This is a genomic window from Microbacterium sp. NPDC055502 (assembly GCF_053643635.1).
Map to the genome: position 1 here is coordinate 112,527 of NZ_JBSHKJ010000003.1, position 56,430 is coordinate 168,956.

At 70.9% G+C, this 56,430-nt stretch carries 55 protein-coding genes (2 of these 55 running past the window's edge); 23 read left to right on the plus strand and 32 right to left on the minus strand.

The features are described from left to right. Together ACWH95_RS16835 and ACWH95_RS16840 are read right to left on the minus strand one after the other, a co-directional pair. Positions 1–906: the 5' portion of a sensor histidine kinase gene (locus ACWH95_RS16835; protein WP_240753228.1), read on the minus strand. It extends 603 nt beyond the left edge of the window; only the first 906 of its 1,509 coding nucleotides appear in the window; the start codon lies at positions 904–906; the stop codon falls past the left edge of the window. 11 nt (positions 907–917) lie between these two features. Then, positions 918–1,646: a response regulator transcription factor gene (locus tag ACWH95_RS16840; protein WP_136030408.1), complete on the minus strand. Its 729-nt coding sequence runs from the start codon at positions 1,644–1,646 to the stop codon at positions 918–920. A gap of 104 nt (positions 1,647–1,750) precedes the next feature. On the opposite strand from ACWH95_RS16840, the gene ACWH95_RS16845 reads away from it, so the two are divergent. Then, the gene (locus ACWH95_RS16845) at positions 1,751–3,001 is read left to right on the plus strand and encodes an FAD-binding oxidoreductase (RefSeq protein ID WP_454121048.1); all 1,251 of its coding nucleotides are present in this window, start codon (positions 1,751–1,753) and stop codon (positions 2,999–3,001) included. Positions 3,002–3,061: 60 nt separating this feature from the next. Here the strand turns inward: ACWH95_RS16845 and gndA are convergent, their stop codons facing one another. Then, positions 3,062–4,516 (minus strand): NADP-dependent phosphogluconate dehydrogenase, encoded by a 1,455-nt coding sequence (gene gndA, locus ACWH95_RS16850; protein ID WP_454121049.1) that lies wholly within the window; start codon positions 4,514–4,516, stop codon positions 3,062–3,064. A 149-nt stretch (positions 4,517–4,665) separates the two neighbouring features. Between gndA and ACWH95_RS16855 the strand changes: the two genes are divergently transcribed. Next, entirely contained in the window at positions 4,666–5,724 is a 1,059-nt protein-coding gene (locus ACWH95_RS16855) for a D-2-hydroxyacid dehydrogenase (protein WP_247639055.1), read from the plus strand. An 11-nt stretch (positions 5,725–5,735) separates the two neighbouring features. Continuing rightward, on the plus strand, positions 5,736–6,257 hold the full coding sequence (locus tag ACWH95_RS16860; RefSeq protein ID WP_454121050.1) for a gluconokinase: 522 nt from the start codon (positions 5,736–5,738) through the stop codon (positions 6,255–6,257). On the opposite strand, the gene ACWH95_RS16865 is transcribed toward ACWH95_RS16860, so the two are convergent. Then, entirely contained in the window at positions 6,242–6,367 is a 126-nt protein-coding gene (locus tag ACWH95_RS16865) for a hypothetical protein (RefSeq protein WP_275090547.1), read from the minus strand. The genes ACWH95_RS16860 and ACWH95_RS16865 overlap by 16 nt on opposite strands. Positions 6,368–6,589: 222 nt before the next feature. Here ACWH95_RS16865 and ACWH95_RS16870 point away from each other — a divergent pair, with 222 nt between their 5' ends. Both ACWH95_RS16870 and pth read left to right on the plus strand, forming a co-directional pair. Beyond that, positions 6,590–7,204 carry a 50S ribosomal protein L25/general stress protein Ctc gene (locus tag ACWH95_RS16870; protein WP_454121051.1) on the plus strand — a complete coding sequence of 205 codons (615 nt, stop codon included), beginning with the start codon at positions 6,590–6,592 and terminating at the stop codon, positions 7,202–7,204. 96 nt (positions 7,205–7,300) lie between these two features. Further along, positions 7,301–7,882: an aminoacyl-tRNA hydrolase gene (gene pth, locus ACWH95_RS16875; protein ID WP_136036311.1), complete on the plus strand. Its 582-nt coding sequence runs from the start codon at positions 7,301–7,303 to the stop codon at positions 7,880–7,882. A 12-nt stretch (positions 7,883–7,894) separates the two neighbouring features. On the opposite strand, the gene ACWH95_RS16880 is transcribed toward pth, so the two are convergent. After that, positions 7,895–8,626 (minus strand): hypothetical protein, encoded by a 732-nt coding sequence (locus ACWH95_RS16880; protein WP_454121052.1) that lies wholly within the window; start codon positions 8,624–8,626, stop codon positions 7,895–7,897. 51 nt (positions 8,627–8,677) lie between these two features. Next, a complete protein-coding gene (trpS, locus tag ACWH95_RS16885) occupies positions 8,678–9,682 on the minus strand; it encodes a tryptophan--tRNA ligase (RefSeq protein ID WP_136044440.1) in 1,005 nt (334 codons plus the stop codon). Between the two features lie 60 nt (positions 9,683–9,742). On the opposite strand from trpS, the gene ACWH95_RS16890 reads away from it, so the two are divergent. Further along, on the plus strand, positions 9,743–10,402 hold the full coding sequence (locus ACWH95_RS16890) for a DUF4166 domain-containing protein (RefSeq protein ID WP_454121053.1): 660 nt from the start codon (positions 9,743–9,745) through the stop codon (positions 10,400–10,402). Between the two features lie 31 nt (positions 10,403–10,433). Here the strand turns inward: ACWH95_RS16890 and ACWH95_RS16895 are convergent, their stop codons facing one another. From ACWH95_RS16895 to sdhC, 6 genes are all read right to left on the minus strand, one after another. Then, entirely contained in the window at positions 10,434–11,273 is an 840-nt protein-coding gene (locus tag ACWH95_RS16895) for an exodeoxyribonuclease III (protein WP_136030390.1), read from the minus strand. Between the two features lie 9 nt (positions 11,274–11,282). After that, on the minus strand, positions 11,283–12,497 hold the full coding sequence (locus ACWH95_RS16900; protein ID WP_247981943.1) for a YihY/virulence factor BrkB family protein: 1,215 nt from the start codon (positions 12,495–12,497) through the stop codon (positions 11,283–11,285). A gap of 101 nt (positions 12,498–12,598) precedes the next feature. Beyond that, entirely contained in the window at positions 12,599–13,366 is a 768-nt protein-coding gene (locus ACWH95_RS16905) for a succinate dehydrogenase iron-sulfur subunit (RefSeq protein ID WP_136030386.1), read from the minus strand. A 2-nt stretch (positions 13,367–13,368) separates the two neighbouring features. After that, positions 13,369–15,195: a succinate dehydrogenase flavoprotein subunit gene (gene sdhA / locus ACWH95_RS16910; protein WP_136030384.1), complete on the minus strand. Its 1,827-nt coding sequence runs from the start codon at positions 15,193–15,195 to the stop codon at positions 13,369–13,371. A 19-nt stretch (positions 15,196–15,214) separates the two neighbouring features. Next, on the minus strand, positions 15,215–15,655 hold the full coding sequence (locus ACWH95_RS16915; RefSeq protein WP_136030382.1) for a succinate dehydrogenase hydrophobic membrane anchor subunit: 441 nt from the start codon (positions 15,653–15,655) through the stop codon (positions 15,215–15,217). Continuing rightward, complete coding sequence (gene sdhC, locus ACWH95_RS16920; RefSeq protein ID WP_136030381.1) at positions 15,655–16,089, minus strand: succinate dehydrogenase, cytochrome b556 subunit; 435 nt, start codon at positions 16,087–16,089, stop codon at positions 15,655–15,657. Before sdhC ends, ACWH95_RS16915 begins: the two co-directional genes overlap by 1 nt. Before the next feature lie 227 nt (positions 16,090–16,316). On the opposite strand from sdhC, the gene ACWH95_RS16925 reads away from it, so the two are divergent. From ACWH95_RS16925 to ACWH95_RS16970, 10 genes are all read left to right on the plus strand, one after another. Beyond that, positions 16,317–17,432, plus strand: coding sequence for a mannose-1-phosphate guanylyltransferase (locus tag ACWH95_RS16925; RefSeq protein WP_136030378.1), 1,116 nt, complete (start codon positions 16,317–16,319; stop codon positions 17,430–17,432). A gap of 149 nt (positions 17,433–17,581) precedes the next feature. Then, positions 17,582–18,694, plus strand: coding sequence for a BMP family lipoprotein (locus tag ACWH95_RS16930; protein ID WP_136030376.1), 1,113 nt, complete (start codon positions 17,582–17,584; stop codon positions 18,692–18,694). A gap of 105 nt (positions 18,695–18,799) precedes the next feature. Continuing rightward, positions 18,800–20,314, plus strand: a complete 1,515-nt coding sequence (locus tag ACWH95_RS16935) for an ABC transporter ATP-binding protein (RefSeq protein ID WP_136036308.1) — start codon at positions 18,800–18,802, stop codon at positions 20,312–20,314. Next, positions 20,311–21,630, plus strand: coding sequence for an ABC transporter permease (locus tag ACWH95_RS16940; protein WP_136030370.1), 1,320 nt, complete (start codon positions 20,311–20,313; stop codon positions 21,628–21,630). Before ACWH95_RS16935 ends, ACWH95_RS16940 begins: the two co-directional genes overlap by 4 nt. Further along, positions 21,627–22,913 carry an ABC transporter permease gene (locus ACWH95_RS16945; RefSeq protein WP_136036306.1) on the plus strand — a complete coding sequence of 429 codons (1,287 nt, stop codon included), beginning with the start codon at positions 21,627–21,629 and terminating at the stop codon, positions 22,911–22,913. Before ACWH95_RS16940 ends, ACWH95_RS16945 begins: the two co-directional genes overlap by 4 nt. A gap of 25 nt (positions 22,914–22,938) precedes the next feature. Beyond that, the gene (locus ACWH95_RS16950; RefSeq protein ID WP_136030366.1) at positions 22,939–23,337 is read left to right on the plus strand and encodes a cytidine deaminase; all 399 of its coding nucleotides are present in this window, start codon (positions 22,939–22,941) and stop codon (positions 23,335–23,337) included. Continuing rightward, complete coding sequence (locus ACWH95_RS16955) at positions 23,334–24,626, plus strand: thymidine phosphorylase (protein ID WP_136044444.1); 1,293 nt, start codon at positions 23,334–23,336, stop codon at positions 24,624–24,626. Before ACWH95_RS16950 ends, ACWH95_RS16955 begins: the two co-directional genes overlap by 4 nt. Before the next feature lie 50 nt (positions 24,627–24,676). Next, positions 24,677–25,792 carry an adenosine deaminase gene (locus tag ACWH95_RS16960; RefSeq protein ID WP_454121054.1) on the plus strand — a complete coding sequence of 372 codons (1,116 nt, stop codon included), beginning with the start codon at positions 24,677–24,679 and terminating at the stop codon, positions 25,790–25,792. Between the two features lie 2 nt (positions 25,793–25,794). Beyond that, positions 25,795–26,916 (plus strand): polysaccharide deacetylase family protein, encoded by a 1,122-nt coding sequence (locus ACWH95_RS16965; RefSeq protein WP_454121055.1) that lies wholly within the window; start codon positions 25,795–25,797, stop codon positions 26,914–26,916. 3 nt (positions 26,917–26,919) lie between these two features. Further along, positions 26,920–27,771: a carbohydrate kinase family protein gene (locus ACWH95_RS16970; RefSeq protein WP_454121056.1), complete on the plus strand. Its 852-nt coding sequence runs from the start codon at positions 26,920–26,922 to the stop codon at positions 27,769–27,771. 10 nt (positions 27,772–27,781) lie between these two features. Here ACWH95_RS16970 and ACWH95_RS16975 read toward each other — a convergent pair whose 3' ends face one another. The 10 genes from ACWH95_RS16975 to ACWH95_RS17020 form a co-directional block, all read right to left on the minus strand. After that, positions 27,782–28,528: an alpha/beta hydrolase gene (locus ACWH95_RS16975; protein WP_378823884.1), complete on the minus strand. Its 747-nt coding sequence runs from the start codon at positions 28,526–28,528 to the stop codon at positions 27,782–27,784. Between the two features lie 10 nt (positions 28,529–28,538). After that, positions 28,539–29,495, minus strand: coding sequence for an SDR family oxidoreductase (locus ACWH95_RS16980; protein WP_206253122.1), 957 nt, complete (start codon positions 29,493–29,495; stop codon positions 28,539–28,541). After that, on the minus strand, positions 29,495–30,445 hold the full coding sequence (locus ACWH95_RS16985) for a bile acid:sodium symporter family protein (protein ID WP_454121057.1): 951 nt from the start codon (positions 30,443–30,445) through the stop codon (positions 29,495–29,497). Before ACWH95_RS16985 ends, ACWH95_RS16980 begins: the two co-directional genes overlap by 1 nt. Then, positions 30,442–31,734 (minus strand): flavin-containing monooxygenase, encoded by a 1,293-nt coding sequence (locus ACWH95_RS16990; protein ID WP_247981937.1) that lies wholly within the window; start codon positions 31,732–31,734, stop codon positions 30,442–30,444. Before ACWH95_RS16990 ends, ACWH95_RS16985 begins: the two co-directional genes overlap by 4 nt. Positions 31,735–31,830: 96 nt before the next feature. Further along, the gene (locus ACWH95_RS16995; protein WP_454121058.1) at positions 31,831–32,988 is read right to left on the minus strand and encodes a mannitol-1-phosphate 5-dehydrogenase; all 1,158 of its coding nucleotides are present in this window, start codon (positions 32,986–32,988) and stop codon (positions 31,831–31,833) included. Next, the gene (locus ACWH95_RS17000; RefSeq protein ID WP_136030348.1) at positions 32,985–33,419 is read right to left on the minus strand and encodes a PTS sugar transporter subunit IIA; all 435 of its coding nucleotides are present in this window, start codon (positions 33,417–33,419) and stop codon (positions 32,985–32,987) included. Before ACWH95_RS17000 ends, ACWH95_RS16995 begins: the two co-directional genes overlap by 4 nt. Continuing rightward, complete coding sequence (locus ACWH95_RS17005; RefSeq protein WP_136030346.1) at positions 33,416–35,050, minus strand: PTS mannitol transporter subunit IICB; 1,635 nt, start codon at positions 35,048–35,050, stop codon at positions 33,416–33,418. The genes ACWH95_RS17000 and ACWH95_RS17005 overlap by 4 nt, the downstream gene beginning before the upstream one ends. Further along, positions 35,047–36,732 carry a phosphoenolpyruvate--protein phosphotransferase gene (gene ptsP, locus ACWH95_RS17010; protein ID WP_366626589.1) on the minus strand — a complete coding sequence of 562 codons (1,686 nt, stop codon included), beginning with the start codon at positions 36,730–36,732 and terminating at the stop codon, positions 35,047–35,049. The genes ACWH95_RS17005 and ptsP overlap by 4 nt, the downstream gene beginning before the upstream one ends. After that, a complete protein-coding gene (locus ACWH95_RS17015) occupies positions 36,729–37,010 on the minus strand; it encodes an HPr family phosphocarrier protein (protein WP_136030342.1) in 282 nt (93 codons plus the stop codon). The genes ptsP and ACWH95_RS17015 overlap by 4 nt, the downstream gene beginning before the upstream one ends. Beyond that, positions 37,007–37,324, minus strand: a complete 318-nt coding sequence (locus ACWH95_RS17020; RefSeq protein ID WP_136030339.1) for a PTS sugar transporter subunit IIB — start codon at positions 37,322–37,324, stop codon at positions 37,007–37,009. Before ACWH95_RS17020 ends, ACWH95_RS17015 begins: the two co-directional genes overlap by 4 nt. Before the next feature lie 166 nt (positions 37,325–37,490). On the opposite strand from ACWH95_RS17020, the gene ACWH95_RS17025 reads away from it, so the two are divergent. Next, a complete protein-coding gene (locus ACWH95_RS17025) occupies positions 37,491–39,413 on the plus strand; it encodes a BglG family transcription antiterminator (RefSeq protein ID WP_206253138.1) in 1,923 nt (640 codons plus the stop codon). Between the two features lie 2 nt (positions 39,414–39,415). Here the strand turns inward: ACWH95_RS17025 and ACWH95_RS17030 are convergent, their stop codons facing one another. The 3 genes from ACWH95_RS17030 to ACWH95_RS17040 are packed head-to-tail and all read right to left on the minus strand — an operon-like array spanning position 39,416 to position 42,182. Further along, complete coding sequence (locus tag ACWH95_RS17030; RefSeq protein WP_136030335.1) at positions 39,416–39,679, minus strand: HPr family phosphocarrier protein; 264 nt, start codon at positions 39,677–39,679, stop codon at positions 39,416–39,418. A 2-nt stretch (positions 39,680–39,681) separates the two neighbouring features. Continuing rightward, entirely contained in the window at positions 39,682–41,352 is a 1,671-nt protein-coding gene (locus ACWH95_RS17035) for a phospho-sugar mutase (RefSeq protein WP_136030333.1), read from the minus strand. Then, entirely contained in the window at positions 41,349–42,182 is an 834-nt protein-coding gene (locus tag ACWH95_RS17040) for a purine-nucleoside phosphorylase (RefSeq protein ID WP_136045840.1), read from the minus strand. Before ACWH95_RS17040 ends, ACWH95_RS17035 begins: the two co-directional genes overlap by 4 nt. Positions 42,183–42,230: 48 nt before the next feature. Between ACWH95_RS17040 and ACWH95_RS17045 the strand changes: the two genes are divergently transcribed. Next, positions 42,231–43,679 carry an NAD(P)H-quinone dehydrogenase gene (locus ACWH95_RS17045; protein ID WP_136030329.1) on the plus strand — a complete coding sequence of 483 codons (1,449 nt, stop codon included), beginning with the start codon at positions 42,231–42,233 and terminating at the stop codon, positions 43,677–43,679. Between the two features lie 73 nt (positions 43,680–43,752). Here the strand turns inward: ACWH95_RS17045 and ACWH95_RS17050 are convergent, their stop codons facing one another. Both ACWH95_RS17050 and ACWH95_RS17055 read right to left on the minus strand, forming a co-directional pair. Next, positions 43,753–45,519 carry an acetyl/propionyl/methylcrotonyl-CoA carboxylase subunit alpha gene (locus tag ACWH95_RS17050; RefSeq protein ID WP_136030327.1) on the minus strand — a complete coding sequence of 589 codons (1,767 nt, stop codon included), beginning with the start codon at positions 45,517–45,519 and terminating at the stop codon, positions 43,753–43,755. Positions 45,520–45,597: 78 nt separating this feature from the next. Further along, a complete protein-coding gene (locus tag ACWH95_RS17055) occupies positions 45,598–46,233 on the minus strand; it encodes a Maf family protein (protein WP_241115746.1) in 636 nt (211 codons plus the stop codon). A gap of 23 nt (positions 46,234–46,256) precedes the next feature. On the opposite strand from ACWH95_RS17055, the gene ACWH95_RS17060 reads away from it, so the two are divergent. From ACWH95_RS17060 to ACWH95_RS17080, 5 genes are all read left to right on the plus strand, one after another. Then, positions 46,257–47,495, plus strand: a complete 1,239-nt coding sequence (locus ACWH95_RS17060) for a class I SAM-dependent RNA methyltransferase (RefSeq protein WP_454121059.1) — start codon at positions 46,257–46,259, stop codon at positions 47,493–47,495. A 41-nt stretch (positions 47,496–47,536) separates the two neighbouring features. Beyond that, the gene (locus ACWH95_RS17065) at positions 47,537–48,196 is read left to right on the plus strand and encodes a response regulator transcription factor (RefSeq protein ID WP_136030323.1); all 660 of its coding nucleotides are present in this window, start codon (positions 47,537–47,539) and stop codon (positions 48,194–48,196) included. Continuing rightward, a complete protein-coding gene (locus ACWH95_RS17070) occupies positions 48,186–49,421 on the plus strand; it encodes an ATP-binding protein (protein WP_452312843.1) in 1,236 nt (411 codons plus the stop codon). Before ACWH95_RS17065 ends, ACWH95_RS17070 begins: the two co-directional genes overlap by 11 nt. Continuing rightward, entirely contained in the window at positions 49,418–50,437 is a 1,020-nt protein-coding gene (locus ACWH95_RS17075) for a DUF962 domain-containing protein (RefSeq protein WP_206253142.1), read from the plus strand. Before ACWH95_RS17070 ends, ACWH95_RS17075 begins: the two co-directional genes overlap by 4 nt. Positions 50,438–50,653: 216 nt before the next feature. Then, complete coding sequence (locus ACWH95_RS17080) at positions 50,654–51,886, plus strand: ROK family transcriptional regulator (RefSeq protein WP_454121060.1); 1,233 nt, start codon at positions 50,654–50,656, stop codon at positions 51,884–51,886. A 21-nt stretch (positions 51,887–51,907) separates the two neighbouring features. On the opposite strand, the gene ACWH95_RS17085 is transcribed toward ACWH95_RS17080, so the two are convergent. The 5 genes from ACWH95_RS17085 to ACWH95_RS17105 form a co-directional block, all read right to left on the minus strand. Further along, complete coding sequence (locus ACWH95_RS17085) at positions 51,908–52,156, minus strand: acyl-CoA carboxylase subunit epsilon (protein WP_206253146.1); 249 nt, start codon at positions 52,154–52,156, stop codon at positions 51,908–51,910. Further along, positions 52,153–53,742 (minus strand): acyl-CoA carboxylase subunit beta, encoded by a 1,590-nt coding sequence (locus tag ACWH95_RS17090; RefSeq protein ID WP_206253148.1) that lies wholly within the window; start codon positions 53,740–53,742, stop codon positions 52,153–52,155. Before ACWH95_RS17090 ends, ACWH95_RS17085 begins: the two co-directional genes overlap by 4 nt. A 90-nt stretch (positions 53,743–53,832) precedes the next feature. Further along, entirely contained in the window at positions 53,833–54,828 is a 996-nt protein-coding gene (locus tag ACWH95_RS17095) for a hypothetical protein (RefSeq protein WP_454121061.1), read from the minus strand. A gap of 81 nt (positions 54,829–54,909) precedes the next feature. Continuing rightward, on the minus strand, positions 54,910–55,602 hold the full coding sequence (locus tag ACWH95_RS17100) for a phosphocholine cytidylyltransferase family protein (RefSeq protein WP_136030312.1): 693 nt from the start codon (positions 55,600–55,602) through the stop codon (positions 54,910–54,912). A 71-nt stretch (positions 55,603–55,673) separates the two neighbouring features. Beyond that, positions 55,674–56,430 carry the 3' portion of a hypothetical protein gene (locus tag ACWH95_RS17105; protein WP_454121062.1) on the minus strand. It continues 137 nt past the right edge of the window, so the window shows 757 of its 894 coding nt (coding positions 138–894); its start codon lies beyond the right edge, outside the window; it ends in the stop codon at positions 55,674–55,676.

Consider the following 56,430-nt stretch of genomic DNA (forward strand, 5'->3'; position numbering starts at 1 on the left):
GGGGTCGGTCGCGGCGTCCGCCTGACGGAGCGCGCGCAGGGAGAGCTCGGAGTAGCCGCGGATCGAGGCGAGCGGGGTGCGCAGCTCGTGGCTCGCGTCGGCGACGAACTGCCGCATGCGCTCCTCGTTCTTCTGCCGAGCGGCGAGGGAGACGTCCACGTGGTCGAGCAGCTTGTTGAGCGCCGCGCCCACCAGCCCGGTCTCCGTGCGCGGATCGGCCTCGGCGGGCGGCACGCGCTCGGTGATGCTGACCTCGCCGCGGTCGAGCTGCTGGTTCGCGACCCGGGTGGCGGTCGCGGCGACCGCGCGCAGCGGACGAAGGCTCACCCGGATGGTCACCGCGGTGGTGAGGGCGAGGAGGATCAGGCCGCCCACGGTCGCGAGCACGATCACGGTGAGCAGCTGCGTGAGCTGGTTCTGGATCTCGTCGCGGGGGAGGCCGGTGACCACGACGACGCCGTTGCTCGCGGTGGTCGCGAAGACGCGGTACGAGCCGAGCCCGTCGAACGTGATGGTGCCCTGGGTGCCGAGGGCGACCGTGCCGTACAGCTGTCGCAGCTGCTCGGAGGTGAGGGTGGTCGACCGGTTGCTGAGCTCGGCGCGGTTGTCGTGGAACGCGACGCCCGTGGCACCGGCGACGGGGCTTCCCACCGAGAGCAGCAGCCCCGGCACGGGGTCGATGCGGTAGAGGATGTTCTCGACGGTCGCATCGGACGGCGCGACCCGCTCGACGACCTGGTCGCGGATCGTGACGGCGTAGCCCTTGACCTTGTCGTCGAGCTGCTGTTCGAGCGTGCTGCCGAGGGTGGCGCTGGTGATGATGGCGACGATGACGAGGATGAGCGACACGAAGCCGATCACGGCCGTCATGAGCCGCGTCTGCAGGCTCATGGGGCGTCGCGTCATCGTCGCTCCGCTCACTGCGGGGCCTTGATCATGTAGCCGACGCCGCGCACCGTGTGCAGCAGAGGAGTGCGTCCGGCGTCGATCTTCTTGCGCAGGTAGGAGATGTACAGCTCGACCACCGACGACTTCCCGCCGAAGTCGTAGCTCCACACCCGGTCGAGGATCTGCGCCTTCGACAGCACGCGGCGCTCGTTGCGCATCAGGTAGCGCAGCAGCTCGAACTCGGTCGCGGTCAGCTCGATCTCGGTGCCGTCGCGCACGACCTCGTGGCTGTCCTCGTTGAGCGTGAGGTCGGCCACGCGGAGGATGGACTGCCCGTCGTCTGCGGTCGCGTGACCGGTGCGGCGGATGATCGCGCGCAGGCGGGCGATCACCTCTTCGAGGCTGAACGGCTTGGTCACGTAGTCGTCGCCGCCGGCGGTGAGGCCCGCCACGCGGTCGCCGACGGCGTCCTTGGCCGTGAGGAACAGCACGGGCACGAGGTTGCCCGCATCGCGGAGCCGCTTGAGCACGGACATCCCGTCGAGGTCGGGCATCATGATGTCGAGCACGAGCGCGTCCGGCTCGAACTCCTTGGCCACCTGGATGGCCTCGAGGCCGGACGACGCGGTGCGCACCTCCCACCCCTCCATCCGCAGGGCCATGGCGAGCAGGTCGGTGAGCATCTGCTCGTCGTCCACGGCGAGGATGCGCAGAGGGGAGCCGTCGGGGCGGCGCAGTTCGGGCAGGTCGCTGGTCATAGCGTCTATTCTGCGGAATCTCCTATGCGATTTCTATGGAGGCCGCTATGTGTTCTCTGGGAACAGCCCTCCCGAATGTCTGCGCCCGGGTCTACCGTGTGCTCATGACCGACAGCGTCGAGCATCCTTCCCCCATCGTCCACCGTCCCTCCACCGTCTCCGAGGTCGCCGACCTCGTCCGTCGCGCCGCGCGGGAACCCGTCCCGCTGACCGTCGTCTCCGGCGGCCACGGCCCCTGGTCGCACGCCCCCGCACCCGGCATCCGCATCGAGCTCGGCGCCCTGTCCTCCGTCGAGGTCGAGGGCACGAGGGTCCGCATCGGCGGCGGCGCCGTCTGGGGCCACGTGGCCGCGGAGCTCGCGAACCACGGCCTCGCGCTCAGCTCGGGCGACACCGCGAGCGTCGGCGTGGGCGGTCTCACCCTCGGCGGCGGCATCGGCTGGATGGTCCGGGCCTGGGGCCTCGCGGTCGACCAGCTGGTCGGCGCGCAGGTCGTGACCGCGACCGGCGACGTGATCGAGACCTCCGCCGACGAGCACCCCGAGCTGTTCTGGGCGCTGCGCGGCGGTGGCGGCAACTTCGGCATCGTCACCCGCTTCGACTTCGAGGCGCACCGGCTCCCGGGCATCGCGCTGGCCGAGAACGTCGTCGACGGTGATGCCACCGACGTCCTCCGGGCGACACGCGACCTGATGCGCGATGCCCCGCGCGAGCTCACCGTCACGTTCATGGACGTGCCGCCCATGGACCCGAGTGCTCCGGCGGGCGCCAGGCTCACCGCGGTCTGGGCCGGCCCCGAGCCCGAGGCGCTGCAGGCCGCCCTCGCCCCGATCGCCGCGCTCGATGGCGTGCACAGTGAGGTCAGTACGCCGGCCTACCGCGACATCCTGCTGGAGATGCCGCAGCCCGAGGGGGAGGAGGCCCCCGCTCCTCCCGGGTTCATCGCGGCCAACGGGCTCATGTCCGACCTCGATGATGAGCTGATCGACCGCCTGATCGCCTTCCGGAGCGCCTATCCGGCGTCGGTCGTGTTCCTGCGTTCGCTCGGCGGCGCCTTCGCCGACGTGCCCCAGGAGGCGACCGCGTTCCCCGCCCGTTCCGCGACCTGGTTCGTGATGGCGGCCGCCTTCGACATCCCCGGACTGCTCGACGATGCCGCGCGCGAGCGCGCTGCCGTCGAGGTCCAGCGGATCGCCGCGGGGCGCCTCGCCGAGTACAGCAACTTCGTCGACACGGAGCAGTCCGAGACGGTCGCCGGCATGTATGCCGAAGACGCGTTCGCCCGGCTCCGCGACGTCAAGCGGCAGTGGGACCCGCAGAACCTGTTCCGCCGCAACCACAACATCAGCGTCTGAGCGACGACGCACGAGGGCCCGGGAACCATGCGGTTCCCGGGCCCTCGTCGCACGGAGGCGTCAGTGCGTGTCCTCGGCCTCGATCTCGGTGCGGTCGCCCGACCACAGCGTGTGGAACGTGCCGTCCTTATCGATGCGCTTGTAGGTGTGGGCGCCGAAGAAGTCGCGCTGGCCCTGCACGAGCGCGGCGGGGAGCCGGTCGGCGCGGATGCCGTCGTAGTACGACAGCGACGACGAGAACGCCGGGGCGGGGATGCCCGACTGCGCGGCCGTCACCACGACGCGGCGCCAGGCGGACTGGGCGCGGGTCAGCGCCTCGGCGAAGTACGGCGCCGTCATCAGCACGGGAAGGTCGGGCGTCTCGGCGTAGGCGTCCGCGATCCGGTTCAGGAACTGCGCCCGGATGATGCAGCCGCCGCGCCAGATCTTGGAGATCGCGCCGAGGTCGATGTTCCAGCCGTACTCGGCGGCCCCCGCGCGGATCTCGTCGAAGCCCTGCGAGTACGCGACGATCTTCGACGCGTAGAGCGCCAGGCGCACGTCCTCGATGAACGCATCGACCTGATCGGCCGGCACGGTGAACTCCTCGTCGGGTCCGGGGAGCGACGCGGCGACGGCGCGCTGCTCGGGGTGCGAGGAGAGCGAGCGGGCGAAGGTCGCCTCGGCGATGCCGGAGACCGGGACGCCGAGCGACAGCGCGGTCTGCACGGTCCAGGCGCCGGTGCCCTTGGCGCCGGCCTGGTCGAGGATCACATCGACGAGGGGCTTGCCGGTCTCCGCATCCACCTGACGGAGCATCTCGGCGGTGATCTCGATCAGGTACGACTCGAGCTCGCCGCGGTTCCACTCCGCGAAGATCTCGGCGATCTCGGCGGGCGACTTGCCGGTGCCGCGACGGATGAGGTCGTAGGCCTCGGCGATCAGCTGCATGTCGGCGTACTCGATGCCGTTGTGCACCATCTTGACGAAGTGGCCGGCACCGTCGTGACCCACGTGCGTGACGCACGGTTCGCCCTCGGCGACCGCCGCGATCGACTTGAGGATCGGGCCGAGCGTGACCCACGACTCGTCGGAGCCGCCGGGCATGATCGAGGGACCGGTGAGCGCACCCTCTTCGCCGCCGGAGATGCCTGCGCCGACGAAGTTGATGCCCGTCTCCCGCACGGCCTTCTCGCGGCGGATGGTGTCGGGGAAGTAGGCGTTGCCGCCGTCGACGATGATGTCGCCCGGCTCGAACACCTCGACCAGCGAATCGATCACCGCGTCGGTCGGGGCACCCGCCTTGACCATGATGATGGCCGTGCGCGGCTTCTGCAGCGCATCGGCGAACTCCTGGTACGTCCGGGCGGGGATGAAGCCGGCTTCCGGATGCTCCTCGAGGAGGGTCTCGGTCTTCTCGTAGCTGCGGTTGAAGATCGCCACGGTGTTGCCCTCGCGGCTGGCGAGGTTGCGGGCGAGGTTCGACCCCATGACGGCGAGTCCGACGACTCCGATGTTCGCTGATGCTTCGGGCACAGAGGGCTCCTCGATCGTGAAGAAGGGTTGTGTTCAGCGTATCGCTGTGCGGTCGGTCGGTGCGCGATCGTGTCCCCGTGAGGCCGCGGCGGTGCGGCCCGCCTCGACCTCTACGCTGGTCGGAGCAGGCCTGCAGAGAGGGAGTCGCCGTGACGGAGTCCGAGAAGAAGGTGCGCGCCGTGGTGGCGGTGCCGCTGCCCGAGGAGCTGTGCCGGCTCATCGAAGAGCTGGAGCCGCGCCTGGAGGTGGTGAGCGATCCGTCGCTCGTGCCGCCGATGCGCGGGCCCGCGGACTGGTCGGGCGACCCCGGGTTCACGCGCACGCCGCAGCAGCAGGAGGCCTTCGACGCCCTGGTCGACTCCGCCGACGTGTTGTTCGGGATCCCGGACGTCGATCCCCGCGCCCTGGCGCGCACGGTGTCCGCGAACCCCCGGCTGCGCTGGGTCATGACCACGGCGGCGGGCGGCGGGAGCACGGTGCGCGCCGCGGACCTCGGTCGCGCCGACCTGGACCGGGTCGTCTTCACCACGAGCGCCGGCGTGCACGGTGGCACGCTCGCCGAGTTCGCGGTGTTCGCCGTGCTCGCCGGTGCCAAGGGGTTGCCGCGTCTGCTGGAGGATCAGCGCGACCGTCGCTGGCCCGAGCGGTGGGAGATGAGGCAGGTCGAGGAGATGACGGTGCTCGTCGTCGGGTTGGGCGGGATCGGAGCGGAGTGCGCGCGCCGATTCGATGCGCTGGGTGCGCGGGTGTGGGGCACGAGCCGTTCCGGCCGCCCGGTGGAGGGGGTCGAGCGGCTCGTCTCCCCGGATGCGCTGAGCGAGGTGGTCGCGGAGGTCGACGCGATCGTGGTCACGCTGCCCGGTACCGCGCAGACCCGGCACCTGATCGGCGACGACGTGCTGCGGGCGGTGCGCCCCGGGGTGATCGTCACCAACGTGGGCCGGGGGAGCGTGATCGACGAGGCCGCGCTGCTGCGGGCGCTGGACGACGGGCGCGTGGGGTTCGCCGGGCTGGACGTGTTCGAGGAGGAGCCGCTGCCGGAGGGCTCGCCCCTGTGGTCGCACCCGCGCGTGCTCGTGAGTCCGCACACCGCGGCGCTCAGCTCCCGCGAGGAGGAGCGCATCGCCCGCCGCTTCGCGGAGAACGCCACCCGCCTGCTCGACGGCCGCGAGCTGCGCGCCGTGGTCGACACCGTCGAGTTCTACTGATCCGGGCGGCGATGAGCGTCCGCATCGTGGTGATGGGGCCGAGCGGCTCGGGCAAGTCGACGGTGGGCCGGGCCCTCGCGGAGGCGCTGGACGCGCGGTTCGTCGACGGTGACGATCTGCATCCGCTCACCAGCGTCGACAAGATGGCTGCCGGTGTCCCGCTCGACGACGAGGACCGCCTGCCGTGGTTGCGGGTCGTGGGCGAGACGCTGCGCGCGCACGACCGGATCGTGATCGCCTGTTCCGCGCTGCGGCGTCGCTACCGCGAGGCGATCAGGGCGGGGGCGGCGGAGGCGTTCTTCGCGGAGCTCGTCGTCGATCCTGCGGTGCTGGCCGCGCGGATGCGGGCGAGGGAGGACCACTTCATGCCGGCGTCGCTGCTGGACTCGCAGCTCGCGGCGCTGGAGCCGCTGGAGGGCGACGAGCGCGGGGTGCGGGTCGAGGCCACGCGGAACCCCGCCGGGGAGGTCGACGCCATCGTCGCCGCGTGGCGGGACGAGGAGCGTCGGAGGGGCGATCAGTCCTTGCGGTAGCCGGAGCGGCCGAGCGAGAACAGCGCGCCCGCGGTACCGATCGCGGCGCAGAGCGTCATGGCGCCGATGAGCCAGAGGAGGACGTGCGAGAGGAAGGCGCCGTCGAGCATGGGGGTACTCCGAGTTCTGCAGAAGGGACGGTGTCCTCAGCCTATCGGGTGATCCGGTACCATGGACACGTACCTCGGCGAGGGATGCTTCTGCGCGTGCGCGGATCTCCGTAATCGACGCGGCGAAGCAAGCCCGGTGGCTTTCCTCACGCGTCCGCGTTCGAGTTCACAATTCCAAGACCACCGCGCGGCGCCTTCGCTGCGTGCCCCGAAGGAGAACCCATGTCTGAAGACACCACGGTCCACGCCGAGCTGCGCAACAGCTTCGGCAAGGGCTTCGCCCGTCGTCTGCGCGCCGCCGGCAAGATCCCCGCCGTCATCTACGGCCACGGCACCGAGCCCGTGCACGTCGCGCTCCCGGGCCACCAGGTCTCGCTGATCGTGCGTCGCGCGAACGCGCTGCTCGACCTCGACATCGAGGGCACCTCGCAGCTCGCGCTCGTCAAGGACGTGCAGAAGGACCCGGTGCACCAGGTCATCGAGCACATCGACCTGCTGGTCGTGAAGAAGGGCGAGAAGGTCGCGATCGACGTTCCCGTCGTCGTCACGGGCGAGTCGGCTCCCGGCACCATCGTCAACCTCGACGCGACCACGCTGTCGGTCGAGGCCGAGGCCACCCACATCCCGGAGCACATCGAGGTGTCGGTCGAGGGTCTCGAGGAGGGCGCGCACATCACGGCCGCCGACGTCACCCTGCCCAAGGGCTCGTCGCTGCTGACCGACCCCGAGGTCCTGGTCGTCGCTATCGCCGTTCCGGCCGCTCCGGTCGAGGACGAGGCCGAGGCCGCCGAGGGCGAGGCTCCCGCCGAGGCCGCCGAGGAGGCCGCCGCGGAGTGATCTCCGACAGCTTCACCACGGAGGGGACGCGATCGCATCGCGTCCCCTCCGTCGTATCCTGACCGGGTGCGCGGCGCCCGCGAGAGAGGACGAGGAATGGCAGTCACCTGGCTCGTTGTCGGACTCGGCAACCCGGGTCCGCGGTACGAGGCGACCCGCCACAACATCGGCCAGCTGGTCGTCGACGAGTTGGCGAGCAGGCGCGGCGAGACGTTCCGTGAGCACAAGGGCGGTGCTCGTGTGGTGGAGACGTGGCTGCGCCCGGGGGCGGACAAGCTCGTGCTCGCCAAGCCGAACACCTTCATGAACGTCTCGGGGACACCGGTCGCCGCACTGGCCCGGTTCTACTCCGTCGCGCCGGAGCACGTGGTCGTGGTGCACGACGAGCTCGACATCCCGTTCGACACGGTGAAGCTGAAGACGGGCGGCGGCCACGGCGGACACAACGGCGTGCGCGACGTGGCGCGCGCGCTCACGACGCCCGAGTTCCCGCGCGTGCGCGTGGGGATCGGGCGCCCGCCCGGGCGTCAGGACCCCGCCGATTGGGTGCTGTCCCCGTTCGGGAAGGACGAGCGGGCGAACCTGCCGCTCCTCGTCGCGGATGCCGCCGATGCGGTCGAGCTGCTGGTGGACGAGGGGCTCCTGGCCGCGCAGCAGAAGCACCACGCGCCCCGCTGAGCGGTCGTGCGCTCAGGCGGGGGAGCCCGCGAATCCGGCGGCACCACCGACGGCGAACGTCACGAGCACGACGGCGGAGAAGATCACGACGCCGAGCACGGCGAGCACGAGCGCGGCGATCCCGGCACCGCGACCCTGCCGACGGCGGATCGCGATGATGCCGAGGACGAGCGCGGCGACGCCGAACACCGTCCCGGTCCAGAACGACAGCTCCGCCCACAGCACCTGATCTCGCGCCGGGCTGAGGACGCTCAGGTCATTGCCGCTCGAGACGCCGTAGGGGAGTCGTCGGCCGATCTCGAAGGCGCTGATGCCGCCGAGGATCGGGGCCACGACGGCCGCGACGAGGGAGAAGACGAGGGCGAGCGAGCCCAGGAGGCCGGAGCGCTGCGGAGCCGCATCCGGCACGCTGTAGGCCCCGGACGGCACCGCGTAGCCGCCCACGGGCACGGCGTAGGCGCCGGGAGGGGCGGCGGGTGCGACCGGAGCCGCGGTCGGGTACGCGCCGGGGGCGGTGGCGTATGCCGGGGGTACCGGGGCAGCGCCGTACGACGGCGGGACCGGGGCGGCTGCGTACGACGGCGGGACCGGGGCGGCATCGTATGCGGGCGGGACCGGGGCGGCATCGTATGCGGGCGGGACCGGGGCGGCGGACGGCGCGGGGGCGTATGCCGGGGGTGCCGGCGGGGGGCCGTCGGGGGTCGAGCGTGCGCCGGGGGGAGGAGGCAGATGGGGATCGGTCACGCCCCCCATCCTAGAGGCGCTGCCGCCTTCGCCCCCCGGGCGCCGCAGCCGTCAGACCCGCCGGAGCAGTCCGACGCGGTCGTACACGTCGGACAGCGTCGCATCGGCGACGGCGTCCGCGCGGGCGGCGTTCGCGGCGAGGATGCGGTCGAGCTCGGCCGGGTCGTCGAGGAGCTCGAGCGCGCGCTCCCGCACCGGCCCGAACTCCGCCACCACGACCTCTGCCAGGCCCTTCTTGAAGTCTCCGTAGCCACGGCCCGCGTACTCGTCCTCGATCGCGGCGATCTGCCGACCGGTGAGGGCTGCGTAGATCGTCAGCAGGTTCGAGACACCGGGCTTGTTCTCGCGGTCGAACCGCACCGAGCCCTCGTTGTCGGTCACGGCCCGCATGATCTTCTTGGCCGACTTGGCCGGGTCGTCGAGCATCCACAGGACGCCGGCGTCGCTCTCCGCCGACTTCGACATCTTCGCGGTCGGGTTCTGCAGGTCGTAGATCCGTGCCGTCTCCTTCTGGATGACGGGGATCGGCACCGTGAAGGTGGGACCGAAGCGCGTGTTGAAGCGCTCGGCGAGGTCGCGCGTGAGCTCGACGTGCTGCTTCTGGTCGTCGCCGACCGGCACGACGTCGGTCTGGTAGAGGAGGATGTCCGCGGCCATGAGCACTGGATAGGTGAAGAGTCCGACGCTGGTCGCGTCAGCGCCGTACCGGGCGGACTTGTCCTTGAACTGCGTCATGCGACCGGCCTCGCCGAAGCCGGTGATCGTGCTGAGGATCCAGGCCAGCTCGGCGTGTGCGCGCACGTGGGACTGCACGTACAGCGTCGACTGCGAGGGCTCGATGCCCGCTGCGATGTACTGCGCAGCCGTCCGGCGCGTCTTCTCCCGCAGCTCCGCCGGCTCCTGGGCCACGGTCAGGGCGTGCAGGTCGACCACGGAGAAGAAGGCGTCGTACGAGTTCTGCAGCTCTCGCCACTGCAGGAGAGCGCCGATGTAGTTGCCGATCTGGAGGGAGTCGGCGGAGGGCTGCATTCCGGAGTAGAGACGAGGCTTGTTCACCCGTCAATCCTATGCGCCCGTCGCGCGGCCCTCCGCGCGGCCGTCGCCTACGCTGGCGGCATGACCGAGACACCCCCGCCCGCACGAGGCCAGGTCTTCCTCGACGCCCTCGGAGCGGAGGCGGAGCGACTGCACCCGGAACTGCTCGCCTCGTTCCGTCGCCCCTCGGCCGTCGGTCACGCGGAGGGGGTGTTCGCGATCGCGGGAAGCCGCTTCGGTCGATGGTCGGCGCTCGCCCGTCCCGTCGTGGGCCCGCGTCTGCTCGTCACCGCCCGGGGCCGCGCGGTGCCCTTCACGCTGATGACGGTGTCCGGGCGGTCTCCGTCGGGGCGTGCCACGCTCGACTCCGTCCGCGTGTTCGGCTTCTCCCGCGGTGCGCAGGAGATCGCCGACCGTCTGACCGTGAGCGTCCGCCCTGGACTGGTGCGCAACCTCCTCGGCTCGCGCGGTCGGGTCGAGCTGATCGAGGCGTGCTCCGTGACATCGGAGGGGTTCCTCCGCATGAGCACGGTGCGGGTCGCGCTGCGTCTGTGCGGTCGACGGGTCGCGCTCCGCGGACCCCTCGGCGTGCACGTCGATCTCGTGGACGGCTGGGACGAGGAGCACCGTCGTCGCACGATCGACATGCGCGCGGTGAACCCGGTGCTGGGGACGGTCTTGGAGTACCGCGGGTGGTACCGCGAACAGGACCGGCACGCGGCTGCGCAGCCCGGCTCTTAGCGAGCCGATCCGTGTCCGGGGTGAGGCGTGCTCAGTACGAGTAGTCGACGACGACCGGTGCGTGGTCGCTCCACCGCTGGTCGTAGGCGGCGGCCCTGGCGACGTGGTAAGCCTCGACCCGTTCCGCGAGAGCGGGAGTTGCGAGGTGGTAGTCGATGCGCCACCCGGAGTCGTTGTCGAATGCCTTCCCGCGCATGGACCACCACGTGTACGGACCGTCGACCTCACCGTGGAAGCGGCGCCCGACATCGACCCAGCCGAGGCCGGTGCCGACCGAGCCATCGGTCCCCGTGATCGACGTGCCCGCCTCGCCGAGGAACCGGTCGAAGTACGCGCGTTCCCGCGGGAGGAAGCCGGCCTTGGTGCGGTTCCCGCGCCAGTTCTTGATATCGAGCTCGCGGTGTCCCACGTTGAGGTCGCCCGTGACGAGGGCGAGGGCGCCGTCGGTGTTCAGCGACGCGAGTCGGGCCTCGAACGCGTCGAGGAACTTCCACTTCTCGTCCTGCTTCGGGGTGTCCGCCTCGCCCGAGTGCACGTAGGCGCTGACCACCGTCAGCGGCCGGTCGCCGATCACGTAGTCGGCCTCGATCCAGCGACCCTTCGAATCGAAGTCCTCCGGCCCGAAGTCGGTGCGGGAAGCGACGGCGGGGAGGCGGCTGGCGATCGCGACGCCTGCGCGCCCCTTCGCCGTCGCCTCGTCGTGCACGAAGGTCCATCCGGGGAGGGCGGCCTCGATGTGCTCGTCCTGACCGCGGACCTCCTGCAGGGTGAGGATGTCGATGTCCGCCGCGTCGAGCCACGAGCTCATACCGTTGCGAGCCGCCGCTCGGATCCCGTTGACATTGACCGTGGCGATACGCAGATGAGGCATTCCTCCAGCCTAACGAGCGCCTCCGACATCACCGCGGTCCTGGCGGTGGTTGAGCTCCGTGAGCAGACGCTGTGCCAGCGGGGAACCCGCCGGCAGCGGCGGCGGGGCAGTGGCCTCGAGGTGCGCCACTTCCTCCCGTGCGCGGCGCAGCGCCCGCTCGGTCGCCCACACGCGGTACCAGGGGGCGGCATCGCGGTCCGCCTGCGCGTCTCGGGCTCGGATGCGCGCGGCGACGAGCAGCGCCCGGTGCTCGTCGATGCGGCGCTCCGCCTCGGTCTGGGCGAGGAGCGGCAGGTCGCGGTCCTGCGCCGTCACCGCCATCCACGACGCCGCGACGAGCATCACGACGCCGTTCACGCGGAACCACAGCAGCAGTCCGACGAAGATCGCGAACGTGGCCAGGAGAGGGTTCGACGGCGTGTAGCTCAGCAGGAAGCCGACACCGAACTGCAGCACGGTCATGGCCGCACCGCCGAGGAGTGCGCCCGGCCAGATCACTCCCCAGTGCAGCGAGGTCCCGGTGAGGAATCGCACCATCGCGGCCAGGGCCCCGGTCAGGAGCACGAAGGACACGAGCACGGTCCCGATCCGGATGCTGAGGTTCAGCCCGTCCGATCCGGAGTCCCACCCGAGGAGGGTGAGGAGCCAGCGCAGCACGGCCGCACTGGCCGAGCTGAGGGCCGACCCGAGGATCAGGGCCACCCCGAAGATGAGGGCCGCGAGCAGATCGCGGGCCTTCAGCAGCAGGTAGCTGCGGCGGTCGGGCTCGAGCCCGAAGATGTCTCGCACGGCGCGGCGGGAGAAGGTGACCCAGCCGATCGCGGTCCAGATCACCGTGCCCAGGGCGATGAGGCCGGTGACGCCAAGCACGCCGGTCGTGTTGGAGGCGATCTCCTGCACCTGCTGCGGTGTGAACACGCCGCCCTGATCGAGGATCAGGTTCGGGATGTAGTTGTTGATGATGTCGATGAGGCCGTTGACCGCATCTTCGCTGCCGCCCAGCCAGAGACCGGCGATGGCGAAGGCCAGGTACACCGCGGCGAAGATGGCGAACAGCGCCTGATAGCTCACGCCCGCGGCGAGCAGGAAGCCGTTGTGCTGCAGGAAGTGTCGCCACACCCGCACCGGGAACAGTCCCAGGGTGCGCTGCGTCAGCGCGGTCGCGCGCTCGACCGCCGCATCGAGACGACCGGGCTCGGTCGCGGCACCAGTGGGGTCGGACACGACCCCACCCTATCCAAGGCGCCCCACGCCGGGACGCCTCCGAGACGCGCGAAGGGCGGCTCCGCAGTCGGAGCCGCCCTTCGCGCGGGGGAGGAGATGCCTCAGGGGCGTCCGCGAAGGACCGCCTGCTTGACCTCTGCGATCGCCTTCGTGACCTCGATGCCGCGGGGGCACGCCTCGGAGCAGTTGAAGGTCGTGCGGCACCGCCACACGCCCTCCTTGTCGTTGAGGATGTCGAGGCGCACGGCGGCGTTGTCGTCGCGCGAGTCGAAGATGAAGCGGTGCGCGTTGACGATGGCCGCCGGGCCGAAGTACTGACCGTCGGTCCAGAACACGGGGCACGAGGAGGTGCACGCGGCGCACAGGATGCACTTGGTGGTGTCGTCGAAGACCTCGCGGTCGGCGATGGTCTGCAGGCGCTCCTTGCCCTTCTCCGGCACGGAGTTCGCGACGAGGAACGGCTGCACCTCGCGGTACGACGCGAAGAACGGCTCCATGTCGACGACGAGGTCCTTCTCCAGCGGCAGGCCCTTGATGGCCTCGACGTAGATGGGCTTCGAGATGTCGAGGTCCTTGATCAGCGTCTTGCAGGCGAGGCGGTTCCGTCCGTTGATGCGCATGGCGTCGGAGCCGCAGATCCCGTGGGCGCAGGAGCGGCGGAACGTGAGCGAACCGTCGACCTCCCACTTGATCTTGTGCAGGGCGTCGAGCACGCGGTCGGTGGAGTAGAGCTCCACGTCGTAATCGACCCAGTGCGGCTCGGCGTCGACCTCGGGGTCGAACCGGCGGATGTTGAACGTGACGATGAAGGACTGGATGCCGGTGTCTTCGGTCGTCTCCGCGGGGGCTTCGGCGATGGCGTTCGACATGGTCAGTACTTCCTCTCCATCGGCGGGTAGTTCAACTCGCCCTTGTCGTTCTTGGTGAACACGACGGGCTTCCAGTCGAGCTTGATGTGGTCGCTGGGGTCCGACGAGTGCGGGTCGCCCGTCAGGTAGGCCATGGTGTGCTTCATGTAGTTCTCGTCGTCGCGCTTCGGGAAGTCGTCGCGCATGTGACCGCCGCGGCTCTCCTCGCGGTTCTGCGCCGCGTAGACGACGACCTCGGCGATGTCGAGCAGGAAGCCCAGCTCCACGGCCTCGAGCAGGTCGGTGTTGAACCGGTGGCCCTTGTCGTCGACGTGCACGTTCTTGTAGCGCTCGCGCAGCTCGGCGATCACGCCCAGCACGTGCTGCAGCGACTCGTGCGTGCGGAACACCTGCGCGCCCTTGTCCATCTCGTCCTGCAGCGTCTTGCGCAGCACGGCGATGCGCTCGGTGCCCTGGTTGTTGCGCAGGTCCTCGAGCATGCCGGAGACGAACGCGGCGGGGTTCTCGGGGAGCGGAACGAACTCGGCGGTCTTGACGTACTCCACGGCGTTGCGGCCGCTTCGCTTGCCGAAGACGTTGATGTCGAGCAGCGAGTTGGTGCCGAGGCGGTTGGCGCCGTGCACCGAGACGCACGCGCACTCGCCGGCGGCGTACAGGCCGGGCACCACGGTGTCGTTGTCGGCCAGCACCTCGCCGTTGTTGTTGGTGGGGATGCCGCCCATGGCGTAGTGCGCGGTCGGCATCACGGGGACGGGCTCCACGACCGGGTCGACGCCCAGGTACGTGCGCGCGAACTCGGTGATGTCGGGGAGCTTGGTCTCGAGCACCTCGGCACCCAGGTGCGTGCAGTCGAGCAGCACGTAGTCCTTGTGCGGTCCGGCGCCGCGGCCCTCCGCGACCTCCTGCACCATGCAGCGCGCGACGATGTCACGCGGTGCGAGGTCCTTGATGGTGGGGGCGTAGCGCTCCATGAACCGTTCGCCCGAGGCGTTGCGGAGGATCGCGCCCTCACCGCGGGCACCCTCGGTGAGGAGGATGCCGAGTCCGGCGAGTCCGGTCGGGTGGAACTGGAAGAACTCGAGGTCCTCCAGCGGGAGGCCCTTGCGCCAGACGATGCCGACGCCGTCGCCCGTGAGAGTGTGCGCGTTCGACGTGGTCTTGAAGATCTTCCCGAAGCCGCCGGTCGCGAAGATGACGGCCTTGGACTGGAAGACGTGCAGCTCACCCGTGGCGAGGTCGTAGGCGACGACGCCGGCGATCTGGGTCTTGCCCGCCTCGTCCTTCACGGTGATGAGGTCGAGCACATAGAACTCGTTGAAGAAGTTGATGCCGAGCTTGACGCAGTTCTGGAACAGCGTCTGCAGGATCATGTGACCGGTGCGGTCGGCGGCGTAGCAGGCGCGGCGGACCGGGGTCTTGCCGTGCTCGGCCGTGTGACCGCCGAAGCGACGCTGGTCGATCTTGCCCTCGGGCGTGCGGTTGAAGGGAAGGCCCATGTTCTCGAGGTCGATGACCGCGTCGATGGCTTCCTTCGCGAGGATCTCCGCCGCGTCCTGGTCGACGAGGTAGTCGCCGCCCTTGACCGTGTCGAAGGTGTGCCACTCCCAGGAGTCCTCCTCGACGTTCGCGAGCGCCGCCGCCATGCCGCCCTGCGCGGCACCGGTGTGCGAGCGCGTCGGGTACAGCTTCGAGATCACGGCCGTCTTCGCGCCGGGGCCCGCCTCGATGGCCGCCCGCATCCCGGCGCCGCCGGCGCCCACGATGACGATGTCGAACTGGTGGTAGTGCACGCCGTCACGGACGACGGAATCCTGGGTCTGGGTAGTCACTTCTCGTATGCCTCTTCTTCTAGCCCTGCGCCTGGCAGGTCTCCCACAGCGTGCTGGACTCGGTCACACCCAGGCAGGGGTCGAACGTGAAGACGACCAGCGTGCCGAGGATGATGAGCAGGCCGGCGGCCAGCCCGAGTGCCCACACGAGTGCCTTGCGGGCGGTGGCGTTGGTCACGTAGTCGTTCACGATCGTGCGCATGCCGTTGGCGCCGTGGATGAGCGCGAGCCACAGCATCAGCACGTCCCACCACTGCCAGAACGGTGTGGCGAATTTGCCGGCGATGAACGCGAAGTCGAGGGCGTGGATGCCCTCGCCGAGCATGAGGTTGACGAAGAGGTGGCCGAAGATCAGCACGACGAGCACGACGCCCGACACGCGCATGAAGACCCAGCCCCACTTCTCCAGGTTCACCCCGCGCTGACGGCGGGCGGGGGCGACGGCGGTCTGAGCGCTCATCAGTGTCCTCCTCCGAAGCCGGCGAATGCGAGCATCAGGTGGCGGGGCACGAAGCCGGCCATGATGATGCCCCAGACGAGCAGAACGCCCCAGAACAGCTGGCGCTGGTACTTGGCGCCCTTCGACCAGAAGTCCACGGCGATGATGCGCAGACCGTTCATGGCGTGGAACACGATGCCGGCCACGAGCACGACCTCGCCGAGCGCCATGACCGGGTTCTTGTACGTGCCGATGACCGCGTCGTACGCCTCCGGCGACACCCTGATGAGCGCCGTGTCGAGCACGTGCACCAACAGGAAGAAGAAGATGGCGACTCCGGTGATGCGGTGAAGCACCCACGACCACATGCCTTCGCGACCCCGGTAGAGGGTGCCGCGGGGGGTCTTGGACGTGGTTTCCGAAATCGACGGTGTCAAGCGAGCGCTTGTGGACACGGTCGTCCTCCCTGGATCGATGTGACTCGGTCGCGTGCGCCGTCTCGACCCCTCGAAGTGCTGGGGAGGGGCAGGCACGCCCGATCGCCCTCCATCCTATTCCTGTGAGAAGGCCGTGGGCGACGAAGGGGACCCTAACCAGCGGGCGCCGCCCGGATCCGGTCGGGACCGCGTCGCCGCGGAGCGGCTCACGGGGACCGAGCGGGCCGGCTGGGTACGCTGGCCGGGTGAGCGAACCCATCGAGGACTTCTACGCGGTGATCCCGGCCGGAGGCATCGGCAGCAGGCTGTGGCCGCTCTCCCGGGCGGATGCGCCGAAGTTCCTGCACGACCTGACCGGCTCCGGCCACTCGCTGCTGCGCGACACGTGGGACCGCCTCGAGCCCCTCGCCGGACCCGATCGGATCGCGGTGGTGACGGGACGGGCGCACCGGGCGGCGGTGGAGGCCGAGCTGCCCGGCATCGCCGATCTGAACGTGTTCCTGGAGTCGGAGCCGCGCGAGTCCGCCGCGGCGATCGGACTGGCCGCCGCCGTGCTGCACCGGCGCGACCCCGATGTGATCATCGGCTCGTTCAGCGCCGATCACGTCATCCGCGGCACGCGCGTGTTCGAGTTCGCGGTGCGAGACGCGGTCGAGGTCGCTCGCGAGGGGTACATCTGCACGATCGGCATCGCCCCCACGGAGCCCGCGGTCGGCTTCGGATACATCAAGAAGGGCTCCGAGCTCGTCGTCGAGCGTGCCCGTGAGGCCGCGCTCGTCGAGAGCTTCGTGGAGAAGCCCGACCTGGAGACGGCCAAGGCGTACCTCGCCGACCGGGGCTACCTGTGGAACGCGGGCATGTTCATCGCCAAGGCGAGCGTCCTGCTCGACGAGCTCGCCGCGAACGAGCCGGAGCTGCACGCCGGGCTGCTCGAACTGGCCGAGGCGTGGGACGATCGCGAGCGACGGGGCCCGGTCGTCGACCGCATCTGGCCGCGCCTCAAGAAGACGGCGATCGACTATGCGGTCGCCGAGCCCGCCGCGCGTCGTGGTCGCCTCGCCGTCGTCCCCGGGCACTTCGACTGGGACGATGTCGGCGACTTCGCGTCGCTCACCAAGCTCATCACCAACGGCAGGAAGAACGACCTCGCCGTTCTCGGGCCGCGGGCGCGGGTGCTCACGGATGCCGCCAGCGGCATCCTCGTCAGCCAGACCTCCCGCGTCATCAGCCTCGTCGGCGTCAAGGACATCGTCGTGGTCGACACCCCCGACGCGCTTCTCGTCACGACGGTGGAGAACGCGCAGCGCGTGAAGGGCGTCGTGGAGTCGCTGAAGCTGAACGGACAGGGCGACGTGCTCTGATGAGCAGTGATCGGTGCTCATCGGGTGGGTTGATTTCAGCTTTGTAACCTTTCGCCAGCGCCAGGGGCGACGTGCGTGCACGAAGGCTGAAACACTAGGTAACTTTGATCGATCCGCGATGGTCGCGGTTCCGTTGAGGGAGGCATGAGTTGACCATCTCCACCACCAAGAAGCTTCTCGGCGCGACCGTCGCCGCGGGCGTCATCTTCGCGCTCGCCGGTTGCGGCCAGGCACCGACCGACGAGGCCGGGGGATCGGACAAGCCGGCCGACTCCGACTTCCTGCCCTGCCTGATCTCCGACGCGGGCGGCTGGAACGACAAGTCGTTCAACCAGTCGGCCAAGGAGGGCATGGACAGCGCCGCCGAGGAGCTCGACATCAAGCCGCTCGAGTTCGAGTCGGCGAACGACAACGACTACGCGCCGAACCTCGAGACCGCGGTGTCCGAGGGCTGCTCGCTCATCGTCTCGGTTGGCTTCAAGCTGTCGGCCGCCACGGTCGAGTCGGCGCTCGCGAACCCCGAGATCGACTACGCGATCATCGATGACTGGGCCGACAACGACTTCGACGGCGAGGTCGACGCGCCCAACATCAAGCCCCTCGTGTTCGACACGGCTCAGGCCGCCTACCTCGGCGGCTACGCGGCCGCGGCGTGGTCGGCGCAGAGCGGTGTGAACAAGGTCGGCACCTTCGGCGGCATGCAGATCCCGTCGGTCGCCGTGTTCATGGACGGCTACCAGCTCGGTGTCGAGAAGTACAACGAGGACAAGTCGGCTTCGGTCCAGGTCTTCGGATGGGATGCGGCGACGCAGGAGGGCTCCTTCACGGGTGGCTTCGACGCGAACGACACCGCCAAGCAGACCGCTCAGGGCGTGCTCGACCAGGGCGTCGACGTGATCCTCCCGGTCGGTGGCCCCGTCTACCAGAGCGCCGCGGCGGCCATCACCGACAGCGGCAAGGACACCCTGATGCTCGGCGTGGACAGCGACCTCGCGGTTGCCGACCCGAGTGTTGCGGGCATGACGCTCGTGTCGATCATGAAGGCCATCGACGTGGCTGTGCACGACGCGACGATCGCGGCCGCCAAGGGCGACTTCGACCCGGAGCCCTACGTCGGGACGCTCGAGAACGAGGGCGTCAAGCTGTCCGGCTTCGGCGACTTCGAGTCCCAGCTGCCCGAGGGCCTGATGGACGAGCTGAAGACGCTGCAGGAGCAGATCATCTCCGGCGACATCACGGTGGAGTCGAAGAACTCGCCGTGATCTGAAACGGTCCGACACGGGGCGAGTGGTGAGCAGGCTGCCACTCGCCCCGTGCGTGGACGGACGACGATTCTCCTGAATGACACTTCTGGATAAGGTGCAGATATGAAGCTCGAACTTCGCGGCATCACCAAGCGATTCGGCAGCCTCGTGGCCAACGACCACATCGATCTGGTGGTCGAACCGGGGCAGATCCATGCCCTCCTCGGGGAGAACGGCGCGGGAAAGTCCACCCTCATGAACGTCCTCTACGGCCTGTACCAGGCCGATGAGGGAGAGATCCTCCTCGACGACGAGGTGCAGCACTTCCGCGGCCCGGGTGACGCGATGGCTGCGGGGATCGGCATGGTGCACCAGCACTTCATGCTCGTACCGGTGTTCACGGTCGCCGAGAACGTGATGCTCGGCCACGAGCAGACCAAGGCGCTCGGCACCCTCGACATCGCGAAGGCCCGCCAGCACGTGCGGGAGGTCGCCGCGCGCTTCGGCTTCGACATCGACCCCGACGCGATCGTGGGCGACCTGCCCGTCGGCGTGCAGCAGCGGGTCGAGATCATCAAGGCGCTCTCGCGCGACGCGAAGGTGCTCGTGTTCGACGAGCCCACCGCGGTGCTGACCCCCCAGGAGACCGATGAGCTCATGGGCATCATGCGGCAGCTGCGCGACGAGGGCACCGCGATCGTGTTCATCACCCACAAGCTCCGCGAGGTGCGGGAGGTCGCCGACACCATCACGATCGTCCGTCTCGGCCGGATCGTGGGGGAGGCGTCGCCGACTGCGTCGAACGCGGAGCTCGCCTCGCTCATGGTCGGCCGCGCGGTCGAGCTGACGGTGCACAAGGAGGCGCCGCGACTGGGCGAGGGCGGCCTGGCGGTGTCCGGACTGCGGGTGCTCACCCCGGGCGGCGCGATCGTCGTGGACGGCGTCGACTTCACCGTGCGACCGGGCGAGGTGCTCGCGATCGCCGGCGTGCAGGGCAACGGCCAGACCGAGCTCGTGGAGGCCATCGTCGGTCTCGCGGCGCGCGTCGAGGGCAGCATCGTGCTCGACGGCAAGGAGCTGGTCGGCAAGAGCGTGCGCGCCATCCTCGACGCGGGAGTCGGGTTCGTCCCGGAGGACCGCACGGAGGACGGCCTGGTCGGCGGGTTCTCGGTCGCCGAGAACCTGGTGCTCGACCGCTCGGACGACCCGGCGTTCAGCCGCGCCGGCACCCTCAAGCGCGCCGTGCTCGAGGAGTTCGCGCGCGAGCGCATCAAGGAGTACGACATCCGCGCGCAGGGGCCCCACACCCCGGCGGGCACGCTGTCGGGTGGAAACCAGCAGAAGGTGGTCATCGCCCGGGAGATGAGCCGCGACCTGCGCCTGCTCGTGGCGGCGCAGCCCACTCGCGGCGTCGACGTCGGCTCGATCGAGTTCATCCACAAGCGGATCATCGAGACGCGCGACGCCGGGATCCCCGTCGTCGTGGTCTCCACGGAGCTGGACGAGGTCGCAGCTCTCGCGGACCGGATCGCGGTCATGTACCGCGGCACGATCGTCGGCATCGTCCCGGGTGACACGCCCCGGGAGACACTCGGACTCATGATGGCCGGTGCGGCCGAAGGAGAGGTGGCCGCGTGAGCGGAGCGACACCAGGCGCAGGGGACGCGACCAAGGGGCTCCCACCCGAACAGCTCGCCACGAGCACCGGCACCGTGCCGCGCGACCCCTCCGACGTCCCGCCGCCTCCCCGCGCGAACGTCGTCCTGAAGGAGATCCTGCGGGGGAGCGCCGTCACCACGATCCTGGCGATCGTCCTCGCGCTCATCGTGGGCGGCATCCTCATCGCCTTCACGAACGAAGACGTGCAGGAGGCGTCCGGGTACTTCTTCGCCCGTCCGACCGACACGTTGGCGGCGGCCTGGAACGCCGTCTACAACGGCTACGAGGCGCTCTTCCGCGGCGCGATCTTCAACGCCCGCGGAGCCGACTTCGCCGCGCAGATCCGTCCGCTGACGAACACGCTCGGTTTCGCCGCGCCGCTCATCGCGGCCGGTCTCGGCGTGGCGCTCGCGTTTCGCGTCGGTCTGTTCAACATCGGTGCGCGCGGCCAGATGCTCATCGGTGTCGCGGTCGCGGCGCTGCTGACCTTCTCCCTCGACCTGCCGCTGTGGCTGCACCTGCCCGTCACGCTCCTCGCCGGCATCGCGGGCGGGGCGCTGTGGGGTGCGATCGCCGGTCTCATCAAGGCCCGCACGGGTGCGCACGAGGTGATCCTCACGATCATGCTCAACTACATCGCGTACTACCTGCTGCTGTGGATGATCCGGACGCCCGGCCTGCTGCAGAAGCCGGGCACGAACCAGGCGCTCGGCTCGCCGACACCCGAGTCGGCGCAGTTCCCGACGCTGCTCGGCCCGCAGTTCCCGCTGCTGGACGTGGGCTTCGTGATCGTGATCATCGCGACGCTGTTCGTCTGGTGGCTCCTCGAGCGTTCCTCCCTCGGCCTGCGCATGCGCGCCGTGGGCGAGAACCCGCACGCCGCCCGCGCCGCCGGCATCAGCGTGCAGCGCATCTACGTCTACGCGATGCTCTTCGCGGGAGGCCTCGCCGGACTCGCGGGGATGAACCAGCTGCAGGGCGCCGTGACCACCGGCGTCACCGAGACCATCGACGCGGGCATCGGCTTCGACGCGATCACCGTCGCCCTCCTCGGCCGCAGCCGCGCGTGGGGCACGTTCGCCGCCGGCATCCTGTTCGGCGCGCTCAAGGCCGGATCGTTCTCGATGCAGGCGCAGGACATCCCGGTCGACATCGTGCTGGTCGTGCAGTCGCTCGTGGTGCTGTTCATCGCCGCGCCGCCGCTGCTGCGCACCGTGTTCTTCCTGCCCAAGTCCGACGCGGAGAAGGCCGCCAAGGCGAGAGCCAAGGCCGCGAAGAAGGCGGTGACGGCATGATGTCGCTCGCACAGACCGAGGCCGCAGACGGCACCGTCCAGCTCGCGACCGTGAAGGAGCGCCACCTCAAGGCGCCCATCGTGCTCGCCGTGCTGACCGTGCTGCTCGCGCTGCTGTTCCTCGCGGTACCCCGTAGCGGCACCAGCACCTTCCGGCTCTCCGACCAGTCGTCGGCGTTCGCACTGCCCGACGTGGCCCTGCCCACCTCGTCGACCTTCTGGTTCGTGTTCGCCGTGCTGGTCGTGATCACGGTCGCCTCGTTCCTGCGGGCATGGGTGTATCGTCCGACCTCGCTCTGGCTGGTCGCTGCCTACGGTGTGTTCGCGGTGTTCGGGTTCCTGGTGTGGGCGTCCGCGGGCGGCCTCGTCCCCGTCACGAGCCTGCTGTTCGGCGCGGTGTCGCTGTCGGTCCCGCTGGTGTTCGGTGCCCTCGGCGGCGTGATCGGCGAGCGCGCCGGTGTGGTCAACGTCGCCATCGAGGGGCAGCTGCTGCTCGGCGCGTTCTCGGCCGCCCTGCTGTCGAGCATCACCGGCAACCCGTTCGTGGGTCTGATCGGCGCGATGGTCGGCGGCGTGCTGGTCGCCAGCGTCCTCGCCGCGTTCGCGATCAAGTACCTCGTCGAGCAGGTCATCGTCGGTGTCGTGCTGAACGTGCTCGTCACCGGTCTCACCGGGTTCCTGTACGGCGCGCTCCTGGCACCCAACGAGGCCGAGCTGAACACGCCGGTGCGGTTCACGCGGATCGAGATCCCGCTGCTCAGCGACATCCCGATCATCGGTCCCGTGCTGTTCAACCAGACGTTCATCGGCTACCTGATGTTCCTCACGGTCGCCGTCGTCGCGTGGGGGCTGTACCGCACCCGCTGGGGGCTGCGGCTCCGCGCCGTCGGTGAGCACCCGCAGGCCGCCGACACGGTGGGCATCAAGGTCAACCCGACGCGGTTCTGGAACGTGCTGCTGGCCGGTGCGATCGCGGGCATGGGCGGTGCGTACTTCACGCTCGTCTCGGTGCCGCAGTTCGGCAAGGACATGACGGCGGGACTCGGCTTCATCGCCCTCGCCGCGGTGATCTTCGGCCGCTGGGACCCGATCAGGGCGACGCTGGCGGCACTGCTGTTCGGCTTCGCGACGAACCTGCAGAACCTGCTGTCGATCCTGAAGACGCCGATCCCCGGCGAGTTCATGCTGATGCTGCCGTACGTGGTGACGCTGCTCGCGGTCGCCGGGTTCGCCGGGCAGATCAAGGCACCTGCCGCCGACGGCAAGCCGTACATCAAGTCGTAGGACGCAGGAAGAAGGAACGACCGTCATGACCGACATCGACTGGGACGAGCTGCGCCAGGTCGCCGCCGACGCGATGACGAAGGCGTACGCGCCGTACTCGCGCTACCGCGTGGGAGCGGCCGCCCTCGTCAGCGACGGACGCATCGTCGCGGGCTGCAACGTGGAGAACGCCTCGTACGGCGTCACGCTGTGTGCGGAGTGCGCACTCGTCGGCGACCTGCACATGTCGGGCGGTGGGCAGCTCGTGGCGTTCGTGTGCGTCAACAACGACGGCGACACGATCATGCCGTGCGGCCGGTGCCGCCAGCTGCTGTACGAACACGCCGTGCCCGGCATGCTGCTGGAGACCGTCTCCGGCATCCGCACCATCGACGAGGTGCTGCCCGATGCGTTCGGGCCGCGCGACCTGGAGGACGCACGATGACCGTTGAGCCGTTCGACGCCGTGGATGTGATCCGCGCCAAGCGCGACGGCGGGGCGGTGCCGGAGCCGGCGCTGCGCTGGATGGTCGACGCGTACACGCGCGGCTATGTCTCCGACGCGCAGATGGCCTCCTTCGCGATGGCGGTGTTCCAGCGGGGCATGGAGCGCGACGAGATCCGCGTGCTGACCGACGCCATGATCGCCTCGGGCGAGCGGATGAGCTTCGCGACCCTCGGCAAGCCCACGGTCGACAAGCACTCCACGGGTGGTGTCGGCGACAAGATCACCCTGCCGCTCGCACCGCTGGTGGCCTCGTTCGGCGTGGCCGTTCCGCAGCTCAGCGGACGCGGCCTCGGTCACACCGGGGGCACGCTCGACAAGCTCGAGGCGATCCCCGGCTGGCGCGCCGCGCTCAGCAACGAGGAGATGTTCGCCCAGATGCAGGGCGACGTGGGGGCGGTGATCTGCGCCGCGGGTTCCGGCCTCGCCCCCGCCGACAAGAAGCTGTACGCGCTGCGCGACGTGACGGGGACGGTCGAGGCGATCCCGCTGATCGCGTCGAGCATCATGTCGAAGAAGATCGCCGAGGGCACCGACGCGCTCGTGCTCGACGTGAAGTTCGGCTCCGGCGCCTTCATGCAGGACATCGACCGCGCGCGGGAGCTCGCACGCACGATGGTCGCACTGGGCACCGACTCCGGCGTCGCCACGACCGCGCTGCTCACGGACATGAACGTGCCGCTGGGCCGCGCGATCGGCAACGCCAACGAGGTGCGCGAGTCCGTCGAGATCCTGGCGGGCGGAGGCCCGGCCGACGTGCGGGCACTGACCGTCGCCCTCGCCAGGGAGATGCTCGCCCTCGCCGGGCAGCCCGACGCCGACGTGGAGGCCGCTCTCGACGACGGCCGCGCGATGGACAGCTGGAAGGCCATGATCCGCGCGCAGGACGGCGACCCCGACGCCGCGCTCCCGGTCGCGAGGGAGACGCACGTCGTGACCGCCGCGTCCGACGGTGTCGTGACGCGCATGGACGCGCTGCCCTTCGGGATCGCCGCGTGGCGCCTCGGTGCCGGGCGGGCCAGGGCCGAGGATCCGGTCATCCACGAGGCCGGCATCGACCTGCACGCCAAGCCGGGCGACCGCGTGACCGCCGGGCAGCCGCTGTTCACCCTGTCCGCGGCCGACGAGGCACGGTTCCCCCGCGCGATCGAGGCGCTGGAGGGGGCGTGGGAGCTCGGCGACCGGGCCCCGGAGGCCGGGCCGATCGTCCGCGAGCGCATCACGGCCTGAGGCCGCGGACGGTAGCCTGAAACCGAAGTCCCGCGACCGAGAGGATCCCCATGTCGATCGATGCGAACGGCGATGCCAGCCTGAACGGCGTCTCCCTGCGGAGCCTGCCCAAGGTGTCGTTGCACGACCACCTCGACGGGGCCGTGCGGCCGGCGACGATCATCGAACTCGCGGACGCCATCGGGCTCGACGTGCCGGAGAACGACCCGCGCGCGCTGGGCACCTGGTTCGCGAAGCAGAGCGACTCCGGCTCGCTGGTCGAATACCTGAAGACGTTCGACCTCACGACGGCCGTCATGCAGACGCGCGAAGGGCTCACCCGGGTCGCGCGCGAGTTCGTGCAGGATCTCGCGGCCGACGGCGTGATCTACGGAGAGGTGCGCTGGGCGCCCGAGCAGCACCAGGCCGCGGGGCTCACGCTGGAGCAGGCCATGGAGGCCGTGCAGCAGGGCATCGAGGAGGGCGAGGACGCCGCCGACCGCAACGGTCGCAGCATCCGCGTCGGCCAGCTGATCACCGCCATGCGGCACACCGACCGCGCCAGGGAGATCGCGGAGCTCGCGGTCGACTTCCGCGGCCGCGGTGCCGTGGGCTTCGACATCGCCGGGCCGGAGGACGGCTTCCCGCCGTCGAACCACCGCGCCGCGTTCGACTTCCTCGCCGAGAACTTCTTCCCCGTGACCGTTCACGCGGGAGAGGCCGCCGGACTCGCATCGATCCGTTCGGCGCTGCTCGACGGGCGCGCGCTGCGGCTGGGCCACGGTGTGCGCATCGCGGAGGACCTGGAGGTCGTCACGCAGGAGGGCGACGAGGTGCAGGTGCGCTTCGGCGAGCTCGCCCGCTGGGTGCGCGACCGCGAGATCCCGCTCGAGCTGTCGCCGTCGTCGAACCTGCAGACCGGGGCCGTCGCGGCCTGGGGCAACGTGCTGGCCGACCACCCGTTCGACCTGCTCTACCAGCTGGGCTTCGCCGTCACCGTGAACGTGGACAACCGCACCATGAGCGCGACCTCGCTCACGCGGGAGCTGGCGCTGCTGGTGGAGACGTTCGACTACGACCTCGACGACCTCGAGACCTTCCAGTTCAACGCCGCGGCCGCCGCGTTCCTCCCCGTCGAGGAACGCGAGGAGCTCGTGGAGATGATCGCCGAGGGATTCGACGCCTGACCGTGGCTTCCGGGGGGAAGCGACGGGGGCGCGTCGCACTGATCATCTCGCTCGCCGCCGTGCTGCTGGTCGGGGGTGGCGCGGCGGCATACCTGCTGCTGAACCGGGGGGCGGCCGAGGCGGCACCGGCGCGGACGGAGTCGCCGCGCCCCGAGCCGTCGCCGTCGCCGAAGCCGCTGACCGCGGTCGAGCAGCTGCTGGCCGACGCCGACAACCCGCTGGCGTGTGCCGTGAGCTTCGCCGGCGAGGGCGCCCCGGCGGATCCGCAGCTGCAGTGGCAGAACGGCCTGTACGTCGCGCTGCCGATCCCGGCCGTGGCGGGGAAGGTGTTCGCCGGGTGGTACCCGACGGCGGCAGACGCGGCAGCCTTCACTCCGGAGGCCCGCGTCAACGGCGCCGACCCCGTGGTGTGCGACGACCAGCGGATCGAGCTGTTCGCGGCCTGGAAGACCCCGGAGGAGAACGCGGCGGAGGGCACGCGCGTGCCGATCCTCATGTACCACCAGTTCACATCGAACCCGGACGGGGAGACAGGCTGGCTGCGCGGGAACTACGCCTACATCGGCGACTTCGACGCGCAGATGAACCACATCGCCACCACGGGCTTCTACCTGCCGACGTGGGACGAGCTCAGCGCGTTCATCGACGGCCGGCTGTTCCTGCCCTCGCGCTCGGTCATCATCACGGACGACGACGCCGACCAGAGCTGGTTCGACCTCGCCGTGCCCGTGATCGACAAGTACCGCCTGCTGTCGACCTCGTTCATGATCACGGCCTACCGGACCGATCCGCCCCCATCGATCTACGTGCTGCGGCGCTCGCACACCAACGACATGCACCAGGCGGGGGAGAACGGCAAGGGGCGGATGGTGAACTGGACGGCCGATCAGATCGCCGCCGACCTCAACGCCTCGGGCGACGTGCTGGGCGTCCGCGAGGTCATGGCCTACCCCTTCGGACACTACAACGACACGGCGAAGCAGGGCGTGGCGCAGGCCGGCTTCGAGATGGCGCGGACGATCGAGCCCGGGTACGTGCAGATCGGTACGGACAAGCTCGCGCTTCCCGTGGTGCGCATCGACTACGGCATGGGGCTCGACGCCCTGGTGTCGCGGATCGGCTGACGCGTGGCCGCGGTCGTCATCGTCGGTCCCGCCGCCTGGAACAGGATCGTCGTGCTCGACCGGCTGCCGGAGCCGGAACCGCACATGCAGTTCGCCGAGGACAGCTGGGAGACGGTCGGCGGCACGAGTGCGGGCAAGGCGCTGAGCCTGACCGGGCTCGGGCGCGCGGTGGCGCTGCACGCGATCGCGGGGTCGGACGACGACGGCCGGCGGGTGCGCGACGCCCTGGCCGCGGCCGGAGTCCCCGTGCACTGGTCGGACGGCGTGACGGAGCGCCACCTGAACCTCATGACTAGGGCGGGGGAGCGCGTGTCGCTGTACCTGGCGACGCCGAAGGCGGGCGACGGGCGCGACGATGCGGCCCTGGCGGCAGAGCTGGCGGTGGCGGACGCGGTCGTGCTTGACCTGGCCGCTGAACCGTTGCGCCTGCTCCCGCTGGCACGGCGGAGCGGCACGCCGCTCTGGGTGGACGTGCACGACTACGACGGCACGGCCGCGTTCCACCGGCCGTTCCTCGCCGCCGCGCATGCCGTGTTCTGCAACGCCGACCGCCTGGACTCTCCGGTGGAGTTCCTGCGGGCCACGGTCGACGCGGGCGCCCAGCTCGCGGTGTGCACGCTCGGCGCGGACGGCGCGGTGGCGATCGATGCGGACGGGACCGAGGTGCGCGTGCGCGCGGTGCCCACCACGGTCGTCGACACCAACGGCGCAGGCGACGCGTTCCTCGCCGGCGTGCTGGACGCCCGACTGGGCGGAGCCGGGCTCGCCGCCGCGCTGGAGGCCGGGGCGCGGACGGCGTCGCTCGTGCTCGGCACCCGGCACCTGCACCCGCTGCTCGACCCCGTCCTCGGCTGAGAGGTGCCGGTCAGCGGGGAACCGACAGCAGGAACCCGCCCACGATGTCGGTGAGCTGCGCGCGCATCTCCTCCTCGGACAGGGTCGGCTCGCCGTCGCCCGCCTGTGGCCCGTAATCACCGAACGAGGCATGAGAGGCGCCGTCGATCTCGACGAGTTCGGCGTCGGCGGGGAGCATCGGCCGCGCATCGGCGATCTTCTCCGGAGTGGACAGGCCGTCCTCGCTCCCGGCCACGCTGAGCACCGGGAGCTCGGAATCGGACAGGTCGTTCGCGCAGTACGACGCGAACAGCACCAGGGCATCGGCTGCGGTGGCGAGCTGGCAGGCGCGGACGCCGCCCAGGGAGTGGCCGCCGACGGCCCAGGACTCGACATCGGGCGCCGCGGACGTGAAGTCGTCCAGGCCGCGGGGGTCGAAGAACGCGAGGTTCAACCACGGCCGGGTGATCACGACCGTGATGCCCTCCTCGGCGAGGCCCTGGAGCGGGGCCGCATAGGCCCACGGATCGACCTTGGCGCCCGGGATGAACACCAGGCCCCGTTCGGAGTCGCCGTCGGCGGGTTCCAGCACGATGCCTTCGTCGGCGTCGGTCACGGTGATCGCCGAATTGGCACGGACCTCGGCGAGCGGACCCGGTTCGGCCGGCATGACCCCGATCTGGGTGTAGGCGAGCACACCGCCGATCGCGAGGACCAGCACGATGGCCAGAGCCCACAGGACACGTCTCAGGATGCGGCGGCGGGGCTTCTTCTGCACGGAGGCAACGCTACTCCCGTCGGCGGGAGACGGAGGGGTGCGTGGCCAGGTACTCCTCGAACGCCTCCGCCGAGGTGCGCGTGGGCGTGAAGCCGAAATCCTCGATGAGTCGGCGGTTGGACAGCACGGGCCGCCAGCGCAGGAACGGCACCTTCTCCGGCCCGTGCTCGGTGAGCCGGAGCATCCGTCCCAGGCGGAGCGCCGCGTCCAGTGCCCACGCCGGGACCACGAGCTGTCGCTTGCCGAGCCGCGCGGCGATCTGCGGCACCGTGAGACGCCCGTCTCCGGCAACGTTGAACACCCCGGCCGGTCCGTCCGTCGCCGCCCGCACCATCGCGGTCGCAACGTCGTCGACCCAGACGAACACGAAGGGGGAGTCGGAGCCCGCGATGCGCAGGATGCGCCGCCCGTCCCAGAGCGCGGTGATCTGATTCCGCACGGTCGGACCGAGGATCGTCCCGATGCGGAACACGACCTGCTCGAGTCCGGGGTGCTCGCTCCGGCAGTCGGACAGCATCTCCTCGACCAGCCGTTTGTGGCGCGCGTACGGGAACGCGTCGTTGCCGCGCAGAGGCGTGCTCTCGTCGATCCAGGCGGGAGCGTCGGGGTGGTAGCCGTACGCGGCGCCCGAGCTCGACACGACGATCCGGCGGACGCCGGTCTCGACGCACGCGGCGAGCACATTCGCGGAGCCGATCACATCGACCCGGTACTCCCGGTCGACGTCGCGACCCGGGTTCACGATCGCGGCGAGGTGCACCACGGTGTCGATCCGGTGGGCGCGCAGCAGGGGCGCGACGGCTGCGGCATCGGTCACGTCGAGCAGCGCGTTCACGACGCCGTCCCGCGCGGGGGCATCCCGCACATCCGCGGCCACGACCAGCTCCACGTCGTCACGGCGCGCGAGGGCGCTCGCGACGTGCGTGCCGAGGAAACCCGCACCGCCCGTGATCAGCACCCGCCGCATCAGGCCGCCTCGATGCTCATGCGACCACTCGCATCGCCGTGGGGGCTTCCGGTCCGCCGTCGGGTGTGCCGCGCCCACAGTCCGGCGAGCACGAGTCCGGCGATGATGTCCCAGATGCCCCACCAGCCCGCCACGATGGCCATGCCGCCCAGCCCGTCGAAGAACAGGAAGACCAGGCCCAGGCCGAGCCCGGCGTTGCGGATGCCCACCTCGAAGGTCATGGCCTTGCGCTCGCGGGTGCCCAGTCCGCCGACCACGGCCGTGCCGTAACCGAGGGCCAGCGCGACCGCATCGTGCACGGCGACCACCAGGAGGATGATGCCGAGCACCTGCACGAACACCGTCCAGTTGCCGATCAGGGCGGCCACGATGAAGCCCAGCAGTGCGAGCAGGCTGAACCACTTCACGAAGGGCTGCACGCGCGCGCTCACCCCCGGCAGCTTCGCCCGCAGCAGCAGCCCGAGGGCGAACGGGAGACCGACGATCAGCAGGATCTCGAGCAGCATGCGCCACGGGTCGAGCGAGATGTCGCGCAGCAGCGTGCGCGCGGTCGGGTGCAGCGACCCCCAGAACGTGATGCTCAGCGGCATCGCGATGATGTAGACCAGGTTGCCGACCGCCGTGAGCGACACGGACAGCGCGACGTTGCCGCCCGCGCGATGCGTGAGCACCTGCGAGATGTTGCCGGGCGGACAGCACGCGACCAGCAGCATCCCCAACGCCATCGACGGCGGGACGGGCAGCACCAGCGTGAGCAGGAACGTCGCGACGGGGAGCAGCAGGAGCTGGGCGAGGATCGCGATCGCGAACGGCTTCGGGTGCTTCGCCACGACGCGGAAGTCCTGCGGTGACGTGTCCAGCGCGATGCCGAACATGATCAGGCCGAGCACCACGTTGAGGATCGTGAGCGTGCCAGGGGTGAAGGAGAGCACCACGTCGTCGACGTTCACGCCCCGGCCTCCAGCGACTGCCGCTCCTGCCGGACCGCGCGGCGATAGGCGTCCTTGTTCACGTAGTAGGCCATCCGGTCGAGGCCGAGGTAGTGGTAGCCGCCGGTCACGTCCGGCCACGGGGCCCCGGTCACCCGCTCGCGGAATCGCGCGCCGCGCTCGGGAGCCGTCTCCACCGCGTGCAGGTAGGAGGCGAGGAGCTCGGCCTGCTCGTAGCGCCCCTGCCACCCGATCCCCGACGCCTCGATCATGCCCATCACAAACAGCCCGTTGAAGGAGGAGGGGAACACGTTCAGGAACAGCCTCGGGGCCGCCCCGCGCCAGTGCAGGTGCTCCGGATCGACGAACGGGTAGTCGAGGCGGTAGCCGGTGGCGAGCAGGACCAGGTCGTAGTCGTCCGCGCTCCCGTCGCGGAAGTGCACCGTGGAGCCGTCGAAGCGGTCGATGTCGGGTCGGATGCGCAGGTCGCCCTGGCCGAGGTGGTTCAGGACGAGCGTGTTCACGATCGGGTGCGACTCGTACAGCCGGTAGTCGGGCCGGGGGAAGCCGAACCGTACCGGATCGCCCGTGAACGCCCGCAGCACCCGGGTGTCGATCGCCTGCTTGAGCCGGGCGGGCAGCGGTCGGCCCTGGTTGAGCGTGTCGCTGGGACGCCCGAACAGGTAGCGCGGCACGAAGTAGTAGCCGCGGCGCACGCTCATGTCGACCGACGCCGCATGGTGCACGGCGTCGACGGCGATGTCGCACCCCGAGTTGCCCGCGCCGATCAGCAGAACGCGCTTCCCCGCGAGCTGCTGCGGCGACCGGTACGCGCTGGTGTGCTGCAGCTCGCCCGTGAACGCACCGCGGAACGAGGGGACGTTCGGCGTGGCGAGCGTGCCGTTCGCGAGCACCACGCCCGCGTACCACCGGGTGTGCTCGCCGTCCGGTCCCGTGGCGGTGAGGTCCCAGCCGCCGTCGCGGGGTTCGAGCCTGGTCACGGCCGTGTCGAAGCGGAACAGCCCTGTCAGGCCGAAGTGCTCGGCGTAGTCGGTGAAGTACCCCTTGAGCACGCGGTGCCCCGGGTAGTCCGCGGTGGTCCGCATCGGGAACTCCGCGAACTCGGTCGTGGTGCGCGAGGAGATCAGGTGCGCGGACTCGTACATGGTGCTGCGCGGGTTGTCGATGTCCCACAGGCCGCCGACGCCGTGCGACGCCTCGTACCCGTCCACGGCGATGCCGCGCTTCTGCAGCGCTCTGGCTGCTGCCAGGCCCGATGGCCCCGCGCCGATCACGGCGTATCTGTTCATCCCGCTCCCCGCACGTCGCTGTGCTCGAAAAAACGCCCCCGCGCACCGATCGTAGCGGTGCGCGGGGGCGCGTCGTGGACGGTCGCCGCGGCGGGATCAGGTGTCGCGCAGGACGGCCTGCCGGGCGGCGACGGCCTCGCGCACCGCGTCGTACAGCGGGTGTTCGGGGTCGAGTCCGGTGGTGCGGGTCGTGAACGCTCCGGCGTCCTCGCTGCGCAGGAGCGCCTGGAGCTCGACGGACTGCTCATCCGCGGGGTCGTCGAACTCGAGAGCGGCGGCGACGGCGGCCACCAGCGCCGCGGTCGGCAGCCCGCGCTCCGCGGCCATCGCGGCGGGGCCGATGAAACGCTCGTGGCGGGAGATCTTGCGCAGCGGCTGCCGCCCCACGCGCTGCACCGTGTCGACCAGTTCCGGGTTGCGGAACCGGTCGAGGATCGTGGCGCGGTACGCGGCGAGCTCGGCCGGATCGAGACCGTGCACCGCCGCGAGCACGGCCGATGTCTCCTGCAGTGCCGCGGACACCCGGGCGGCGATGTCGGGGTCGGCCAGCGCGTCCGAGATGCGCTCGATGCCCGCGCGAGCGCCGAAGTACGCGGTCGCGGCGTGTCCCGTGTTCACCGTGAACAGCTTGCGCTCGATGTACGGCGCGAGGTCCGCGACGAAGTGCGCCCCCGGGATGCGCGGCGGCGCGTCCCCGAACGGCCCCGACTCGATGGCCCACTCCACGTACGGCTCCACCGTGACGTCGACGCCCGCGCCCTCGGGCTGCGCGGGCACGATGCGGTCCACCGCGGTGTTCGCGAACACCGCGCGCGACAGCAGGGCCTCGGCGTCGGCCCCGGCGGCCGCGGCGACCTCGGCGCGCAGCTGGTCGGTGGCGCCGATCGCGTTCTCGCACGCCATGACCTGCAGCGGCGCGGCCGAGGGGGAGCGGAGCGCGAGCCCCGCGACGATCGACGGCGCCACGAAGCGCAGCACCGTCGGTCCCACGGCCGTGGTGACGACGTCCGCGGTCGCCACCTCCTCCGCGACGGCATCGGGGTCGGTGCGGCTGTTCACCGCGCGGAACCCGGTGACGACGTGATCGGTCCCCCCGGGGCCGGCCTCGTGCACGGTGTACTCGTCGACCGCGTTGATGGCGTCGACGAGAGCCCCGGCGACATCCGAGAACACGACCTCGTACCCGCCCTCGTGCAGCAGCAGGCCGACGAATCCGCGCCCGATGTTGCCGGCCCCGAAGTGGACCGCCTTCATGCTTCGTTCACCTCCGACAGGAGCGTGTAGAGCTCCTCCGGGGTCTGCGCCGCGGCGAGCTTCGCGACGTCGTCCTCGTCCGAGAAAAGGATCGCGATGCGCGACAGGATCTCCAGGTGCTCGTCACCGACACCGGCGATGCCGATCACGAAGGTCGCCTGCTCGCCGTCCCAGTCGACGCCGCCGTCGTAGCGCACGACCGAGAGGGCCGAGGCGAGGATGGCGTCCTTCGCGTCGTTGGTGCCGTGCGGGATCGCGAGCCCGTTGCCCATGTAGGTCGACACGGTCTGCTCGCGCTGCCGCATCGCGTCGACGTAGGCGGGGGTGACCGCTCCGGCGGCGACGAGGATGTCCGTCGCCTCCTGGAGGGCGTCGTCCCGCGTCGCACCCGACGGGTGGATCCGGATCTGCTCGAGGGTGAGCACGCTCATTCTTCGTCCTTTCGCTGTTCCCTGACCATCTCGACGACCTCTTCGTACTTCGGCGAGTTCATGAAGTTGTCGACGGAGACGTGGATGGAGTTCGGCGACTTCGTCTGCGCCCGCTCCGTGAGCTGCTGCTGCGTGATCACCAGGTCGGCGGTGCCGTCGAGGTTGGCGATCGCCGCGTTGGTCACGGTGACGCCCTCGATCCCGGCCTTCTTGATCTTGTTGCGGAGCACGCTGGCGCCCATCGCCGAGGAGCCCATGCCGGCGTCGCACGCGAACACGATCGTGGAGATCGGCCGGTCGGCGACCGCGGTCGCGGGGGCCTCGGTCGCGGCGGTGGCTGTCGCAGCGCCCGACGAGGTGCGCAGCGCGTCCATCGCGGCGGACGACTTGCCCTTGTTCGCCTCGGTCTGCGCGATCGCCGCACCGAACGTGTCGCCCTCCGCCGCGAGGTCGCGCTTGCGCGAGGCCCGCAGGATCACGGCGGTGAGCAGGAACGTGACGGCCGCAGCGAGGATGACCGACAGGTAGACCACGAGCAGGTTCGCGACGCCGGGGCCGATCGCCGCGGCGGTCACCGCGATGATGCTGCCGGGCGCCGCGGGGAAGGCCAGGCCTCCGCCGAGAAGCATGTTCGTGGTCACACCGGTCGCTCCACCCGCGATCAGGGCGAGGATCGTTGCTGGCTTGCTCAGCGCGTACGGGAAGTAGATCTCGTGGATGCCGCCGAAGAACTGGATGATCGCGGCTCCGGGCGCGGACGCCCGCGCGGCGCCGACCCCGAAGAAGCTGAACGCCAGCAGCAGGCCGATGCCCGGACCGGGGTTCGCCTCGATGAGGAACAGGATCGACTTGCCGGTCTCGGTCGCCTGCTCGATGCCGAGCGGGGTGAACACGCCGTGGTTGATGGCGTTGTTGAGGAACAGCACCTTCGCGGGCTCGACGATGATCGACACCAGCGGCAGCAGGTTCAGTCCCACGAGCCAGTCGACGGCGGCGCCCAGCGCGGTGCTGATGCCGAGCATGACCGGTCCGAACGCGAAGAAGCCGACGATCGCGAGGATCATGCCGAGGATGCCCGCCGAGAAGTTGTTCACGAGCATCTCGAACCCGGGGCGGATCTTGCCGTCCCACAGGCGATCCATCTGCTTCGTGAGCCATGCGGCGATCGGTCCCATGATCATGGCGCCGAGGAACATCGGGATGTTCGTACCGACGATCACGCCGACCGTGGCGATCGTGGCCACGACGCCACCGCGCTCGCCGTAGACCAGGCGGCCCGCGGTGTTGGCGATCAGCAGCGGCAGCAGGTAGGTGACCATCGGGCCGACCAGCCCGACGTACGCCAGGATGTTGCCGCCGTCACCCTCGGCCACCGCGGTCATGGCACCCTGCCAGCCGATCACGGCCGAGTCGCCGCCGCCGCCGATGATCTCGGCGACCCCGGCCCAGTGCCAGCCGAAGGGGCTGTCCGCGCCGAAGAAGCCGGCGGGGATGAAGAGCATCGTGATGAAGCCCCAGGCGATGAAGGCCGCGATGTTCGGCATGATCATGCCCGAGAGGAAGGTGCCGAAGCGCTGGACACCCAGGCGGAGGCCGCCGGGTCTCGTGGCGGCAGGTGACGTCGTCGTCATGATGTCGTCTCTTTCTGGTGAGGGGGGAGTGCCGCGGCGAGGGTCGCCACGGCGGTTCGGGCGGAGGAGGCGTCGTCGGCGTCCAGCGCGGCTTCCGCCAGGCTGAGCGCGTCGGATGCGGTGCGTTCGGAGAGGGCGCGGCGCACGTCGGCCAACGCGGACGGCGCCATCGAGAGACTGGTCGCCCCGAGACCCACGAGCACGACGGCGAGGAGGGGGTCGGCCGCGGCCTCCCCGCAGATGCCCACGGGCTTGCCGAGACGGGCGCCGGCCGCGCCGACCTCGCGCACCAGGCGGAGCACCGCGGGGTGCCACGGGTCCTGGAACGACGCGACCGAGCCGAGCAGGCGGTCGGCCGCCATCGTGTACTGCGTGAGGTCGTTGGTGCCGATCGAGGCGAAGTCCGCGTGGGCGAGCACCCGGTCGGCCAGCAGGGCGCTGGACGGGACCTCGACCATGACCCCGGCGGTCTTCAGCCCGTACTCGCGTGCGAGTCCCGTGAAGTACACGGTCTCCTCGACCGTCGCGACCATGGGCGCCATGACCCACAGGTCGGCGTCGGTCTCGGCGTCGGCTTCCGCGAGCGCCGTGAGCTGCTCGCGCAGGATGTCCTCGCTCGCCCGCAGCGCCCGGAGGCCGCGGAGCCCCAGGGCCGGGTTCTCCTCGTGCGCGTCGTTGAGGAAGGCCAGGGGCTTGTCGGCGCCCGCGTCGAGCATGCGCACCACGACCTTCCGGCCGGGGAACGCCGCCAGGAGCTCGCGGTACGACTCGCGCTGCTGCGCCACCGTCGGGGCCTGGGACGCCGAGAGGAACAGGAACTCGGTGCGGAACAGCCCGACGCCCTCGGCCCCCCGAGCGACCGCATCGGCGGCGTCCGCAGGCTTCCCCAGGTTCGCCAGCAGCGCGATGGGCGTGCCGTCGGCGAGGGCGCCGGGAGTGGCTGGTGCATCGACGGCCGAGCGTCGGGCCGCGGCGCGCTCGGCGGCACGGGCGAGGGCCTCGGTGCTGGGCTCGCGGGTCACGACCCCGGCAGCGGCGTCGACGATCACGGTCTCGCCCGTGGTGAGGGCGGTGCCCTCCGACGCCCCGACGATCGCGACGATGCCCTTCTCGCGGGCGAGGATCGCGGTGTGCGACGTGGGGCCGCCGTCCGTGGTGATCAGCGCGAGCACCTGGTCGAGGTCGAGCAGCGCGGTGTCCGCCGGGGCGAGGTCGCGCGCGACCAGCACGAACGGGTGCCCGGGGTTCGGCACGCCGGGGGCGTCGACCCCGCGCAGGCGGGCGAGCACGCGCTGGGCGATGTCGTCGAGGTCGGCGGCGCGCTCCCCGAGGTAGCCGCCCACGGCCTCCAGCGTCGCGCGGAACCCGGCGAACGCGTCGTGCACGGCCCACTCCGCGGTGGCGCCGCGGTCGATGCGGGCATCCACCTCGTCCTGCAGCGTCGGGTCCTCGGCGATCATGGCCTGCGCCTCGAGCACCTCCTGCGCCGCTCCTCCGGCGGCCTCGCCGCGCGCGGTCAGCTCCCGCGCCACCGTGGCGACGGCCTCGCGGGCTCGCGCGCGCTCGGCATCGGCGCCCGCGGTGCTGGGCGAGTCGTCCGGCGCCGGCAGCGCCTCGGTCATCCGGACGACCGGTCCCTGGGCGACGCCGAGGCCGATTCCCACCCCGCGCAGCTCGCTCATCCGGCCGCGTCCTGATCGTGATCGGTGGTCAGCAGCTCGGTGAGCGTGTCCAGCACGTCCTCCGCGCCGTCGCCCTCGGCCGTGAGCGTGACGTAGTCGCCGTGCTCGACCGCGAGCGCGATGACGCCGAGGATGCTGGCGGCGTTGACCGGCTTGCCGGAGTCCTTCGCGATGGTCACGGCGAGACCGGAATCCTTGGCCGCCTGCGCGAAGATCTTCGCGGGGCGGGCGTGCAGGCCGTGCGAGGAGCCGATCCGGACGGTGCGAGTGGCGGTCATGGTGTTCCTTTCGGTGTCTCGCCGGCGTCGGCGAGGATCGAGCGGGCAAGCCGGAGGGTGCGGCTGCCGTCGCGGTCGGCGAAGACGTCGTCGGGCAGCAGTGCCACCGGGCCGTCGGCGACGCGGCGGATGTCGGCGAGCCGGTCGCCGAGGTGCGGGCCGATGAGCACGAGGTCGTGGCGCCCTGCGGCGACGGAGCTCTCCGTTCCGGCCGCCGCATCCCAGTCCAGGCCGACGGACTCCGCCGCCCTGCGCAACCGCTGCGCGACGAACGTGCTCGACGCGCCAGCGCCGCACACCACGAGGATCCTCATCGATGCCGCCTTTCCTGAGAACAGTCTGAGAACGCGGAGCGGGGTCGCGCCAACACGTTCCTTTCCGCCCCTGCGGAACCTCGGTTTCCGCGCGCCCCGCCCGTCGGGCTGACATCATGGAGACACGTCGAGACAGTGCGGTCAGCACGCCAGAGCAGGGGGAGTCATGTCGCGCCAGCGCCAGGATCAGCTCCTCGCGCTGCTGCTGCGGCAGGAGGGCTGGGCGACCGCCGGGAGCCTGGCCGACCTCCTCGGCGTGACCCCGCGGAGCATCCGGTCGTACGTCGCCGCCCTCAACGCCCGCACGCCCGGCGCGGCCGTGGTGGAGTCGGGACCCGCCGGCTATCGCGCGGGGTCGGGCGCCCGGGGCGCGCAACGGGTGCGCCAGGGCCGCGAGGCCACGCCCCGCGACCGGTTGCACGCGCTCGTGCGCATGCTGCTCGACGCGCCGGAGGGCGTCGACGTGTTCGACGCCGCCGACGAGCTGCACGTGAGCGAGGCCACCCTGGAGGCCGACCTCGTGCGCGTGCGCGGTCTGCTCGACGGCACCGACCTCACCCTCGACCGCTCGCGCGAGATCGTGCGGCTGCGTGGCGACGAGGCGGCCCAGCGGCGGCTGCTCAGCCGGCTCGCGCACGACGAGATGGACGACGCGTCCTTCCACCCGGAGGTGTTCCGCCGCGCGCTGTCCGGCACGGCGGTCGATCCGCGGGCGGTCGCGCCCTTCAAGTCGGCCCTGGTGGGGGAGCTCGGACAGCTCGGCTACTACGTCAACGAGCTCGCGATCGCCGACGTGCTGCTGCACATCGCGATCGCCGCGGAGCGGGTGGCCGCTGGGCGGTCACTCGACACGCCGCCGACCGGGGCCAGGCCCGAGATCCCCCGCGTGGGCGCGGTGATCGCGCGTCTCGCCGCCGAGCACTTCGGCGTGATGCTCGGCGAGGGCGACAGCGCCCACCTCGCGTCCCTCGTGCTCACACGCATCGTGGCGCCGGGCGGCGACGAGACCCGCGAGGTCGCGCGCAGCGGAGTGGCGCCGGAGGTCGACGCGGCCGTGCGGGCCGAGATCGCCAGGGCCGCGGACGACTTCCAGGTCGACCTGGTCGACGAGACGTTCGTGCTGCGGCTCGCGCTGCACGTGCAGAACCTGCGGCGACGGGCGGAGGAGAGCGCCCTCACGCGCAACCCGCTCACGCGGTCGCTCAAGACCACGTATCCGATGATCTTCGAGGTGGCGGTGTCGATCGCGAGCGGGCTGCACGACCGCCTCGGCACCCCCGTCCACGACGACGAGATCGCCTACATCGCGATGCACGTCGGCGGGCGTCTCGAGCGCAGCCGCAAGGCCGAGTCGATCCTCACGGCGACGATCGTGTGCCCTGGCTATTACGAGCTGCACGAGCTGCTGCGATCGAGCGTCGACCGCTCCCTCGGCTCCGCGATCGAGGTCACGAGCGTCGTCACGAACGTCGACCCCGACTGGGCGTCGTTCGACACCGACCTGGTGCTCAGCACGATCGAGCCCGGCTCGCCCGGTGAGCGGTTCGTGCGCATCCAGCCGTTCCTCACCGACGCCGACGTCGACCGCGTGCAGCAGGCCGCGGCCCGCGTCCGCCGCGGCCGGCGTCTCACGCGGCTGCGGGCCGAGCTGGCGCGCTACTTCCTGCCCGACGCCTACGTCTTCCCGCTGCCCGATGCGGGGGAGGAGGAGATCATCCGGCTCCTCGGCGCGCGGCTGGTGGCGGCCGGACTGATCGGCGACGACTACGTGGAGAACACGATCGTGCGCGAACGCCTGTCGTCCACGGCGTTCACCGACGCGCTCGCCGTGCCGCACGCGCTGCAGATGACGGCCACCCGCACCGCGATCGCGATCGGGGTCGCCGAGGGGTCCGCGGCCTGGGGCGACGCCCGCGTGCAGGTCGTCGCGCTCGCCGCGTTCAGCGAGGGCGACCGCGCGGCCTTCCAGACCGTGTTCGAGCAGCTCGTCGAGGTGTTCAGCGAGCGCGACAGCGTGCAGCGCATCGTGCGGCGCGGCACCACGTTCGAGGCGTTCCTCGACGAGCTGGTGGCGGTGATCGACGGCTGAGCTCAGCCCCGCGGTGCGAGCACGTCGGCGAGCCGGTCCAGCAGCGTCTCCGCGGCGGGGGATGCCGCCGTCTCCAGCACGACGGCATCGCCCGGCACGATCGCGAGGTCCATGACCGCCAGCACGCTGCTCAGGTCGACGGTCGTCCCGTCGGCGGTGCGCAGCGTCACCGGGCGGTCGTGCGCCTGCACGAGCCGGACGATCTCGGCGACCGGGCGCGCGTGCACGCCGTTGTGCGCGCTCACGACGACGGTCCGCTCGGGCATGGTCAGGAGCGCTCGTCCAGCAGGGCGCGCACTCCGGCCTCGAGCTCGGCGACGGCCGCAGCCGCTCCCTCCGCCGAGTCGCCCCGCGCATCGATGTACACCTTGAGCTTCGGCTCCGTGCCGCTCGGGCGGACGATGACGCGCGAGCCGTCGCTCAACCGGTACCGGAGCACGTCGCCCGACGGCTGACCGTCCGCGGCGTTCAGCAGGTCCTCCGCCGAGGCGATGGAGCGCCCGCCGATCTGCGTGGGCGGCAGGGTCCGCAGCGCCAGCATGACGGTGCCGATGAGGGCCAGATCGGCCACGCGCACCGACACCTGGGCGCTCGCGAAGTGCCCGTAGGTGTCGCCGAGCTCGCGGAGCAGGTCCGCGATGGTCGCGCCGCGCCCGCGCGCCTCCGCGGCGAGCCCGAGCAGCGCCACGGCGGCGGAGATGCCGTCCTTGTCCCGCACGGTCTCGGGGTTCACGAGGTAGCCGAGCGCCTCCTCGAAACCGAACACGATGCCCGGGGCCCGCGAGATCCACTTGAAGCCGGTGAGCGTCTCGTGGAAGTCGAGGCCGTGGTGCGCGGCGACCGCGCCGAGACCGGGGGAGGAGACCAGCGAGCAGGCCAGCGAGGCTCCGGGCGTGCCGGCGGCCGCACGGGCGGCGCGGGCGCCGAGCAGCAGGCCCACCTCGTTGCCGGTGAGCCGGCGCCAGCCCTCCGGCGCGGTGTCGTCGGGAATCGCCACGGCGAGCCGGTCGGCGTCCGGGTCGTTCGCGAGGATGAGGTCGGCGCGCGTCCGCCGGGCCTTCGCGAACGCGAGGTCCATGGCACCCGGCTCTTCCGGGTTGGGGAACGACACCGTGCGGAAGGTGGCGTCGGGGCGCAGCTGCTCGTCGACCACGAGCGGCTGCGGGTAGCCCGCGGCCTTCACGATGCGCGACACCGTCTCCCAGCCCACGCCGTGCATGGCCGTGTACACCCACCGCAGCCCGGCCGCGTCGTCCGGAGCCGGGGCCACGGCGGCGGTCGCGGCGATATAGGCCTCGACCACGTCTTCGCCCGCCGTCTCGTACTCCGTGGAGCGCGGCAGCGACCGCACGTCTCCGGCGTCTGCGACCCGCTGAATGTGCGCGGCGATCTCGGCGTCCGCGGGGGCCACGATCTGCGAGCCCTGGTCGGCGCCGCCGAGGTACACCTTGTAGCCGTTGTCGTTCGGCGGGTTGTGGCTCGCCGTCACCATCACCCCGGCGGCGGCGTCGAGGTGGCGTACGGCGAAGGCCAGCACCGGGGTCGGCAGCAGGCGCGGCAGCAGGATCGCGCGCAGTCCCGCCCCGGCGAAGAGCTCGGCAGAGTCCTGCGCGAACACCCGGGAGTTGCGTCGGCCGTCGTAGCCGATCACGACGGTGGGCGTGCCGCCCCCCGCGCGCTCGCGGAGGTAAGCGGCGAACCCGGCCGCGGCCTGGGCGACGAGCACCCTGTTCATCCGGTTGCTCCCGGCGCCGAGCTCACCGCGCAGTCCGGCCGTGCCGAACGCGAGCCGACGGCCGAAGCGGTCGTCCAGGTCGGCGACGGCCGCGGCGTCTCCCGCGGCGGCCCTGGTCACGACGCCGGCGAGTTCGTCCCTGGTCTGCGGGTCGGGGTCCTGCCGCAGCCAGGCGCGGGCCTGCGCGAGCCGCTCCTCGCTCACAGGGCCTCGACCACCCTCGCCAGCAGTGCGGAGATCACCGGCTCCGCCTCCCGCCCGGCCTCGATCACCTCGGCATGGCTGAGCGGCGTCTGCTGGATGCCGGCGGCGAGGTTCGTGATGAGCGAGAACCCGAGGATCTCCATGCCCGCCTCGCGCGCCGCGATGGCCTCCAGCGCGGTGGACATGCCGACGATGTGCCCGCCGATCGCCTTCGCCATCTGCACCTCGGCCGGGGTCTCGTAGTGCGGACCGCGGAACTGCGTGTAGACGCCCTCGTCCAGGCCGGGGTCGATGCTCCGAGCGACGTCGCGCAGACGCTTCGCGTACAGGTCGGTGAGGTCGATGAACGTCGCCCCCTCGAGCGGCGAGTCGGCGGTCAGGTTGATGTGGTCGCTGATCAGCACCGGCTGGCCGGGCTTCCAGGTCTCGCGGATGCCGCCGGCACCGTTGGTGAGCACCATGATCTTCGCCCCCGTCGCGGCGGCCGTTCGCACGCTGTGCACCACGCGACGCACCCCGTGGTTCTCGTAGTAGTGGGTGCGCGCGCCGATCACCAGCACGTTCTTCCCGCCGGGGGTGCGGATGCTGCGCAGCGTCCCGACGTGTCCCTCGAGGGCGGGCTTGGAGAATCCGGTGACCTCGGTCGCGGGGATCGTGGCGACCGTCTCGCCGATGAGGTCGGCGGCTTTGCCCCAGCCGCTGCCGAGCGTGAGGGCGATGTCGTGCTTCTCGACGCCGGTGAGGCGCGCGATGTCGGAGGCGGCCGCGGCGGCCACCTCGAACGGGTTCGCGGAGGGGTCGTCGAGGGGGTTGCTGTGCGTTTCAGGCATGGATCCACTCTAGGAAGGTGCAGGCTCGGGGGCCAGGATTGGGGAAGAATGGAAAGCATGTCTTCCACCACTTTCGAGCGCACTCAGCGCGTCGCCGTGCTCGGCGGCGGACCCGGCGGTTACGAGGCGGCCCTCGCGGCCGCCCAGCTCGGAGCCGAGGTCACCCTGGTCGAGCGCGTGGGGGTGGGCGGCTCGGCCGTGCTCACCGATGTGGTGCCGTCGAAGAGTCTCATCGCGACCGCCGACGCCGCGGTCGCGATCTCCGAGGCGAGCGACCTCGGCGTGAACTTCTACGCGAAGGGCGAGAACGGCAAGCCGCTCAAGCCCGAGATCGCGATCAACCTCGCCGCGGTCAACAAGCGGCTGGTCGCGCTGGCCGGGCAGCAGTCCGAGGACATGCGCACGACCCTTCTCGACGCGGGCGTGCGCATCCTCTCCGGCCACGGTCGTCTGGAGGGTCCGAACGCGATCGTGGTCTCGACGGGGGAGCGCGGCACCGACTTCGACCGCGTCGAGGCGGACACCATCGTGGTCGCTGTCGGCGCGTCGCCGCGCGAGCTCGACTCCGCCAAGCCCGACGGCAGGCGCATCCTCACGTGGACGCAGCTGTACGACATGAAGGCGCTTCCCGAGCACCTCATCGTGGTCGGCTCCGGAGTCACCGGCGCCGAGTTCGCCTCCGCCTACATGAACCTCGGCGCGAAGGTCACCCTCGTCTCCAGCCGCGAGCAGGTGCTCCCCGGCGAGGATCAGGACGCCGCCCGGGTGCTGGAGAAGGTGTTCAAGCGCGGCGGCATGCAGGTGCTGTCGAAGTCCCGCGCCGAGAAGGTGGAGGTCACGGGCGACGGCGTGACGGTGACGCTGTCCGACGGCCGCACGGTCGAGGGCAGCCATTGCCTCATGGCGGTCGGCTCGATCCCGAACACCGCGGGCATCGGTCTGGAGGAAGCGGGCGTCGAGCTCGACGACTCCGGCCACGTGCGCGTGAACCGGGTGGCCCGCACGTCGGTGCCGAACGTGTACGCGGTGGGCGACTGCACGAACTTCTTCCCCCTGGCCTCGGTGGCCTCGATGCAGGGCCGCACGGCGGTGTTCCATGCCCTCGGCGACATCGTGATCCCGCTCGAGCTCATCAAGATCACGTCGAACATCTTCACCGCCCCGGAGATCGCCACGGTCGGCTACGGGGTGAAGGACGTGGAGGACGGCCTGGCCGACGGCATGGTCTACAAGCTGCCCCTCGCCGCCAACCCGCGCGCGAAGATGATGGGTATCAAGGACGGGTTCGTCAAGCTCATCGCCCGCAAGGGCTCCGGCACGGTGATCGGCGGCGTGATCGTCGCGCCGAAGGCGTCCGAGCTGATCTACCCGATCGCGATCGCCGTCGAACGGCGCCTCACGGTCGACCAGGTCTCGCGCGTGTTCGCGGCGTACCCGTCGCTGTCCAGCAGCATCACCGATGCGAGCCGGGCCATGCACCTGGTGAACATCTCCTGAGTCCCGCTCCTCCGGGCACACAGGAAAGGGCACCCCGCTGCGGCGGGGTGCCCTTTCCTGTGTGTTCCGGGTGTCAGCTGATGGTGAGGAGCTGGTGCCCGGCGGACACCGTGGCCCCGGCGTCGGCGTTGATGTTGCCCACCACGCCGTCCTTGTGCGCCTGCAGCGGCTGCTCCATCTTCATGGCCTCGAGCACGACGACCAGGTCGCCCTTGACGACCTGCTGGCCGTCTTCGACCGCGACCTTCACGACCGTGGCCTGCATGGGCGACTTGACGGCGTCGCCGGAGGCGCCGGCGTTCGCGGTGGTGGTGTGGCTGCGGCGCGACGGCGGCACGACAGCGGGCCGTCCGGACGAGCCGGCGGAGACCGCGACGCGGTCGGGGAGGCTCACCTCGAGGCGCTTGCCCCCGACCTCGACGACCACCGTGTGCCGTGCACCTGCGGCGGCGGGGGACTCCAGTTCGCCGTCCCACGCGGGGATGTCGTTGTCGAACTCGGTCTCGATCCAGCGCGTGTAGACGCCGAAGTCGCCGTCCTCCGCCGTGAAGGCGGCGTCGCGCACCACCTTGCGGTGGAACGGGATGACGGTGGGGAGACCCGCGACCTCGAACTCGTCCAGGGCGCGGCGCGAGCGCTCGAGCGCCTCGGCACGGTCCTTGCCGGTGACGATGATCTTCGCGAGCAGGGAGTCGAAGGCGCCAGAGACGGAGTCGCCAGCGGTCACGCCGGAGTCGAGGCGGATCCCGGGGCCGCCGAACGTCTTGAACACGTGGATCGGGCCCGGCTGGGGAAGGAAGCCGCGACCCGGGTCCTCGCCGTTGATGCGGAACTCGATTGAGTGGCCCTGCGGCTGGGGGTCGTCGTAGTCGATGGTGCCGCCCGCGGCGATGCGGAACTGCTCGCGCACGAGGTCGATGCCCGTGACCTCCTCCGACACCGGGTGCTCGACCTGGAGGCGCGTGTTGACCTCGAGGAACGAGACCGTGCCGTCGGCGCCGATCAGGAACTCGCACGTCCCCGCCCCCACGTAGCCGACCTCCTTGAGGATGGCCTTCGACGCGGTGTAGAGCTGCTCGTTCTGCTCCGGGGTGAGGAACGGGGCCGGAGCCTCCTCGACGAGCTTCTGGTGACGGCGCTGCAGCGAGCAGTCGCGCGTGGAGATGACGACGACGTTGCCCGCGGCGTCGGCCAGGCACTGGGTCTCGACGTGGCGCGGCTTGTCGAGGTACTTCTCGACGAAGCACTCGCCGCGACCGAAGGCCGCGACCGCCTCGCGCGTGGCCGACTCGAACAGTTCGGCGACCTCGTCGAGCTCACGGGCGACCTTGAGCCCGCGTCCGCCACCGCCATACGCGGCCTTGATGGCGATGGGCAGGCCGTACTCCTTCGCGAACGCCACGACCTCGTCGGCGCCGGCGACGGGGCCGGGGGTGCCGGGGGCGAGCGGGGCGCCGACCTTCTCGGCGACGTGACGCGCGGTGACCTTGTCGCCGAGGGCCTCGATGGCCTCGGGCGACGGGCCGATCCAGGTGATGCCCGCGTCGATCACGGCGCGTGCGAACTCGGCGTTCTCGGCGAGGAAGCCGTAGCCGGGGTGCACGGCGTCGGCACCGGCGCGGCGGGCGACGGAGAGGATCTTGTCGATCTGGAGGTAGGTCTCGGCGCTGGTCGAGCCGCTCAGCGCGTAGGCCTCGTCGGCGAGACGCACGTGCAGCGCGTCACGGTCCTGGTCGGCGTAGACGGCGACCGAGGCGATCCCGGAGTCGCGTGCGGCACGGATGATGCGGACGGCGATCTCGCCGCGGTTGGCGATGAGCACCTTGGCGATTGCAGGCATGCTTGCCAGCCTAGCGAGTAGCCCCCCGATCCCTTTGACGACTCTCGACAAGAAACGATCGAAAACGTGGAGGGGAGTCTACGACCACAGGTCGGTCCAGCGGACCCCGAGCTCACCCGCCAGGCGGCGCACGGTCGACAGGGACATGCCGACCACGGTGGACGGGTCGCCCTCCACACGGGTGATGAAGGCACCGCCCAGGCTGTCGACCGTGAAGGCACCGGCCACGAGCAGGGGCTCACCCGACGCGACATAGGCGGCGATCTCCGCGTCATCCAGGTCGTCGGCGAAGGTCACCGCGGCCTCCGCGACGGCGGTCGCCTCCACCGGGGTCGCGCCGGGGGAGACCCGGAAGACGGAGTGCCCGGAGTGCAGCACCCCGGTGGCGCCGCGCATCTCCTGCCAGCGGCGCGTCGCCTCCTCGGGGGTATACGGCTTCCCGTACACGCGTCCGGCGAGCTCGAACATCGAGTCGCCGCCGATTACCAGGCCGTCGAAGTCGCCGTCGGCGCTCAGCCGCTCGGCGACGGCCGCCGCCTTGGCCCTGGCGAGCAGCAGCACCAGGTCGGCGGGTGCGAGCGGGCCCACGCGCTCCTCGGCCGCGGCGGCGAGGGCGTCCTCGTCGACATCCGGCGCGAGGGTGAGTGGCTCGATGCCGGCCTGGCGCAGCAGCATGAGCCGGGCGGGAGACGTGGAGGCGAGGCAGACGCGCATGTGCACCACCGTATCCTCGAAGGATGACTTCCTCCGCAGCCGACGTGCTCGAACTCGACATCACCGGCATCGCTCACGGAGGGACCTTCGTCGCCCGTCACGAGGGTCGTGTGGTGTTCGTCTCCGACGCGATCCCCGGAGAGCGCGTGCGGGCGCGGCTGCTCACCCCCGCGGGTGCTGCGGACGCGGACACGCGCAGCTTCTGGCGCGCCGAGACGGTCGAGGTGGTCGAGGCCTCCCCGCACCGGCGCCCGCACCTGTGGCCGGAGGCCGACATGTCGCGCGACCCCGCCGACCGTCCGGGCGGCGCCGACCTGGGCCACATCGAGCTCGGGCAGCAGCGTGTCCTGAAGCGCCAGGTGCTGAGCGAGGCGTTCGACCGCTTCGCCGGCGCCGGGCTGGAGGCGCCGGAGATCGAGGCCGTGGAGTCCGGAGATGGCGCGCGCTGGCGCACCAGGGTGACCCTGCACGTGGACGACCGCGGTGTCGTCGGCCCGTTCGCGGCGCGCAGCCACCGCGTGGTGCCGGTCGGCTCGTACCCGCTTGCGCGGCCGGCGGTCGAGGCCGCCGCTCTCGCGCTCGACGGTGGTGAGCCGGGCCGCATCGAGCTCGTCGAGCCGGCCGACGGCGAGGTCCGGGTGCTGCGTCACCCCGAGTCCGAGCGGCGGGCTCCGCGCCGAGGCCGCCGACCCGCGCCCGAGGTCGTGCACGAGCGCGTGGGCGACCGTGTGTTCCAGGTCGACGCCGGCGGCTTCTGGCAGGTGCACCCGCGCGCGGCCTCGGTGCTCGACGCCGCCGTCTACGGGCTGCTCGACGGGCGGGTGGACCCGGGTGCGACGCACTACGACCTGTACGGCGGGGTGGGACTGTTCGCCCGCACGCTGGCCGATCTGGGCGGCACCGACATCGTCACCGTCGAGTCGAGCAGGCGGGCGACCGAGCACGCCAAGGTCAATCTCGCTCCGGTCGAGGTGGCGGCGGTGACCGCCAGGGTCGACCGTTTCCTCTCCGGCGCGTCGAGCCGCGGTCGTACGGGCGCCGTGGTGCTCGACCCGCCGCGCGCCGGTGCGGGTCGCGCGGTCGTCGAGGGTGTGCACGCGCTCGCCCCGGAGGCGGTCGTGTACGTGGCGTGCGACCCGGTGGCGCTCGCCCGCGACCTCGGCACGTTCCGCGAGCTCGGGTGGCGGGTGGGGACGCTGCGCGGCTTCGACCTGTTCCCGCACTCGCATCACTTCGAGGTCGTCGCGCTCCTCACCCGCTGACGGCGCGGCGACCCGCGAGCGGGACTCAGTAGGCTGTGGGCATGAGCACCGTCGCCCTCATCGACGACCACGAGTCCGTCCGCCTCGGTCTCGAGGCCGCGTTCGCCCGCGACGGGCAGACCGTGGTGTTCTCCGGCAGCACGGTGGGGTCGTATCTGACGTGGCGGTCCAGCGCGGTCGTGCCGCCCGCCGACGTGGTGGTCCTCGACCTCACCCTCGGTGACGGGACGACCGTGACCGAGAACGTCACCTCGCTCGTGGCAGACGGGGCGAGCGTGGTCATCCACAGCGTCGCCGACCGGCCGGCCGCGGTGCGGGAGGCGCTCGCGGCGGGTGCCGCCGGCGTGGTCAGCAAGTCCTCGGCCCTCGACGACGTGCTCGACGCGATCCGCACGGTCGCCCAGGGCGAGGCGTTGAACAATGTCGAGTGGGCGAGCGCGGTGGATGGCGACCGGGCCTTCGCGGATGCCCAGCTCTCCACGCGAGAGCGCGAGGTCCTGCGGCTGTATGCCACGGGGCTGCCGCTGAAGGCGGTCGCCGAGCGGCTCGGCGTCGCCTACTCCACCGCGAAGGAGAACATCACCCGCATCCGGGTCAAGTACGTCGAGGTCGGGCGGCCCGCCCCCACCAAGGTCGACCTGTTGCGACGGGCGATGGAGGACGGCATCGTGGCCGCCGACGGGGCGCCGAGTGCCCACTGAGCCGCTCAGCGTCCGCGACGCCTGGAGCAAGATCCCGTCTCCCGGCAGCGTGGAGAGCGGTTTCGAGCGCTTCACGTCGAAGCGGATGGAGCGGATCCTCGCGATCGTGGTGGCGCTGGGCTCGGCGGTGCTCGGCGTGCAGGCGCTCATCGCCGCGATCGCGACCCTGTCCAGGGCCGATGTGCCGCACATGCTCCTGCTCGTGGTCGTCTTCGTCCCGCTCATCGTCATGCTCGTGGCGTGCCTGGTCGGCCGCGCGGTACGCGTCGCGGCGGGGATCTTCGCGGTGGTCTACGTGGTCGCGCTCGCCGCGTGGCCCGTCGTCGTCGATCCCGCCGACAAGGTCGCCGGCGCGCAGCCCTGGATCTTCTTCCTGGTGAACGTCGGGGTGGTCGCCGCGATGCTGGCCTTCCCGCTGCGGCTGCAGTTCGCGTGGGCGGTGGGCGTGCCGTTCGTGTACGGCTACGTCCGGCTGGTGCAGGGCGGGTTCTCGCGCGAGTTCTGGGTCACGACCGCGTTCGACGTGTCGTTCACGCTGATCCTGGGCGTGGTCATCGTGTCGCTCGGCTGGATGTTCCGGTCGGTGGCGGGGGGCGTCGACGAGGCGAGGGGCACGGCGGTGGCGTCCTACGCCACCGCGGCCGCCGCGGCCGCCGCGGAGGAGGAGCGGGTGGCGATGTCGGCGCTCATGCACGACAGCGTGCTCGCCGCGCTGATCGCCGCGGAGCGTGCGGACGGGGAGAGGGCACAGGAGCTCGCGGTCGCGATGGCCAGGGAGGCGCTGACGCGGCTGGCCAACACGGAGGCCGCGGTGGCGGAGGAGGGCAGCGACGAACCGGTCGGCACCGCACAGATCGTCGTCGAGCTGCGCCGGGCGCTGTCGGAGCTCGGCGCGGACGCCATCGTCGAGGAGCGCGGAGGCATCGGCCTCATCCCCGGACGTGCCGCCAGAGCACTGGTGCTCGCGGCGCGGCAGGCGATCGGCAACGCGGTGACGCACGCGCACGGACGTGGACTGCACATCGTCGCGGAAGGCCACGGCGACGAGGGGATCGCGGTCACGATCTCCGACCACGGCCCCGGCTTCGACGTCGACGCGATCGGCCCCGACCGGCTGGGCATCCGCGCATCGATCCTCGCGCGCATGGCCGGTGTCGCCGGCACCGCGCAGATCGTGTCGGATGAGGGCGGCACGACGGTCACGCTCGGATGGGAGCGCTCGTGAACCGGACGGTGCGCAGTGTCGCGACGTCGCTGGCCGTGGGCTTCGCGCTGTACTTCGTCGCGCGTGGTGTCTGGTGGATCGAGCAGCCGACGGCACCGCTGCTCATGGTGCTTGGTATCGGACTGTTCCTCGCGGTGGTCACCGTCGCGATCCTCGGGCATCCCGCGACCGTGCGGATGCCGCTGTGGACGTCGCTGCTCGCGCTGGCGGCGACCGCGGTGATCCCGGTCCTGGTCACCGTGTCCCTCGACCCCGCCGACCGTACGGCACCGTTCGCCACGTGGTACATCGGCGGCCTCGGGTTGCTGGCCGTCGTGTGCGTCGTTCGGCGGCGACCCGTCATCGGGTGGTCGGCCCTGGTGATCCTGGTCGCCACGGCGTCCGCGGCGCTCGGCGTCGGCGTCGCTCTGAACCTGGGCGTGGTCGGCTCGATCATGTGGGTGGTGGTCGCGCAGCTCCTGGTGATGTTCTGGGACAGGGCGGTCAGGGACACGGAGCGGCTCTCCGAGATCCAGCAGGCGGTGTCGGCCTGGCACGCCACGCAGCGCGTGCGGCAGCGGGAGCGGCGGCTGCGCACGCAGTTCGCCCTCGCCGTCGCCGGGCCCGTGCTGAGTCGGGTCGTCGCCACGCGCGGTGCGCTGGACGAGGACGAGCGGCTGGAGGCGCGACTGGCGGAGGGGCGGCTGCGCGACGAGCTGCGCGGGGCGGACCTGCTGAACGACGACGTCCGCGATGCGATCGAGGCCGCCCGTCGACGCGGTGCATCGGTGACGGTGTTCGACGAGGGCGGGCTGGACGGCATCGGTGAGGATCGACGGATCGAGATCCGGGACGAGCTGGCGCAGGTGCTGCGCTCGGCGGGGACCGGCCGCATCATCATCCGCTCCGCCAAAGACCCCCTGGTGGCGGTCACCGTGGTGGGTCGTGCCGGACGGCGTGCAGCGGACGACGACTCGGTCGACCTGTGGCACGAGATCGTGCGCGAGGCGGGCAGCGAGCCCGCACGGCGCTCGTGAGGAGAGTGGGCGAGGGGCGGCGATATCGCCTGCCCCTCGCCGTGCGGACAGTTACCCGAAAACCGTCCGCTGGTGGCCGATCAGCGTCTGTCTACCCTGGGACAGAGAGACCAGCCGAACGCGAAGCGTCCCCTTCAGTCTGCGGGGTCGTCAACACCTTGTCTGTAGGTATTTTGGGGGACACGCGCAGCGACGCGTGAGGAGGATCATCGAACGATGGGTACACGGCGGGGAACCAACCTTCCGCGGATGGGCGACTTCAACCAGTCGGTCATCCTCGAGGCGGTCCGGCATGCGGTCGATGGGCTGAGCCGTATCGAGCTGGCGCAGGTCACCGGGCTCTCGGCCCAGACCGTGACGAATATCACGCGCCGGCTGCTCGACGAGGGGCTCATCCGGGAAGCCGGTCGGACCATCAGCGGACCGGGCAAGCCGCGGGTCATGCTGCGGCTGGTGGAGGAGAGCAGGTTCGCGGTCGGCGTGCACCTCGATCCGGCGGTGACGACCTTCGTGCTGCTCGACCTCGCCGGGGAGGTCGTGCGGCGGTCGAGCATGGCGACGCCCGCTGAGGCCCCGTCGTTGATCCTGGCCGATCTCGCGGCGCAGATCGAGGAGCTCGTCGAGGGCTCGGGAGTGCCGCGCGAGCGGATCGCGGGGGTGGGCGTGGCTGCTCCGGGACCGCTCGACGCGACCCGGGGCACGGTCATCGATCCTCCCAAGCTGCCCGGCTGGCACCGGGTGGCACTGCAGGACGATCTGGCGGCCGCGATCGCCTTGCCGGTCGTGCTGGAGAAGGACACCACGGCAGCGGCTGTCGGCGAGCTGTGGACGCGGCGCGGGCCGTCCGACGACTCGTTCGTGTTCCTCTATCTCGGTACCGGCCTCGGCGCCGCCGTGGTGCGAGACGGCGAGGCGGTGCGTGGCAGCACCCGCAACCTCGGGGAGATCGGGCACATCGTGGTCGATCCGGAGGGGCCGAGGTGTGCGTGCGGCTCGCGGGGCTGCGTCGACGTGGTGTGCACCCCCGAGGCGATCGTGGAACGGGCGGAGCAGCTCGGGGTTCTCGCCGGAGGTCGGCGCCCCGGGGACAGGGCCGCACTCGACGCGAGCCTCACCGAACTGTGTGTCAGGGCCGTGGCCGGGGAGGCGTCGGCGGGGGCTGTCGTGCAGCGTGCCGCCGAACACCTGGCGACGCTGACGCTCGTGCTCACGGACCTGCTCGACGTGGACCGGGTGGTGTTCGGCGGTCCGTTCTGGAGACGCCTCGCCGACCTGTCGCTGCCGGAGGTCGCCGCGCGGCTCGCGCGGTCCAGCGCGACGCGAGCCGTCCGGGCGCTCCCGGTGCAGAGCACGGTGGTGGGCGACGACGTCGGTGCGGTCGGCGCGGCGTGCGTCGTGCTCGATTCGATGCTCACGCCGCGCACGTCCGACCTGCTGCTGGGCCGGTGAACGTGCCTCCGGCCGAGCCCGTCAGCCTCGGCCGGAGAAGCGGCCCCAGGGGATGTCGCGGCGCAGGGGACGCCGGAGCGGGCGCTGCGTGCGTTCCCACGCGGAGACGCGCGGCTCGTCGACCGTCGCCTCCGCCTGTTCGGTGGCGTAGGCGTCTCCGATCACGGCGATCAGGGCGGCGAGCTCTTCCTCCGTCGCCGTGCCCCGGGTGATCTCGAGCATCGGAGGGGCCGCTGCCGTGCCCTCCGCCGCAGCGTCCTGCGCCGTCACAGCGGGATGTTCCCGTGCTTCTTGGGCGGCAGCTCGGCCCTCTTGCCGCGCAGAGCGCGCAGGGCCTTCGCCACGGATACCCGGGTGTTGGCCGGCTCGATGATGCCGTCGAGCTCCCCCCGCTCTGCGGCGAGGAAGGGGGATGCGACGTTGTACGTGTACTCGTTCGCGAGTCGCGTCCGGACCGCGGCGACGTCCTCCCCGGCCTCCTCGGCCTTCTTGATCTCCCCGCGGTACAGGATGTTGACGGCGCCCTGGCCGCCCATGACGGCGATCTCGGCGGTCGGCCAGGCCAGGTTCACGTCGGCACCGAGCTGCTTGGATCCCATGACGATGTAGGCGCCGCCGTACGCCTTGCGCAGGATGACCGTGACGAGCGGGACCGTCGCCTCCGCGTACGCGTACAGCAGCTTGGCGCCGCGGCGGATCACGCCGGTCCACTCCTGGTCGGTGCCGGGAAGGTAGCCGGGCACGTCCACGAGCGTCACGATCGGGATGGAGAACGCGTCGCAGAACCGCACGAAGCGACTGGCCTTCTCGCCCGCCTCGATGTTGAGGGTCCCCGCCATCTGCGAGGGCTGGTTGGCGATGATGCCGACGGAACGTCCCTCGATGCGGCCGAAGCCGATCACGATGTTCGGCGCGAAGAGCGGCTGCACCTCGAGGAAGTCGCCGTCGTCGACGACGTGCTCGATGACGGTGTGGATGTCGTACGGCTGGTTGGGGGAGTCGGGGACGATCGTGTTGAGCGTGCGGTCGGCGTCGGTGGTCTCGAACTCGAACGCGCTCTCGTACGAGGGGAGCTCCGCCATGTTGTTGTCGGGCAGGAAGCCGAGGAGCGTGCGCGCGTAGTCGATCGCATCGTCCTCGTCCTCCGCGAGGTAGTGCGCCACGCCCGAACGCGTGTTGTGCGTGTAGGCGCCGCCCAGTTCCTCCATGCCGACGTCCTCGCCGGTCACGGTCTTGATCACGTCGGGACCGGTCACGAACATCTGGCTGGTCTTGTCGACCATGATGACGAAGTCGGTGAGCGCGGGGGAGTACACGGCGCCGCCCGCGGCCGGGCCCATGATGATGGAGATCTGGGGGATCACGCCGGACGCGCGGGTGTTCAGGCGGAAGATCTCGCCGTACTTCCCGAGCGCGACCACGCCCTCCTGGATGCGCGCGCCACCCGAGTCGAGGATGCCGATGCACGGCATGCCTCCGGCGAGGGCGAACTCCATGATCTTGACGATCTTCTCGCCCGCGACCTCGCCCAGCGAGCCGCCGAACGTCGAGAAGTCCTGGGAGTAGACCGCGACGGTGCGCCCGTGGATGGTGCCGACGCCCGTGACCACGGAGTCGCCGTAGGGGCGCGAGCGGTCCATGCCGAAGGCGGTCGTGCGGTGGCGCACGTACTCGTCGAACTCGACGAAGCTCCCGGGGTCGACGAGGAGTTCGATGCGCTCGCGGGCGGTCATCTTGCCCTTCGCGTGCTGCTTCTCCTTCGCCTTCGCCTCGGCGTCGACGACGGCCTCGGTGTAGCGGGCGCGGAGATCCGCGATCTTGCCGGCGGTGGTAAAGAGGTCGGGCTTGTCCGTCACGGATTCCACCCTAGCGTCGCCGTCGTCGCGTCCGTTGGATGCTCGGCACAACGGGTCGGGCGATCCTTTGGTGAGGTGCGCGCCCTGCCGTCACCGCTCGGCGGTGTCCGCACCCGGACGCTCGGGCAGGCTGTGGTCGCCCTCGCCCTCGCCCTCGCCCTCGTCGAGCTCCGCGACCGCGTCCCCGCGACGTCGCCCCGCGACCTCGCCCACGCGGTGGCCCACCCAGCCCGCTCCACGAGCGACCGTTCCGGCTGCGCCCGCGACCGCGTTGCCGGCGTAGCGGGCACCGCGGAGCATGCGCAGCTCCAGCTTCTCCGCACCCGGCACCGGCTCCAGCTCCGAGGGAAGATCGACGGGGGCTGCCCCGAACGCCCGGTGTGAGGTCGTCAGCACGCGGCGGCCCAGGAGGTGGTTGCCTGCCCCGCCGATCGCCGCGCCGATACCGAACGGCATGGCTTTGCCGACGAAGGATGCGCCGCCCTTCGCCGCGAACTGCTTCACGAACATGCTCTTCAACTGGTCGACCAGCGGGCCGACGGCAGCACGAGGCAGCGACTTGGTCACGAGTTCGCCCCAGTACGCCGAGCGGCTGACCCCGCGCCCCGCGATCTGTCCCGCCAGCTGACCGACCAGGTCGACGCCCTCCTTGCCGAGCATCAACGTCATCACCAGCGCCCGCGCGCGGTCGGGATTCCCGACAGCGATCCCATGGACCTCGGCCACCGACTGCGCGAAGAGCGCCGTCGACTCCACGAAACCGACCGTCTCCACGCCGGACAGCGCGAGTGTGACGCCGGTGCCGATCCCGGGGACCACCGCGGTCGCACCGACGGCGGCGCCGCCGGCCGTGACCGCCGCGAGGTACCGCCGCTCCAGGATGCGGATGATCTCCGCGGGCGTGGCGTGCGGGTGGCGAAGGCGGATGCTCCGGATGTGCGCCAGGACGAGCGGTCGCTGGATAGAGAGAACGCGGTCGAGGCCGCGCACCATCATCGGGTGTTCGGGTGAGCCGGTCGGCGGGATGCCTTTGTCCCACGGGGCGTCATCCGGCAGGGAGTGGATCTTGTGCACCTTGGGGGCCATGGCGCCGATCCTACGGAATTCCACCGCGAAAACACCGAGAGCCCCGGTCCGCGGGGGACAGGGGCTCTCGGTGTCGTGGAATCAGACGAAGAGGTTCGCGCGCTCCAGGTCTTCTGCGAAGTCGACCTCGACCGCGTAGAGGTCCGAGACGTCCATCGGCTCGAGCAGCAGGCCGTCTTCGGCGATCGCGAGCTCGAGGCCGCGCTCGAAGTAGTCCTGGTCCTCGACGCGCTGCAGCTGACGCATGAACGCCTTCTTCTCGCGGGACGAGATGTAGTTGATGCCGACTGCCTCGCCGAGCCCGCCCTTGACGGTCTTGGACAGCTCCTTGATGTAGCCCTCGGCCGTGACCGTGTACTTGACCTCTTCGTCGCTCACCTTGGCGGTGTTGACGGTCACGAACGACTGGTCGCGCTCGATGTACTCCACCGCGCGGCCGAGGATCATCGGGTCGAACACGACGTCGCCGTTCATCCAGAGCACCCCGCCGCGGCCGGTGGCGCCGAGCGCGCGAAGGAGGCTCTTCGACGTGTTGGTCTCGTCGTAGCGGTCGTTGTGGACGTAGTTCACGTTGGGGAACGCCTCGATGATCGTCTCGGCGCGATAGCCCACCACGGTGGTGATGCGCGCGTCAGAGCCGAAGGCGGCGCGGATGTTGTCGTGCTGCTGGCGCATGATCGTGCGGCCGTCGTTGAGCTCGGTCAGCGGCTTGGGCAGCGCGCGGCCGAGTCGAGAGCCCATGCCGGCTGCGAGGATGACGGTCTGAAGAGTCACGAGTGCTCCTAAAGGAAGTTGTGTTCACGGCCGGTTCACCGACCAGACACTTCGTCGTGCCGGGAATCATGCTAGCGATTCCGCCTGGGAAGCCCGGGGCCCAGAGGTCCCTGTTGCCATTTCGTGACCGAGTACACACGCAACGCACAGCCTCGGCAACCCCCTTGCATTCCTCCTCGCGTGGCGGTCCGGATGTCGGATTGTCGCGTGGGGCCTTGGCTGGAAGCCGCCCATTGATACCGTAGGACGGTGACTTCCTCCCCTGACGACCGCACCGCCGAGGTGGACACGAACGAGACCCCTTCGGGAACGCCCGACGCGAGTGCGTCAGCGGCGGAGAGCGCGAAGAAGGCGACCGCCGCGACCGCGGCCAAGAAGCCGCGTGCGCCTCGCCGCAGCACCACCACCGTGAAGAAGGCGACGGGCGGGGCGGCGGTGAAGAAGAGCGCCGACGCGAGCGGCGCGACGCCACAGCCCACGGGCGCGAAGACGGCGGCATCGAAGACGTCAGCATCGCAAGGCGCGGGATCGAAGGCCTCGTCATCGAAGGCCGCATCGCAAGCCGCGGGAGCGAAGGGCTCGTCATCGAAGGCCACGGCATCGAAGGCCACGGCATCGAAGGCCACGGCATCGAAGGCCTCGTCATCGAAGGCCACGGCATCGAAGGCCACGGCATCGAAGGCTGCGGCGTCGAAGGCGGCGGCGAAGACCTCCGCATCGGCGAAGAGCGTCAGCGCAACGGCGGCACCGGCCAAGGCGGCCGCAGAAAATGCCGCCGCGTCGCTCGAGGTCGTGGTGGAGCCGACGCCCAAGGGCAGCGTTGACGCT

What these genes read in the sequence shown, in the direction of transcription:
- ACWH95_RS16860 (WP_454121050.1), top strand. Translation starts at nt 5,736, where the DNA reads ATGAGCGTCCGCATCGTGGTGATGGGGCCGAGCGGCTCGGGCAAGTCG.
- ACWH95_RS16905 (WP_136030386.1), bottom strand. Translation starts at nt 13,366, where the DNA reads ATGTCGAACGCCATCGCCGAAGCCCCCGCGGAGACGACCGAAGACACC.
- ACWH95_RS17030 (WP_136030335.1), bottom strand. Translation starts at nt 39,679, where the DNA reads ATGCCCGAGCGGACCGTCGTCGTGAGCGCGCACAACGGCGTGCACGCG.
- ACWH95_RS16990 (WP_247981937.1), bottom strand. Translation starts at nt 31,734, where the DNA reads ATGAACAGATACGCCGTGATCGGCGCGGGGCCATCGGGCCTGGCAGCA.
- ACWH95_RS17095 (WP_454121061.1), bottom strand. Translation starts at nt 54,828, where the DNA reads ATGGCCCCCAAGGTGCACAAGATCCACTCCCTGCCGGATGACGCCCCG.
- ACWH95_RS17055 (WP_241115746.1), bottom strand. Translation starts at nt 46,233, where the DNA reads ATGCGCGTCTGCCTCGCCTCCACGTCTCCCGCCCGGCTCATGCTGCTG.
- ACWH95_RS17040 (WP_136045840.1), bottom strand. Translation starts at nt 42,182, where the DNA reads ATGCCTGAAACGCACAGCAACCCCCTCGACGACCCCTCCGCGAACCCG.
- ACWH95_RS16895 (WP_136030390.1), bottom strand. Translation starts at nt 11,273, where the DNA reads ATGCCTCATCTGCGTATCGCCACGGTCAATGTCAACGGGATCCGAGCG.
- ACWH95_RS17060 (WP_454121059.1), top strand. Translation starts at nt 46,257, where the DNA reads ATGACTTCCTCCGCAGCCGACGTGCTCGAACTCGACATCACCGGCATC.
- ACWH95_RS17025 (WP_206253138.1), top strand. Translation starts at nt 37,491, where the DNA reads ATGTCGCGCCAGCGCCAGGATCAGCTCCTCGCGCTGCTGCTGCGGCAG.
- ACWH95_RS16915 (WP_136030382.1), bottom strand. Translation starts at nt 15,655, where the DNA reads ATGAGCGCTCAGACCGCCGTCGCCCCCGCCCGCCGTCAGCGCGGGGTG.
- ACWH95_RS17005 (WP_136030346.1), bottom strand. Translation starts at nt 35,050, where the DNA reads ATGACGACGACGTCACCTGCCGCCACGAGACCCGGCGGCCTCCGCCTG.
- pth (WP_136036311.1), top strand. Translation starts at nt 7,301, where the DNA reads ATGGCAGTCACCTGGCTCGTTGTCGGACTCGGCAACCCGGGTCCGCGG.
- ACWH95_RS16845 (WP_454121048.1), top strand. Translation starts at nt 1,751, where the DNA reads ATGACCGACAGCGTCGAGCATCCTTCCCCCATCGTCCACCGTCCCTCC.
- ACWH95_RS16980 (WP_206253122.1), bottom strand. Translation starts at nt 29,495, where the DNA reads ATGCGGCGGGTGCTGATCACGGGCGGTGCGGGTTTCCTCGGCACGCAC.
- ACWH95_RS16955 (WP_136044444.1), top strand. Translation starts at nt 23,334, where the DNA reads ATGACCGTTGAGCCGTTCGACGCCGTGGATGTGATCCGCGCCAAGCGC.
- ACWH95_RS16995 (WP_454121058.1), bottom strand. Translation starts at nt 32,988, where the DNA reads ATGAAGGCGGTCCACTTCGGGGCCGGCAACATCGGGCGCGGATTCGTC.
- ACWH95_RS16945 (WP_136036306.1), top strand. Translation starts at nt 21,627, where the DNA reads ATGATGTCGCTCGCACAGACCGAGGCCGCAGACGGCACCGTCCAGCTC.
- ACWH95_RS17020 (WP_136030339.1), bottom strand. Translation starts at nt 37,324, where the DNA reads ATGAGGATCCTCGTGGTGTGCGGCGCTGGCGCGTCGAGCACGTTCGTC.
- ACWH95_RS16865 (WP_275090547.1), bottom strand. Translation starts at nt 6,367, where the DNA reads ATGCTCGACGGCGCCTTCCTCTCGCACGTCCTCCTCTGGCTCATCGGC.
- ACWH95_RS17000 (WP_136030348.1), bottom strand. Translation starts at nt 33,419, where the DNA reads ATGAGCGTGCTCACCCTCGAGCAGATCCGGATCCACCCGTCGGGTGCG.
- ACWH95_RS16960 (WP_454121054.1), top strand. Translation starts at nt 24,677, where the DNA reads ATGTCGATCGATGCGAACGGCGATGCCAGCCTGAACGGCGTCTCCCTG.
- ptsP (WP_366626589.1), bottom strand. Translation starts at nt 36,732, where the DNA reads ATGAGCGAGCTGCGCGGGGTGGGAATCGGCCTCGGCGTCGCCCAGGGA.
- ACWH95_RS17050 (WP_136030327.1), bottom strand. Translation starts at nt 45,519, where the DNA reads ATGCCTGCAATCGCCAAGGTGCTCATCGCCAACCGCGGCGAGATCGCC.
- ACWH95_RS17045 (WP_136030329.1), top strand. Translation starts at nt 42,231, where the DNA reads ATGGAAAGCATGTCTTCCACCACTTTCGAGCGCACTCAGCGCGTCGCC.
- ACWH95_RS16950 (WP_136030366.1), top strand. Translation starts at nt 22,939, where the DNA reads ATGACCGACATCGACTGGGACGAGCTGCGCCAGGTCGCCGCCGACGCG.
- ACWH95_RS16890 (WP_454121053.1), top strand. Translation starts at nt 9,743, where the DNA reads ATGACCGAGACACCCCCGCCCGCACGAGGCCAGGTCTTCCTCGACGCC.
- ACWH95_RS17065 (WP_136030323.1), top strand. Translation starts at nt 47,537, where the DNA reads ATGAGCACCGTCGCCCTCATCGACGACCACGAGTCCGTCCGCCTCGGT.
- ACWH95_RS17080 (WP_454121060.1), top strand. Translation starts at nt 50,654, where the DNA reads ATGGGTACACGGCGGGGAACCAACCTTCCGCGGATGGGCGACTTCAAC.
- ACWH95_RS16935 (WP_136036308.1), top strand. Translation starts at nt 18,800, where the DNA reads ATGAAGCTCGAACTTCGCGGCATCACCAAGCGATTCGGCAGCCTCGTG.
- ACWH95_RS16840 (WP_136030408.1), bottom strand. Translation starts at nt 1,646, where the DNA reads ATGACCAGCGACCTGCCCGAACTGCGCCGCCCCGACGGCTCCCCTCTG.
- ACWH95_RS16870 (WP_454121051.1), top strand. Translation starts at nt 6,590, where the DNA reads ATGTCTGAAGACACCACGGTCCACGCCGAGCTGCGCAACAGCTTCGGC.
- ACWH95_RS17015 (WP_136030342.1), bottom strand. Translation starts at nt 37,010, where the DNA reads ATGACCGCCACTCGCACCGTCCGGATCGGCTCCTCGCACGGCCTGCAC.